Annotated in this window: 52 protein-coding genes, 1 tRNA gene and 3 pseudogenes; 20 read left to right on the top strand and 36 right to left on the bottom strand. The window is 63.3% G+C overall.

The genetic code is table 11. The annotated features are described in order from the left end of the window. The 3 genes from CHB90_RS15575 to CHB90_RS15570 all read right to left on the bottom strand — a co-directional run. The coding region (locus CHB90_RS15575; RefSeq protein ID WP_170941083.1) for a transposase at positions 1 to 286 on the bottom strand (286 nt) is incomplete at its 3' end. Between the two features lie 23 nt (positions 287 to 309). Beyond that, complete coding sequence (locus CHB90_RS26590) at positions 310 to 453, bottom strand: hypothetical protein (protein WP_170941082.1); 144 nt, start codon at positions 451 to 453, stop codon at positions 310 to 312. A gap of 487 nt (positions 454 to 940) precedes the next feature. Next, positions 941 to 2065 carry a helix-turn-helix domain-containing protein gene (locus tag CHB90_RS15570; RefSeq protein WP_089278782.1) on the bottom strand — a complete coding sequence of 375 codons (1125 nt, stop codon included), beginning with the start codon at positions 2063 to 2065 and terminating at the stop codon, positions 941 to 943. Positions 2066 to 2230: 165 nt separating this feature from the next. On the opposite strand from CHB90_RS15570, the gene CHB90_RS15565 reads away from it, so the two are divergent. Together CHB90_RS15565 and CHB90_RS27025 are read left to right on the top strand one after the other, a co-directional pair. Then, complete coding sequence (locus CHB90_RS15565) at positions 2231 to 3337, top strand: alpha/beta hydrolase family protein (RefSeq protein ID WP_089278781.1); 1107 nt, start codon at positions 2231 to 2233, stop codon at positions 3335 to 3337. 115 nt (positions 3338 to 3452) lie between these two features. Continuing rightward, positions 3453 to 3684: pseudogene (locus CHB90_RS27025) on the top strand (IS3 family transposase); the annotation flags it as partial. Positions 3685 to 3729: 45 nt separating this feature from the next. Here the strand turns inward: CHB90_RS27025 and CHB90_RS15560 are convergent. Beyond that, positions 3730 to 3813, bottom strand: a tRNA-Leu gene (locus CHB90_RS15560). A gap of 146 nt (positions 3814 to 3959) precedes the next feature. Between CHB90_RS15560 and CHB90_RS15555 the strand changes: the two genes are divergently transcribed. After that, positions 3960 to 4457 carry a Hint domain-containing protein gene (locus tag CHB90_RS15555; protein WP_089278788.1) on the top strand — a complete coding sequence of 166 codons (498 nt, stop codon included), beginning with the start codon at positions 3960 to 3962 and terminating at the stop codon, positions 4455 to 4457. Between the two features lie 7 nt (positions 4458 to 4464). On the opposite strand, the gene CHB90_RS15550 is transcribed toward CHB90_RS15555, so the two are convergent. Further along, the gene (locus tag CHB90_RS15550) at positions 4465 to 6165 is read right to left on the bottom strand and encodes an NAD(P)H-hydrate dehydratase (protein ID WP_089278787.1); all 1701 of its coding nucleotides are present in this window, start codon (positions 6163 to 6165) and stop codon (positions 4465 to 4467) included. 167 nt (positions 6166 to 6332) lie between these two features. Here CHB90_RS15550 and CHB90_RS15545 point away from each other — a divergent pair, with 167 nt between their 5' ends. The 5 genes from CHB90_RS15545 to CHB90_RS15525 all read left to right on the top strand — a co-directional run bounded on the left by CHB90_RS15545 (position 6333) and on the right by CHB90_RS15525 (position 10315). Then, positions 6333 to 6671 carry a P-II family nitrogen regulator gene (locus CHB90_RS15545; RefSeq protein ID WP_089278780.1) on the top strand — a complete coding sequence of 113 codons (339 nt, stop codon included), beginning with the start codon at positions 6333 to 6335 and terminating at the stop codon, positions 6669 to 6671. An 84-nt stretch (positions 6672 to 6755) separates the two neighbouring features. Beyond that, a complete protein-coding gene (gene glnA / locus CHB90_RS15540) occupies positions 6756 to 8159 on the top strand; it encodes a type I glutamate--ammonia ligase (RefSeq protein WP_089278779.1) in 1404 nt (467 codons plus the stop codon). Positions 8160 to 8387: 228 nt separating this feature from the next. Next, the gene (locus CHB90_RS15535) at positions 8388 to 8636 is read left to right on the top strand and encodes a hypothetical protein (protein ID WP_089278778.1); all 249 of its coding nucleotides are present in this window, start codon (positions 8388 to 8390) and stop codon (positions 8634 to 8636) included. 94 nt (positions 8637 to 8730) lie between these two features. Continuing rightward, a complete protein-coding gene (locus CHB90_RS15530) occupies positions 8731 to 9531 on the top strand; it encodes a lytic murein transglycosylase (RefSeq protein ID WP_089278777.1) in 801 nt (266 codons plus the stop codon). 118 nt (positions 9532 to 9649) lie between these two features. Continuing rightward, the gene (locus tag CHB90_RS15525; protein ID WP_089278776.1) at positions 9650 to 10315 is read left to right on the top strand and encodes a hypothetical protein; all 666 of its coding nucleotides are present in this window, start codon (positions 9650 to 9652) and stop codon (positions 10313 to 10315) included. Here CHB90_RS15525 and CHB90_RS15520 read toward each other — a convergent pair. Beyond that, on the bottom strand, positions 10296 to 11036 hold the full coding sequence (locus CHB90_RS15520; protein ID WP_089278775.1) for a heme-dependent oxidative N-demethylase family protein: 741 nt from the start codon (positions 11034 to 11036) through the stop codon (positions 10296 to 10298). The genes CHB90_RS15525 and CHB90_RS15520 overlap by 20 nt on opposite strands. Before the next feature lie 165 nt (positions 11037 to 11201). Here CHB90_RS15520 and dddP point away from each other — a divergent pair, with 165 nt between their 5' ends. Further along, positions 11202 to 12542 carry a dimethylsulfonioproprionate lyase DddP gene (dddP, locus tag CHB90_RS15515; RefSeq protein WP_089278774.1) on the top strand — a complete coding sequence of 447 codons (1341 nt, stop codon included), beginning with the start codon at positions 11202 to 11204 and terminating at the stop codon, positions 12540 to 12542. 40 nt (positions 12543 to 12582) lie between these two features. On the opposite strand, the gene CHB90_RS15510 is transcribed toward dddP, so the two are convergent. Both CHB90_RS15510 and CHB90_RS15505 read right to left on the bottom strand, forming a co-directional pair. After that, positions 12583 to 13149: an NUDIX hydrolase gene (locus CHB90_RS15510; protein ID WP_089278773.1), complete on the bottom strand. Its 567-nt coding sequence runs from the start codon at positions 13147 to 13149 to the stop codon at positions 12583 to 12585. After that, a complete protein-coding gene (locus tag CHB90_RS15505; protein WP_141135897.1) occupies positions 13139 to 14023 on the bottom strand; it encodes an endonuclease/exonuclease/phosphatase family protein in 885 nt (294 codons plus the stop codon). Before CHB90_RS15505 ends, CHB90_RS15510 begins: the two co-directional genes overlap by 11 nt. A 106-nt stretch (positions 14024 to 14129) precedes the next feature. Here CHB90_RS15505 and CHB90_RS15500 point away from each other — a divergent pair, with 106 nt between their 5' ends. Continuing rightward, positions 14130 to 15341, top strand: a complete 1212-nt coding sequence (locus CHB90_RS15500) for a bifunctional alpha/beta hydrolase/OsmC family protein (RefSeq protein ID WP_089278771.1) — start codon at positions 14130 to 14132, stop codon at positions 15339 to 15341. Positions 15342 to 15419: 78 nt separating this feature from the next. Here CHB90_RS15500 and CHB90_RS15495 read toward each other — a convergent pair whose 3' ends face one another. From CHB90_RS15495 to CHB90_RS15480, 4 genes are all read right to left on the bottom strand, one after another. After that, entirely contained in the window at positions 15420 to 16025 is a 606-nt protein-coding gene (locus CHB90_RS15495; protein WP_089278770.1) for a biotin transporter BioY, read from the bottom strand. Positions 16026 to 16273: 248 nt separating this feature from the next. Beyond that, complete coding sequence (locus tag CHB90_RS15490) at positions 16274 to 16573, bottom strand: hypothetical protein (protein WP_089278769.1); 300 nt, start codon at positions 16571 to 16573, stop codon at positions 16274 to 16276. Between the two features lie 261 nt (positions 16574 to 16834). Continuing rightward, positions 16835 to 17635: a glutathione S-transferase family protein gene (locus CHB90_RS15485; RefSeq protein WP_089278768.1), complete on the bottom strand. Its 801-nt coding sequence runs from the start codon at positions 17633 to 17635 to the stop codon at positions 16835 to 16837. Positions 17636 to 17639: 4 nt separating this feature from the next. Further along, the gene (locus tag CHB90_RS15480) at positions 17640 to 18083 is read right to left on the bottom strand and encodes a cupin domain-containing protein (RefSeq protein WP_089278767.1); all 444 of its coding nucleotides are present in this window, start codon (positions 18081 to 18083) and stop codon (positions 17640 to 17642) included. 112 nt (positions 18084 to 18195) lie between these two features. Between CHB90_RS15480 and CHB90_RS15475 the strand changes: the two genes are divergently transcribed. Further along, the gene (locus CHB90_RS15475; RefSeq protein WP_089278766.1) at positions 18196 to 19137 is read left to right on the top strand and encodes a LysR family transcriptional regulator; all 942 of its coding nucleotides are present in this window, start codon (positions 18196 to 18198) and stop codon (positions 19135 to 19137) included. Between the two features lie 434 nt (positions 19138 to 19571). Here CHB90_RS15475 and CHB90_RS15470 read toward each other — a convergent pair whose 3' ends face one another. The 4 genes from CHB90_RS15470 to CHB90_RS15455 form a co-directional block, all read right to left on the bottom strand. After that, complete coding sequence (locus CHB90_RS15470) at positions 19572 to 21005, bottom strand: NAD(P)(+) transhydrogenase (Re/Si-specific) subunit beta (RefSeq protein WP_089278765.1); 1434 nt, start codon at positions 21003 to 21005, stop codon at positions 19572 to 19574. A gap of 14 nt (positions 21006 to 21019) precedes the next feature. Continuing rightward, positions 21020 to 22591 (bottom strand): Re/Si-specific NAD(P)(+) transhydrogenase subunit alpha, encoded by a 1572-nt coding sequence (locus CHB90_RS15465; protein WP_089278786.1) that lies wholly within the window; start codon positions 22589 to 22591, stop codon positions 21020 to 21022. Positions 22592 to 22723: 132 nt separating this feature from the next. Next, positions 22724 to 23158 (bottom strand): methyltransferase family protein, encoded by a 435-nt coding sequence (locus CHB90_RS15460; protein ID WP_089278764.1) that lies wholly within the window; start codon positions 23156 to 23158, stop codon positions 22724 to 22726. 111 nt (positions 23159 to 23269) lie between these two features. Next, complete coding sequence (locus CHB90_RS15455; RefSeq protein ID WP_089278763.1) at positions 23270 to 24232, bottom strand: MBL fold metallo-hydrolase; 963 nt, start codon at positions 24230 to 24232, stop codon at positions 23270 to 23272. Positions 24233 to 24354: 122 nt separating this feature from the next. Here CHB90_RS15455 and CHB90_RS15450 point away from each other — a divergent pair, with 122 nt between their 5' ends. Continuing rightward, positions 24355 to 25104 carry an SDR family NAD(P)-dependent oxidoreductase gene (locus tag CHB90_RS15450; RefSeq protein WP_089278762.1) on the top strand — a complete coding sequence of 250 codons (750 nt, stop codon included), beginning with the start codon at positions 24355 to 24357 and terminating at the stop codon, positions 25102 to 25104. A 46-nt stretch (positions 25105 to 25150) separates the two neighbouring features. On the opposite strand, the gene CHB90_RS15445 is transcribed toward CHB90_RS15450, so the two are convergent. Beyond that, positions 25151 to 25477: a hypothetical protein gene (locus CHB90_RS15445; RefSeq protein WP_089278761.1), complete on the bottom strand. Its 327-nt coding sequence runs from the start codon at positions 25475 to 25477 to the stop codon at positions 25151 to 25153. A gap of 369 nt (positions 25478 to 25846) precedes the next feature. On the opposite strand from CHB90_RS15445, the gene CHB90_RS15440 reads away from it, so the two are divergent. Together CHB90_RS15440 and CHB90_RS15435 are read left to right on the top strand one after the other, a co-directional pair. Then, positions 25847 to 26302, top strand: a complete 456-nt coding sequence (locus CHB90_RS15440) for a (2Fe-2S)-binding protein (RefSeq protein WP_089278760.1) — start codon at positions 25847 to 25849, stop codon at positions 26300 to 26302. Between the two features lie 3 nt (positions 26303 to 26305). Continuing rightward, a complete protein-coding gene (locus CHB90_RS15435) occupies positions 26306 to 28543 on the top strand; it encodes a xanthine dehydrogenase family protein molybdopterin-binding subunit (protein ID WP_089278759.1) in 2238 nt (745 codons plus the stop codon). Between the two features lie 247 nt (positions 28544 to 28790). On the opposite strand, the gene CHB90_RS15430 is transcribed toward CHB90_RS15435, so the two are convergent. Continuing rightward, entirely contained in the window at positions 28791 to 29567 is a 777-nt protein-coding gene (locus CHB90_RS15430; RefSeq protein WP_089278758.1) for a gamma-glutamyl-gamma-aminobutyrate hydrolase family protein, read from the bottom strand. A 246-nt stretch (positions 29568 to 29813) separates the two neighbouring features. Further along, the gene (locus CHB90_RS15425) at positions 29814 to 31964 is read right to left on the bottom strand and encodes a malate synthase G (protein WP_089278757.1); all 2151 of its coding nucleotides are present in this window, start codon (positions 31962 to 31964) and stop codon (positions 29814 to 29816) included. 155 nt (positions 31965 to 32119) lie between these two features. Here CHB90_RS15425 and CHB90_RS15420 point away from each other — a divergent pair, with 155 nt between their 5' ends. Beyond that, positions 32120 to 32749: a chloramphenicol acetyltransferase gene (locus CHB90_RS15420; protein ID WP_089278756.1), complete on the top strand. Its 630-nt coding sequence runs from the start codon at positions 32120 to 32122 to the stop codon at positions 32747 to 32749. Positions 32750 to 32797: 48 nt separating this feature from the next. Here the strand turns inward: CHB90_RS15420 and CHB90_RS15415 are convergent, their stop codons facing one another. Then, the gene (locus tag CHB90_RS15415) at positions 32798 to 34618 is read right to left on the bottom strand and encodes an ABCB family ABC transporter ATP-binding protein/permease (protein ID WP_089278755.1); all 1821 of its coding nucleotides are present in this window, start codon (positions 34616 to 34618) and stop codon (positions 32798 to 32800) included. An 88-nt stretch (positions 34619 to 34706) separates the two neighbouring features. Then, positions 34707 to 37142, bottom strand: a complete 2436-nt coding sequence (locus tag CHB90_RS15410; RefSeq protein ID WP_141135896.1) for a LysM peptidoglycan-binding domain-containing protein — start codon at positions 37140 to 37142, stop codon at positions 34707 to 34709. A gap of 129 nt (positions 37143 to 37271) precedes the next feature. Between CHB90_RS15410 and CHB90_RS15405 the strand changes: the two genes are divergently transcribed. Beyond that, a complete protein-coding gene (locus tag CHB90_RS15405) occupies positions 37272 to 37823 on the top strand; it encodes an LOG family protein (RefSeq protein WP_089278753.1) in 552 nt (183 codons plus the stop codon). On the opposite strand, the gene rarD is transcribed toward CHB90_RS15405, so the two are convergent. From rarD to CHB90_RS15360, 9 genes are all read right to left on the bottom strand, one after another. After that, positions 37766 to 38680 carry an EamA family transporter RarD gene (gene rarD, locus CHB90_RS15400; protein WP_089278752.1) on the bottom strand — a complete coding sequence of 305 codons (915 nt, stop codon included), beginning with the start codon at positions 38678 to 38680 and terminating at the stop codon, positions 37766 to 37768. The genes CHB90_RS15405 and rarD overlap by 58 nt on opposite strands. A gap of 197 nt (positions 38681 to 38877) precedes the next feature. Continuing rightward, the gene (locus tag CHB90_RS15395; protein WP_089278751.1) at positions 38878 to 39402 is read right to left on the bottom strand and encodes a DUF3592 domain-containing protein; all 525 of its coding nucleotides are present in this window, start codon (positions 39400 to 39402) and stop codon (positions 38878 to 38880) included. A 313-nt stretch (positions 39403 to 39715) separates the two neighbouring features. Further along, on the bottom strand, positions 39716 to 40315 hold the full coding sequence (locus CHB90_RS15390) for a superoxide dismutase (protein ID WP_089278750.1): 600 nt from the start codon (positions 40313 to 40315) through the stop codon (positions 39716 to 39718). A 92-nt stretch (positions 40316 to 40407) separates the two neighbouring features. After that, a complete protein-coding gene (locus CHB90_RS15385) occupies positions 40408 to 40824 on the bottom strand; it encodes a hypothetical protein (RefSeq protein ID WP_089278749.1) in 417 nt (138 codons plus the stop codon). 71 nt (positions 40825 to 40895) lie between these two features. Then, a complete protein-coding gene (locus CHB90_RS15380) occupies positions 40896 to 41468 on the bottom strand; it encodes a sarcosine oxidase subunit gamma (protein WP_089278748.1) in 573 nt (190 codons plus the stop codon). Beyond that, positions 41461 to 44481, bottom strand: a complete 3021-nt coding sequence (locus CHB90_RS15375) for a sarcosine oxidase subunit alpha family protein (protein ID WP_089278747.1) — start codon at positions 44479 to 44481, stop codon at positions 41461 to 41463. Before CHB90_RS15375 ends, CHB90_RS15380 begins: the two co-directional genes overlap by 8 nt. A gap of 62 nt (positions 44482 to 44543) precedes the next feature. After that, positions 44544 to 44873: a sarcosine oxidase subunit delta gene (locus tag CHB90_RS15370; RefSeq protein ID WP_089278746.1), complete on the bottom strand. Its 330-nt coding sequence runs from the start codon at positions 44871 to 44873 to the stop codon at positions 44544 to 44546. A gap of 96 nt (positions 44874 to 44969) precedes the next feature. After that, entirely contained in the window at positions 44970 to 45224 is a 255-nt protein-coding gene (locus tag CHB90_RS15365; RefSeq protein WP_089278745.1) for a hypothetical protein, read from the bottom strand. 118 nt (positions 45225 to 45342) lie between these two features. Continuing rightward, positions 45343 to 46587, bottom strand: coding sequence for a sarcosine oxidase subunit beta family protein (locus tag CHB90_RS15360; protein ID WP_089278785.1), 1245 nt, complete (start codon positions 46585 to 46587; stop codon positions 45343 to 45345). A 172-nt stretch (positions 46588 to 46759) separates the two neighbouring features. On the opposite strand from CHB90_RS15360, the gene ccmI reads away from it, so the two are divergent. The 3 genes from ccmI (at position 46760) to CHB90_RS15345 (ending at position 48879) form a co-directional block, all read left to right on the top strand. Beyond that, positions 46760 to 47992, top strand: coding sequence for a c-type cytochrome biogenesis protein CcmI (ccmI, locus tag CHB90_RS15355; RefSeq protein WP_089278744.1), 1233 nt, complete (start codon positions 46760 to 46762; stop codon positions 47990 to 47992). A 156-nt stretch (positions 47993 to 48148) separates the two neighbouring features. Further along, positions 48149 to 48643 carry a Holliday junction resolvase RuvX gene (ruvX, locus tag CHB90_RS15350; protein WP_089278743.1) on the top strand — a complete coding sequence of 165 codons (495 nt, stop codon included), beginning with the start codon at positions 48149 to 48151 and terminating at the stop codon, positions 48641 to 48643. After that, complete coding sequence (locus tag CHB90_RS15345; protein ID WP_089278784.1) at positions 48643 to 48879, top strand: DUF1289 domain-containing protein; 237 nt, start codon at positions 48643 to 48645, stop codon at positions 48877 to 48879. Before ruvX ends, CHB90_RS15345 begins: the two co-directional genes overlap by 1 nt. Here CHB90_RS15345 and CHB90_RS15340 read toward each other — a convergent pair. From CHB90_RS15340 to CHB90_RS15315, 6 genes and pseudogenes are all read right to left on the bottom strand, one after another. Then, positions 48876 to 50330 carry a calcium-binding protein gene (locus tag CHB90_RS15340; protein WP_089278742.1) on the bottom strand — a complete coding sequence of 485 codons (1455 nt, stop codon included), beginning with the start codon at positions 50328 to 50330 and terminating at the stop codon, positions 48876 to 48878. The two genes, CHB90_RS15345 and CHB90_RS15340, sit on opposite strands and share 4 nt — an antisense overlap. 156 nt (positions 50331 to 50486) lie before the next feature. After that, positions 50487 to 51263, bottom strand: coding sequence for a phytanoyl-CoA dioxygenase family protein (locus tag CHB90_RS15335; RefSeq protein ID WP_425426633.1), 777 nt, complete (start codon positions 51261 to 51263; stop codon positions 50487 to 50489). Further along, positions 51254 to 52069 (bottom strand): sulfite exporter TauE/SafE family protein, encoded by an 816-nt coding sequence (locus CHB90_RS15330; RefSeq protein WP_089278741.1) that lies wholly within the window; start codon positions 52067 to 52069, stop codon positions 51254 to 51256. The genes CHB90_RS15335 and CHB90_RS15330 overlap by 10 nt, the downstream gene beginning before the upstream one ends. 3 nt (positions 52070 to 52072) lie before the next feature. Then, the gene (gene dusA / locus CHB90_RS15325; RefSeq protein ID WP_089278740.1) at positions 52073 to 53068 is read right to left on the bottom strand and encodes a tRNA dihydrouridine(20/20a) synthase DusA; all 996 of its coding nucleotides are present in this window, start codon (positions 53066 to 53068) and stop codon (positions 52073 to 52075) included. Positions 53069 to 53294: 226 nt separating this feature from the next. Then, positions 53295 to 54723 (bottom strand): annotated as a pseudogene (tnpC, locus tag CHB90_RS15320) (IS66 family transposase); the annotation flags it as partial. 40 nt (positions 54724 to 54763) lie between these two features. Further along, positions 54764 to 55485 (bottom strand): annotated as a pseudogene (locus tag CHB90_RS15315) (IS3 family transposase); the annotation flags it as partial. A gap of 100 nt (positions 55486 to 55585) precedes the next feature. Here CHB90_RS15315 and CHB90_RS15310 point away from each other — a divergent pair. After that, the coding region (locus CHB90_RS15310; RefSeq protein WP_141135898.1) for a transposase at positions 55586 to 55825 on the top strand (240 nt) is incomplete at its 3' end.

Below are 55825 nucleotides of genomic sequence, written 5' to 3'. Positions count from 1 at the left end.
GTGTGCTGAAGTCGGGCACCGCCCAGTCGAGGCCGACCAGGCTCAGTAGGCTTTCAACGAACCCGGTCGTCTGCCGGAGCGCCATGCCGAAAAGGACTTTCATCGTCAGGCATGCCTGGATCGCGGCGTCGCTATAGAGCGGCTGCCGGCCTCGCTTGCCGGTCGGCGGTGGCACCCAGACCATGTCCGGGTCGAACCAGATCGTCAGGGAGCCGCGCTGCTTCAGCGCTTCGTTGTAGGCCGGCCAGTTCTTGGTCTTGTAGCTCGGCGGGATCGGTCTGCTCATGCAGGACAGCTACCACGCTGGATTCACGAGATGAATCCCTCAACCAGCCTTTGCGCAACAAAGCCAGAGCCAGGTGTAAAGATGGTGTCGTAACCATCGTCAGACGGCCCTGTGTTCGAAATCGTATACGAAAACTCGACCAACTCGATCTTCTTGATTTCGATCATCGCATCTCACACCTGGTTTTTGATATTTGATATAATATCAAAAACGACCAACGATTCGTCAAACGGCAACCGAAAAACCGCTTTGTTCAAATGATCCCCCGGCTACGCTGGTAGGTTTGCACTCAGCCAAGATTGCACAGTTGGAATGGTGGCTTGGCTGAAATTCGCTGCGTTGCGGCGAAGACTTTATCGCGGTCGCGAAAAATTACTGCGTAGGCGAAATCGGCTTCATCAGAAGGCGGCTATTCCCCGCTGACCGACGATCAAGCCGTCAGAATGCAGCAAGTTAAGCGATTGACCCTATGTGAAAGCTGCAGCGCAGCGTACAGACCGTCGGTGGACGTCGGCTCAAGGCCAGTCACGTCGGCGGCAGCCTCCAGCCGTTCTGGGTCTCGGAGGTGCGGTGCACTGTCGTCGGCAACGCCGAGCCCCTATAGCATGTCCGGCTTGGCTCCTTCCGTCCGAGTATGGTGCGGCACCCGCCGGCCTAGTCGAAATCCTGGCGGGGCGTTCCTTTCTGTCCAAGGCAAGCCTCTTGCCGTCGCGTGCGACGACCTGCAACGCCTTGGGCCCGGAATGCGGCGGGCGTGATGCCCATGCGACGCTTGAATTGCTTGTAGAAGTTGGACTTCGCGCCGAAGCCTGCCGCGTACATGATATCCAGGAGCGGGCGCTTGTGGTCCTCGTCGATGAGACGGGCGGCCAGAGTTATTCTGCGGTCATTGAGCAGGTCGGAAAAGCTTTGCCCGGCAACACGGTTCACTGCGACGCTGACCGATCGCGCCGGAACGCTCAGGCGTCTGCTCACCCGGCTCAGGGTCAGGGAGTCGTCGGCAAGGATCTCCGGATCGTCCAGGAAGGCGTCAAGGCGCGCAAAGAGAGCATGATCGTCCGGCTCGGGTTGCGGTTTGTCGTCCGCTCCATCCCGAGGCGGCGCCCGTTCGGCGAGCATATTGTAGACATGCTCGAACAGCGACGGACGCCCCATGGCGCCGAGCAAGGCATATGAGACGAGACCAAAGAACAGCGCCGTGGACAGCAGCAGCGGCAGCGACGCTTCGAATGCGCCACCCCGGGCCAGGTCGGTGAAGATCTCCATCTCGAGAATCAGGCTGGCGCAGATAACCCCGATCACGATGCGCAACCAGATCAGTGTCGTCCCCAGGTGCGGGCCGAGATCACGGAAATGGCGCGCGCCCTTGCGAAGCAGGCCCGTCAGGGCCCACAGGTACACGCCATAGGTCACGAACAGGATCGGGTCGATTGCCCAGAATGCGCCAGTCAGGACGGACACCGCGACCGCCAGCATCGGCACCAGATGCCGCAATATCGCAGGGTCCGGGCGACGGTCCGGGTCCGACCCGAGCGCGAAATGCAGGTAGAGCGCGGGAAGTGATCCGGCCCCGATCACGGCGCGCCACGGCTGCAGCGCGGTGTCCGGCCATAGCAACGTCGCCAGCAGACAGCCTGCGGAGACAGTCGTCAAACCAAAGAAGAGGCCGAGCGCCGCTGAAGAGGCACCATAGCGCCCCACCATCGAGACGCGGGCCATGAACAGGGTCATGGCGGCGCCCAGCGACATCATGGCCGCGAGCAAGGAGACATGCAGCACTGGAGATCCCCCCTTTCGTCTTGGCCCCTTTCGTCTTGTCCCCTTGCGCCGCGTCCCGGATCGCGAAAGCGGACAGCGATTTGGCGTCCTCGATCGCGTATGAGGACGCCGGGTGAATGGCCTCCCTGATAGGCCCCGGGTCAGGCAAATGAAAGGAGCCCATTCATGAAACCCCTCTATTCGCTCGCCGTTCTGGCCCTCGGGCTGGCACCCGTAACCGCATTGGCACAAGCGTCCCGTCCGGTCGTGAACAAGGACGCCACCCCAATCTCTGTCGGTATCGCGCCAAGGCAAACCGGCAGTTACGCAGCCGGGTTGCGCGCCCTCTCGGTCCTCGACGGCCGCAGAGACCGTGCCCTCGAAGGGTTGATCTGGTATCCGGCCGAAGCCACCGAACTCACGAGTCTGGATTTCGGGAGCAAGGTCTGGGTCGGCTCGCAGGTCATCCGGGGGGCTCCCGCAGCCGAGGGGCCCTTTCCCATCATCGTTGTGTCTCACGGTATGTTCGGCAACGCACGCAACCAGGCATGGTTTGCGGCATCCATGGCACGGCGGGGCTATGTGGTGGCCGCGGTCGATCACCCGGGAACATCCACCTGGTCGCGTGACCCGGACCAGCGCCGCGCGCTCTGGGAGCGGTCGCGCGACATCACCCGACTGATCGATTTCGCGCTCTCACCGGGTGCAATTCCGGCACAGGTCGATCCCGATCGGGTCTTCATGGCGGGGCATTCACTGGGCGGGTTCACCGCGCTGACGCTGGCCGGCGCACGGTTTGACGCGACAGGTCTCGAACGGTTTTGCAAGGCAAATGTTGGGGAGATGGTGTGCGGGATCTTCGACGACTGGGACATCGCGGAAAGGCCTGAGGACCGCGACCAGATGGGGGCCGATCTGTCGGACAGCAGGATCCGTGCATTCGCAGTCTTCGATCTTGGCGGAACCCAGAGCTTCTCGGAGGAGAGCCTTGGCCGTCTCCATCGGCCGCTGCTCGTATTTGGGGCCCCGATCATGAATTCCGGTCTGACGCTCGACATCGAGTCCCGCGCGCTTGTCAAGGCGCTGCCGTCCGGGCGTTTCCGCTATGTGGAGCCGGCCACGCTGACCCATTTCGATTTCTTCAACCTGTGCAAGCCGGGCGGCTACGACATTCTGGCCAGGGAAGAACCGGGCGACGAGATCATTTGCGAAGACGGCGGCGCTCACAGGGCGGCCATGCACGACAAGATCCTCGACGAGGTGACAGCATTCTTCGCTAAGAGTGTTCAATAACGCAGTCGGTCGCACGGATCATCCATGCGGCCGCACTCCGTGCATTCCCGGGGTTGGCCGAAGAGATCCGGCGCTCAAAACGCATGTTGCGGACGTCAGCATGCAAAACGACCTGCTGAAGGACGAGAACGAGCACATCGCTGATCCGCTCCTCGGTTTGACAGCGGCCAGAAAGAGCTGGGCTTCGGCCTGTATTTTCCAACGTCTAGGCGTATCGCTGGAACCACCTACGCGTCTACAGGATCTACCTCAAGCTGGCGCTGAACCTCCGGTTCAAACCGCGCAAGCGTTTGGACCGCGAAAAGCCTGAGGAGTTGACCGTTCCAGAAGCGCCAAACGAAGTCTGGCCGGTCACTGTTCGGCATACTTCACTGGTCACAAGACAATCGAAATGGTGCGGGTGAAGGGACTCGAACCCCCACGCCATAGGCGCCAGAACCTAAATCTGGTGCGTCTACCAATTCCGCCACACCCGCATCGCCGCGCTCATACCAAAGCGGCTCAGCCGAGGCGAGCAGAATTTTACCTGAGTCTTCAGAAGAAAATCATGGGACATAAACCAATTCTTGCCGTATCCTGTGAAAAAAAGAACGGCAAGGCAGCAGATACAGGACAGGAAACGATGGCCCGGAACAAGGTCCAGCGTGTCAGCGGGATTCCCGCAGCCCGACACATCGCCCAAGAAACCCCATTCAACGCGCTTGCCGTTGGTACGCTTGTATTGACCCTGGATGGCGCATTGCCAGTAGAATATCTGGCGCCTGGCGACCGCGTGATCACCCGCGACAGTGGCACCGCGCGGTTGCGCGCGCTACACGCGCATCGGCGGCGGCTGGCCGCCGTCACCATCACCCCGGGCACGCTGGGACATATGCGCCCCGACCATGAGGTCACTCTGCCCGCCATGCAGGAAATCCTGCTGCGGGATTGGCGCGCCAGTGCGCTGTTCGGGGCGGACCAGGCGCTTGTGCCGTTGGCGAGGCTGGTGGATGGCACCTTTATTCGCGAGGTGGGCAAACTGGACCTGCATTTGTGCGAACTGGTCTTCGACACGCCGCACATCCTGTACGCCGACGGGCTTGAACTGGCCTCGGCCGGAGCACAACAAGCTCTGGCCTGAACCGGCGCTACAGGCCCAGCTCCCGAAACACCCGTGGCAGCGTCTCTGGCAGGTCCTCGGCGATCAGACCGGGACCAAAGACGCGCGCCGTCTCAACGTGCAGCCAGGCACCGGCCTCGGCGGCGCGCATCGGCGCGTGGCCCCGCGCCAGCAAACCCGTGATCATCCCGGCCAGAACGTCCCCTGCCCCTGCGGTGGCCAGCCAGGGTGTGGCACGCTCATAGACTGCGGCATTGAGACTGCACTGGCCGTCCGGCGCAGCAATCACCGTCACCGGTCCCTTGAACAAGACGACGCAGCCGGCCCGCGCAGCGGCGGCGCGCGTGGCGTCGACCTTGGAATACTGCGGGCCTGTCGTGGCCGACGCCTGTAGCCTGTCGGCCAGATCCGGGAACAACCGTGAAAATTCGCCCGCATGGGGTGTCAGAACACAACTGTCGTGCAGCATGTCAAACAGCCCTTCGGGTGTGCGCTGAAACCGCGAAAGCGCATCGGCATCCAACACGGTGCCGCGCCGCGCCAAGAGTGCTGCCTTGACCAGTTCCCCGGTGGATGGACCCAATCCCAGCCCCGGTCCCAGACACACCGCCGAATAGCGCGGATCCTCCAGCAGTTCGGCCAGCCCATGCGTGCCATCCAGTCCCCGCACCATGATGGCGTTCAGGTGGGACGCGTGTTCCGGCACGCCGCGCCGTGGGCAGCCCACGGTCACCAGTCCGGCACCAATCCGCAACGCCGCCCGCGCCGCCATCCGCGCGGCCCCTCCCTGCCCCGGAGGCCCTGACAGGATCAGTGCATGACCGTGGTCGAATTTATGACCTGACGCCTTTTGCAACGCCCTGAAATGCAGAACGGGCGCGACGGGACGACCAAATACAACCGGCTCAACCAGACGGACATGTCCTTCGACCGATACGGGACGATCCGCAGGACTGTCACAATCCTGCACCTTTGGCAGCGGCACCCGAACCAGCCGACCCGAAAGGGAGGGTCCGCTTTCCAGGTAATGCCCAAGTTTGGCGGTGTGAAAACTGACGGTCAGATCCGCCTGAAAGGCCCAGTCCATGATCCCCGGCTGATCCTCGGGCAGGGTCAGGTGCGGGTCTTGTGAGGGGCGCAGGATGTCGCCGGTATCAGAGGACACACCCGACGGCATGTCGACCGCCACCCGGCGCAGGCGGCGATTGTCGCGCAGCGCCGCAGTGCCCCACACGTCGCGCAGGTGGCGGAACACATCGGCCACAACAGTCGGCACCGGGCGCGTCAATCCCGTTCCGAACAAGGCATCCACAACCAGATCCGGCGCAGCCTGATCCTGGATTTGCGCCCAGTCCTGCTGAACGCCCCCCGATGCCACCCAAGCACTATAGGCCGTCAAAGCATCCGGCGACGCCTTTGTCGGTACGGCCAGCGTCCAGACAGCGACGTCCCACCTGCGCTCCATCAGCAACCGCGCCACGACAAACCCGTCTCCGCCGTTGTTTCCCGGCCCACACAGGATCAAGGCTTTGGGCGTCGATTGGCCCAGACCGTCGTGCGGATCCGGGTCAGAATCGCCGCGACACGCCAGTTCGGGCCATTTGAGCAGGATGGCATCAACCACACCGCGGCCCGCGCATTCCATCAGTTCAAGCCCGGTGATCCGGCCGCTATTGATCGCGGACTGTTCGACCGCGCGCATCTGTTCAGAGGTCAGAAGTTCCGTCATTTTCCCGCGATTCATTTCCGAACGTTTTTTGTGCGTTTTGCTCAAAAGATAGGCGGTCACCAACTATCACAACGCGCAACCCGCTGCGGGACAGCCTATCGGATTGTGACCGCCAAAGAGAAGTGATCTGCCAAGGCCACAAGGAGCGCAAGGGAGAGGCGGGGTCTATGAAAAAGATCGAAGCAATCATCAAGCCATTCAAGCTGGATGAAGTTAAGGAAGCCCTGCAAGAAGCAGGCATTCAGGGCCTTTCGGTTGTCGAGGTAAAAGGTTTTGGCCGTCAGAAAGGCCACACCGAACTTTACCGCGGCGCGGAATACGTCGTCGACTTTCTGCCCAAGGTAAAGATCGAGATCGTTCTGGACGACGATCAGGTCGATGGCGCGATCGAAGCCATTGTCGAGGCCGCCAAGACCGACAAGATCGGCGACGGCAAGATCTTTGTCAGCAATGTCGAACAGGCCATCCGCATTCGCACCGGGGAAACCGGCTCGGACGCTCTGTAAACCGCATTTTGCGTACGACACATCCGTGTCGTGCGAACTTTATCAACGACATCCCAACAATATGACAGAAAGGGACTCACTGGTATGAGCAACGCTGTTCTCACCATGATCAAGGAAGAAGACGTCGCCTACGTCGACATCCGTTTTACCGACCCGCGCGGCCGTCTTCAGCACGTGACCGTCGTGGCCGACCTGGTCGACGAGGATTTCCTCGAAGAAGGCTTTATGTTCGACGGCTCGTCCATCGCGGGCTGGAAATCGATCGAAGCATCGGACATGAAACTGATGCCCGATGAGAGTAGCGCCTATATCGACCCGTTCTATGCGGAAAAAACGCTTTGCATCCATTGTTCGGTTGTCGAGCCCGACACCGGCGAACCCTATGAGCGCGACCCGCGCGGCACCGCCGAAAAGGCCGAGGCCTATCTCAAGGCATCCGGCATCGGTGACGTGTCCTACTGGGGCCCCGAAGCCGAATTCTTCCTGTTCGACGACGTGCGCTTTTCGAACACCATGAACAAGGTGTCCTATGAGGTCGATGCGCTTGACGCGTCGTGGAACTCTGACACCGAATACGAGATGGGCAACACCGGCCACCGTCCGGGCATCAAGGGCGGCTATTTCCCGGTCAACCCGACCGATGACGGTCAGGACATCCGTTCGGAAATGCTGTCGACGATGAAGCGCATCGGCATGAAGGTCGACAAGCACCACCATGAGGTCGCGTCGTGCCAGCATGAGCTGGGTCTGATCTTTGGCACGCTGACCAAGCAGGCCGATGAACTGCAAAAGTACAAGTACATCATCCACAACGTGGCGCAGGCCTATGGCAAGTCGGCGACGTTCATGCCCAAGCCGATCTACGGCGACAACGGCACCGGCATGCACTGCAACATGTCGATCTGGAAAGACGGCAAGCCGCTGTTTGCTGGCGACAAGTATGCTGACCTGTCGGATGAGGCGCTGTATTTCATTGGCGGTATCCTCAAGCACGCCAAGACGCTGAACGCCTTCACCAACCCGTCAACCAACAGCTACAAGCGTCTGATCCCGGGCTTTGAGGCCCCGGTTCTGCGCGCCTATTCGGCCAGCAACCGGTCGGGCTGTGTGCGTATTCCGTGGACGGAAAGCCCCAAGGCCAAGCGCGTTGAGGCCCGTTTCCCCGACCCGTCGGCGAACCCCTACCTGTGCTTTGCCGCCCTGCTGATGGCTGGTCTGGACGGCATCCAGAACAAGATCCATCCGGGTGAGGCGATGGACAAGAACCTGTACGATCTGCCGCCCGAAGAGCTGGAAGGTATCCCGACCGTCTGTGGTTCGCTGCGCGAAGCCATCGACTGCCTCAAGGCCGATCACGACTTCCTGCTCAAGGGCGACGTGTTCACCAAGGATCAGATCCAGGGGTTCATCGACCTCAAGATGGAAGAGATCGAACTGTACGAGCACACACCGCACCCGGTTGAGTTCGGCATGTACTATAGCTGCTGATCGCGCCTGCGATCACCGGCAGAACGGGCGCCCTCGGGCGCCCGTTTTTTTGTCTCCACCACGTCCCGAAGTTCACTGGTTTGCCGCGATCCTGCCCAGAAAATGTCCCAACCCACCCAGAAGCTGACCCCAACCGGCAACACAGGACACTGGCAACACAGGCCGCCAAGGGATCTACCCAGCATCCAGGCCGGCATTTTCCCGGCCAGCATTTGAGGGACGCAATTCATGACGACCAGCTTTGAAGAACGCCTTGCACGACTCAACGAAAGATCAGGCAGCAGTGCCGCCCTTTCTGACCAACCGACCTGCGCGCCGACGCCACAGCCGCACCACCGCAAGACCGTTGGCAGCCCTTTGAAACTGTTGCTGGTGTCCTTTGTCGGCGGCCTTGTGGTGATTGGCGGTCTGAGTATTGCCTTGCCACGCGTCCTAGCCGACGATCCGGTTCAGGTCATTGCCACAGCGCGGGAATAGGCCACCCTGAGCGGTCGTGCTCAGGCTTCCCCCTTTCGCAGTCCTGCCTGCAGCGTTAGACTTTTGGTCAAGCAATCCTGACCGGAGATCCCCGATGCGCCGTCTTGTACCCGCCCTTGCCTTTGCTCTGTTGACCGCCGCTCCCGTGTTCGCCGCCGGATGCGGCAATACCGCCTCGGGCTTTGACGCCTGGAAAGGCGAGTTCGCCAAGGAGGCGCGCGCCGCCGGTGTCGGTGATCGCGGCGTGAATGCGCTGATGAGCGCGCGTTATTCGACCAAGACCATCAATGCCGACCGCAACCAGAAAGGCGTGAAATACAGCTTTGACCGGTTTGTGAAGATCCGGCTTGGCTCGCTCGACAGTTTCGCCAATGGCGCGCGCAAGCGGATCAACCAGAACAAGGCCTTTTACGACTCGCTGGAAAAGCGGTTCGGCGTGCCTGCAGGGATCATCGTGTCCATTCACGGCATGGAAACCGGCTATGGCCGCAGCATGGGGACAGAGCCGGTGATCAATTCGATCCTCACGGTCGCCTATGACTGCCGCCGCCCGCAACTGTTCCGCCCGCACGCGATTGCCGCGCTCAAGATGGTGGATCGGGGCATGTTGTCACCGACCCAAAAGGGCGCATTCCACGGAGAGTTGGGCCATACCCAGTTCCTGCCCGGCAACGCCATGCGTTATGGCGTCGATGCCAACGGCGATGGGCGGGTAGATTTCTACAACCAGTCCGATGCGCTGGCCTCGACCGCCAATTTCCTGCGCCAGAAAGGCTGGAAAAAGGGCCAGCCCTACGGCCCCGGCACACATAATTTCCGCGTGCTGAACGAATGGAACGCGGCGACCGTCTATCAACAGGCTATCGCGGCGGCGGCCGAACGCATCCACCGCTGACCCGTTTTGGAAACAAAGTTGGAAATACCGCGCAATTTTCTCCAAATTGCCCGATTGCGACCAGATTTGACACTCACCTTCTTCTTGAGCGGATCCAACTCCGCACAAGGAGAGAACCATGAGTTTCGACTATCCCTATGCAGGTCTGATCTTGCCGGATGCGCAGGATCTGTCGCCCGCTCCCTACCTTGACAGCGCGGCGCGGGTCTTGGCCCGGCTGTTTCCCCAGGACGACCGCAACGTGCCGACACACTGTGACGGAGCCCGCGTTTTTGGCGATCATATCGGGATTTCCGTAATCCCCGAGGAACAAAGCGACTATGGCCCCCGCGTGCGGCTGGAGGTGGTGACAGCGGACGGCAGACCACCCGACGAAACCGATGCCGCGCGGCTGTTGTCCGACACGGTGTACGATGCGCTGGATCATTCCTCGGCCGATATTCTGGAATGGTATTCGCCCGAAGTCCTGATCGATCGAGAGGATTTCATCCGGCTGCGCAAGCTCGTCTCACCACGCCGTATCGGACAGATCGATTCGACCGTCGAAGATGCGCTGTTCGAAAGCGCCAATGCCGCCCAAGGCATCTGTGGCGCGCTCTATCCCGATGCCAGCGACGCCGCCCCGCAGGAAACTCCCGCCGCCTTGCCGGCAGAGACCCCGCCAGCGCGCAGCGGCTTTTTCGGCCTGCGTCGCGTCGGGCAGATGGCCGCTGTGACATCCCTGTTGGCTGTGCTCACCTCAACCGGGCAAGTGCAGCTCTTGTTCAACCAGTTCCTGCCATAACGCCCATGCCCCGCACCACATAGGTGTGGATTGAGAACACCACCGCCTGCGTCTCTGGCAGGCGGATCAGGCATTGCCGTTCAGACCGCCAGAACGGTGCGCTGCCAGGGTCGACCCCGGCCCGTGGTGCGGTGACAGACCGCGGCTGGTGCAGATCGGCCTCAGCATAGGGAAAGGCGTTGAAGCGCCACAGCGGATGCCCCTCCCGCACCCCATCGAACAGACGCTGGACCCGGCGCGCCAGAGCGTCGTCATAGATGTCCACCGGATCATGGATCGCCGTCATCGGGCGCATGAACTTTTCGTCCAGCCGCCAGCTTGCCGGGAAACACAGCACGGCGCCGGTCAGGACGTGTTCTGGCCCGCGCTTTTCCATCAGGCACAGATCTTCCTGCACGATGCGCCCCAACGTGCCCATCGGGTCCGTGACATCGCGCGCGATCACAGCACCGTCCGGACAGCGGACCGACGTTTTGGTGACCGTGAACCCCTCCGGCAAGGCCGCCAGTACCACCTCTGACAATTCCCGTGCGGCGGGCACGGCCTGCGGGTCCAGCGCCAAAACCGCTGCGCGCTGCGCGTCCAGCCGCTGGCGTCGTTCAGCCATTTGCGCGGCATATGCCTCATCCACTTGCAGCCAGTCCGCCGGGTTCAACGGTTTGATTCCCGGCAGTTTCGGGACCTCGTGAATGTCGTAGGGGATACGGTCTTGCAGGATCATGCGTCCACGATACCCCGGCGCCACCGCAGCGGGAATCCCCTTTTCGGTGAAAGTCCGACGTCTCCCGACGCCAGAAAACGACGTCACAAGCGGTCGCAAACCTGCGCGCCGGGCGCGATCAGCCCCGGCAGGCTGGACGGCAAGGCACCGAAGGAGCGTCAGGCCATGAACACCCACTTCCGCGACACTCGTAAAATCGACCCGACGCGCGGCGCACTGACCGGCGACAACACCCCCAACGACATGGACCGGATCGAAATTGGCCCCACCCGGCTTGCGCTGAATGAATGGGCGGCGGCGGGACTGGAACAACCGGATCTGCAAGCCATGCGCCACTATCGCTGGCAACGCCTGACGGATCACATCGTCGCCCGCGATCTGGCCGGGCTGCTAGTCTTTGACCCGCTCAACATCCGCTACGCCACCGACTCGACCAATATGCAGCTGTGGAACACCCACAATCCGTTCCGCGCCGTGCTGATCTGCGCGGATGGCTACATGGTGATCTGGGACTACAAGAACGCGCCATTCCTGTCCTCGTTCAATCCGCTGGTGCGTGAGGCGCGGTCCGGCGCGGACCTGTTCTATTTCGACCGGGGCGACAAGATGGATGTGGCCGCCGATGTCTTTGCCAACGAGGTGCGCATCCTGCTGGCGGACCACAGCCCCGGCAACAGCCGCCTTGCGGTCGACAAGCCCATGCTGCACGGGCTGCGCGCGCTGGAGGCGCAGGGGCTGACGGTCCTGCCCGGTGAGGAAGTCACCGAAAAGGCGCGGTCCGTCAAAGGTCCGGATGAGATCAAGGCCATGCGCTGCGCCGTCAACGCCTGCGAGGCGGCGATGTATGAGATGGAGCGGTTCACGCGAACAAATGTGCCGCTGGGTGAGGTGTCAGAGAATGACATCTGGGCGGTGCTGCACGCCGAGAACATCCGCCGGGGTGGCGAGTGGATCGAGACGCGACTGCTGACCTCGGGGCCGCGCACGAACCCGTGGTTTCAGGAATGTGGGCCGCGCATCGTTCAGAACAATGAGATCGTCGCCTTTGATACCGATCTGGTCGGCAGCTATGGCATCTGCGTCGACATCTCGCGCACCTGGTGGGTGGGCGACCGGGCGCCGCGTCCTGACATGATCGACGCGATGCGGCACGGGGTTGATCATATCAGGACCAATATGGAGATGCTGCGGCCGGGCGTTTCGATCCCCGAGTTGTCCCGCAACACCCACGTCTTGCGGCCCGAGTTTCAAAAGCTGAAATATGGCTGCCTCATGCATGGCGTGGGGCTGTGTGATGAGTGGCCGCTGGTGGCCTATCCGGACCAGATGGTCGAGGGGGCATTTGACTATGAACTGGAGCCGGGCATGACCCTGTGTGTCGAGGTTCTGGTGTCGCCCGAGGGGGGAGATTTTTCGATCAAGCTGGAGGATCAGGTGGTGATCACCGAGGATGGGTATGAGAACCTGATCAGCTATCCGTTTGATCCGGCCTTGATGGGCGACTGAGGGGATGTCCACGCGTGGCGCGATTGACGCCCTAGCATTATCAAGGGGTTACAGAGGCGTTTTTACCTTCGCTTAACCCTTGCCCCGCCAGCCTGCGCGCCATGCGCAGAACGGACTCTGCCTGTGTGTAGCGGCTGAGATCGGACAAAGGCACCCATGCCAGCACATGAGACTCCGCTGAAGCGGCGATCTCTCCGGCCTCGGCCTGCATCAGGTAGCGCAGGTCGTAGTGCAGATGCGCGGGCTCAACCCCGCGGGCCGGGATCTCATGAATGTCCACGTCGAACACCGCGTCGGACAGCAGGCGGATGCGGGACAGGCCGCTTTCCTCATAGGCTTCCTTGAGCGCGACAAAGGCCACGTCGGCAATGCCGTCGCAATGCCCGCCCAGTTGCAGCCAGCGGTCCAGCTTGGCGTGATGGGTCAGCAGAACCGACGCCCCGTCCGGCGACAGCACAAAGGCAGAGCCGGTCACATGGCCGCCAAAATGCGGATCGCGGGAAAAGGCCGCCTGCCCGTGGCGCGCACAAAAGGCTGCCACCCGCGCCCATTCCGCCGCGTCCCGCGCGTCGCGCGCCGCAAACTCACCAATGCCGTCAATCCGCATCCAGACGTACCCGTGCCAAAACGCCCGCATGGTCCGATCCAAAGAGCGGCCGGTTTTCGGCCAGCCCGCCGCCCGGCGACCAGACCTGATCCAGCGGCAGCGGAATCGGCAGAACCTGACCGGCGGGCCAACCATGCGGGGCCAGCCAGTAGGTCGGGTGCAACGGCCCCGCACGCCGCAGCCCCGCCGCCTGCGTCAGCCGACCCACCGAATGCCCCCAAGGCACCATGTTGAAATCCCCGGACAAGACCACCGGCCCCTCCAACCCGGCAATGACCTCTTCCACCGCTTCGGCCTGCGCGCCTTGCGGATGTGGAAAAGGCCAGCGCAGGTGCAGCGACAGCACCCAGACCGGCCCCTGCGGCGTGTCCAGATGCAGCCCGGCTATCCCCTGCCCCGGAAGGCACAGCGTCCCGCCCGGCAGAACCGGATGGCGGGACAGGACGGCGTTCCGGCTCCAACTATAAAAAGGACAGGTGGTGTGATGCGGATAATCGGGTGCCAGTCGGTCGAGGATCTCTCCGTTCCGCCCGGTGAGTTCCTGCAAGGTGATGACATCGGGGGCCGCCGCCAGAATGTCCTGTGCAAGCTGCGGAATTTGCGCGTTCCGGTACAATAGGTTCTTTTGGTAGACCGAAAACCCGCCGGGCGCAGGGGCCGCCAGTTTCATCGCCACCACCTGACCCAGCGCCAGCAGCGCCAGAGCCGCCAGCGGCCAACGCACCGCGCGTGGCCAGCTGGTCCAGATCACCGCCAGCGCTGCCAGCGCCACCAGCGGCAGCCGCAACACCGCCAGTGTGTCAGCAGCAGGATGCAGCGGACCGGCCCATGAGGCCAGCGCCAGCACCAGAAGAACCGCTGCAACAGTCTTCAACAGTGGGTCCAGTATCCTCACCATGGCGTGACGCGCCTGACACGTTGCTTGTCGCAACGCGCTGCGCGGCCCATTGTTGGTATCCATCGCATCATCAGGACGCCCCATGCCCACTGAACGCATTTCATTTCCCGGCCATGCCGGTGACAAGCTGGCCGCGCGGCTGGATCTGCCGGACGGCGCGCCGCTTGCCACCGCCCTCTTTGCCCATTGTTTCACCTGCGGCAAGGATATAGCCGCCGCGCGGCGCATCGCTCAGCGGCTTTGTGCCATGGGGATTGCCGTGTTGCGGTTCGATTTCACCGGGCTGGGGCATTCTTGTGGCGAGTTCGCCAACACAACCTTTGGCTCCAACGTCGGGGATCTGGAGGCGGCGGCGGATTACCTTGAGGGTCGTGGATTGGCCCCCGACCTGTTGATCGGCCATTCGCTGGGCGGGGCGGCGGTGCTGCGCGCCGCGCCGCGCATTGCCTCTGCCAAGGCGGTTGTCACCATCGCCGCGCCGTTTGACCCCGGCCATGTCACCCACAACTTTGCCGACGCGCTGGACACCATCCGGGACGAGGGTCAGGCGCAGGTCGATCTGGGCGGGCGTCCCTTTGTCATCGGGCGCGATTTTGTCGAGGATGTGCAGGCGCAAGAGCTGGAGCCGATCATCGGGTCGATGAAAAAGGCCCTGCTGGTGCTGCATGCGCCGCGCGACGCGGTGGTGGACATCTCGAACGCGACGCGGATCTTTACCGCCGCGAAACACCCCAAAAGCTTTGTCACGCTGGGGGATGCCGATCATCTGGTGAGTGCGCCCGATGACGCGGAATATGTGGCCGAAGTGATTGCCGCCTGGGTTGATCGCTATCTGGACCTGCCCGCCCCGGCGCCGCCCATTGGCGCGCCCGAGGGGGTTGTGCGGGTGACAGAGGCCGCGCCGGACGGTTTTTTGCAGGACATCCAGAACGGGCCGCATCATCATGCCGTGGCGGATGAGCCAGAGGCCTATGGCGGCAGCAACAAGGGCATGTCGCCGTATGGATTCCTGGCGGCGGGGCTGGGGGCCTGCACCTCGATGACGATCCGCATGTACGCGCGGCGCAAGGGCTGGCCGCTGACCGGGATCAGCGTGGACGTCACCCATGACAAGGTCCACGCGCAGGACGCGGGCACCTCTGCCACGACGCGGATCGACAGGTTCTTGCGGCGGATCACGCTGGAGGGGGATCTGGACGGTGACCAGCGGGCGCGGCTGCTGGAGATTGCCGACAAGTGCCCGGTGCACAAGACGCTGGAACAGGGTGCGGAGATCGAGACCGAACTGGCGTGAGCGCAATGGAAAAGGGCCGGGCATATGCGCCCGGCCCTGTCGATGTCCGTAGGCCGGGCTTCAGCCCGGAATCCCAGGTCAGCCGCGAGCGCGACCGACCAGTTTCCACGCCAGCGGCAGGAGCACGGCGGCCAGCGCCAGCTTGATCCCGTCGCCCAGCAGGAACGGCGTCAGGCCCCACTGCAGGATCGGCTTGTCCCAGCCGTACAGCGTGCCCAGCCAGATCAGGCCCGGAACGTAGATCAGCGCGTTGCCCAGCAGCATGGCGCCGGCCATCTTGGGGGCAGAGCGGTCCCATCCGGCGCGCGCCAGAACACCCAGCGCCAGCACCGCCAGAACGTAGCCGACAAGGTAGCCGCCGGTGCTGCCCATCATGTAGGAGATGCCGTTGAGGTCTGCGGTCGAGCTTTGGAAGATGTCAAAGCCCAGCATGCCGACGATCATGTAGCCCAGGATTGTCGTCAGGCCCAGCTTGGGGCCGTAGGCGGCGCCGATTGTCAGCACGGCAAAGGTGCCCATGCTGACCATCACCGGCGTTCCGGGCACCGGCGCCTTAATCTTGGCGGCCACGGCCAGCGCCAGGATGCCCAGCACAACCAGCGCCACTTGCTTTGCGCGCAGGGCGGCACCCTCATTGGCGCCAAACGTCTCGACCAGCACATTGCGGTTCAAAGTGAGGTTCATATGGTCCCCCTTTCTCTATTCTTGCGTCCCGTTGGTTTTGCCCCAAGGTCAGATACACTGCAAGCGCGCAAGCGGATCGGGCCGCATCAAATTTGCAAAGTGAGGGTTTGCACCTGAAAAATTGCACTCACTGCGGCCGGTGGGCGGTGTTTCATCGCCGCGCCGGGCTTTGCGGCGGACCGATGGCATGTGGCTGGCCGGTCTGGCCCGCACCACTGACACGTCCCCCCCCTGCCCGCCCGGTGACGCTACAGCGGGCCCATGCGCCCAAGCAGCCCCGGCATCTGGCGCAGCACGTCCAGCGCCATGTCGGCGCTGCGCAGGGTGATCGCCGCCAGGGGATGCTCCCAATCCTGATCGTGCACGGCGTAGATGCGATAGTCGCCCGTCGCGTCATCGGCGTGATAGCCAAACTCGACCACCACATCGCGCTTGACGTATTGGGCCAGATCCTTGGCCTGCCCAAAGCTCTCCAGAGGTTCCAACGGTTTGACGACCTGCCAGCCGGCCCCGCGAAACACCGAATTGATCTGTAACGCCAGTTGCATGGTCTCTCCCTTTTGCGAACCCAACCTAGAAAGAGCGCGACCAATGGGCGAGACCCTGATTTCTTTGGCAGGAGGCATCAGGCGAAAAACCGCCGCAGACGGGTCAACACAACGGCACCAAAGGGCCAGGTTCTTGCCGGATGTGGTGCTGGCTGCGTGTGACCGCCCGCGCGGTCAAGCCTTGGGCAAGGGCTGCTGTGAGCCCATCTTACCGAATGCTGCAAAACGCATGAGTGTCTGGTTCTGATTTCGAAGCTCAGGTCAGGCGACGAGGCCGAGCTCTTTGTCGGTGGCTGATGCCGCATATTTTTCCTTGGGTGGCATCGGTCTTGATTGCCATGGCGGCTCGAAGGCGAAACTTGAAACGCTGCGTCCTTCTGGCAAAGCACCGTTTCCTGCCCCAAGCGCGTAGTCGTAGTAGAGTTTGACGATCTCTTCTTCGGTCACCTGCTTTGTTGCCGTATGCGCCATGCATGCGTCACGCCAGGCACGCACACGGTCATAGTCATTGCCCTCGGGAAGCGTGAAGCCTTCGTAGTAGTCTAGGAACCAAAACCGCTTGAACATTGGTGTGAAGACGGCCTCAGCCAGACCGAAATCCTCGAACAGGAAGGGCCCCGTCGGGCTATGATGACCAAGGAAGTCGTCGATGTCACGATAGATTGAAAGTAGTTTGTCCAGATGCGCGTCCCGCTGCGCCGGGTCCTGGTTCATGACAAACAGATAACCTGCCATCGTGAAGGGTCCCTCACGGGCAATGAGCATCGACTCGATTGCGTGCTCGGCGGGATCGCTGCGGCGCAACGGTGCCCCCGGCAGCGCCTCGTCAAGAAAGCGTAGGATCACGAGGCTTTCCTTCAAAATTCGCCCGTCGCTGGTTTCCAACATCGGCAGGGCGGTTGTGCCACGGGTCTTGGCCAGCAAGTCAGGATCGCGCGGCTTGGTGATGTCCACGACCCTGAATTCGACGGCCTCCGTCAACCCACGCAGAGCCAGCAGAATTTCCAGCCGCTGTGAAAAGGGGCAGACGGGGATGTGGTAGACGATGTGTTTCTCTGTCATGGGATCAATCCAAAGGGGGACCGGTAAAGGTCATGTTGTGGCGCTTGGCGCTCTCTTCGATAGCGGGCATATCTTCGGGGATGCGGCACTGGCCCGCAGCCATATCGGCAAAGAAGCCTTCGAAACCGCCGGGGGTCAGGATCACGAGATGGCGGCACGGGCCGTCATCGGTCACTTTGAATGTATGTTCCTTGCCGCGCGGGATGAACACGCTTTCGCCTGCGCTTGCGGTGAACTCCTGACCCTCCAGCCAGAACTTGCATGCCCCCGTGAGGATCACGAATGTCTCGTCTTCGTTTTGATGCACATGGCGCGGGGGGCCGCTGCTTGCGGGGGACCAACTGTCCACAATGGACATCGCGCCGCCCGTCTGTTCCGGGCCGAGAATGGTCTTGTACTGGACACCGAGCCATTTGATGGCTCCGTCGATTTCGGCTAGGTCTTTCATCGCTTCTCTCCCTTGGAATTGGGTTGAAACGAAAGCGCTTTCGTTGACAGCAAGCTACAATACGGCCAACCTATCAGGCAAACCGCATTATCTGATATAGGGTATCGGCCAAGTGAATTTCGCGACACTCGACCTCAATCTTTTGCGCTTGTTGGACGCTCTTTTTCGCGAAGGCTCAACCGTAAAGGCGGCTGACCGGCTGGCCATGTCCCAATCCGCTGTCTCTGGGGCGTTGTCGCGTCTGCGCCATGCCTTGAACGACCCCCTCTTTGTCCGGCAAGGGAACCGATTGGTCGCAACGGAGTACGCAGCCGGGATCGAAACCGGTTTGCGCGAGGAGCTCGAGCGTCTGGAGGCCTTGCTCGCCCCACCGGCTACCTTTGATCCGCGAACTGCCGAAGGGACTTTCCGGATTGCCGCCAGCGATTTTTTCGCGGAACTCCTGATGCCGCCCTTGGGTGATCTCCTGCAAAAGTCCGCGCCCAATCTGCGGGCACAGCTCGTTGATCTGGTTCCGAACGATTACGTGGCCAGCCTTGAACGACGCAACGCCGACATTGCGCTGATCCCTGACTCGACGTTGCCGGAATGGGTCAATCGAGAGCCGCTCTTCCATTCACCTTTCCACGTCATCGCTCGCAAAGGCAATCCGGGCACCCGGGGGCTTGAGGATGGCACGCAGATGCCGATGGAAACCTTCTGCGCGCTTCACCACGTCTTGTTCTCTCCAGAAGGCAATCTCGCTGCGATGGGTGATGCTGCCCTGGCACGTGTGGGCAAACGCCGACAGGTTGCCATGACTGTTCCTGTCTTCAGCGGCGTTTGCCGTGCAGTGAGTGAAAGCGACCTCATTGCGCTTGTGCCCGCGCAACTGGCGTCCAAAGTGGCCGAAGCATTCGAGCTGAACGTGTTCGAACCACCGATGGAGATTGAACCGGCATTGATCATTGGTATCTGGCACAAGCGCTTCGACAACGCCTCGATGGCGGCTTGGGTGCGACACCAGGTCTTTGGTCTTATGAAAGGACTGGATGCCGACGCATTGCGCAACTGACTTAAGGACATCCTGTCGGTAAAAATAAAGACGGCGTCGCAGCGTATCCGGACATTGGGGCAACTGCAGCGAAATGGTGCTCTGTCCTACACTGCCGTCATTCGAGGTGACATGGCGCTTGCAGAGACTAGCGACGTCGTCAGTGTTCGCAGAGGATGCCAATGGGCTGGATGGTTCGCAGAGAACCTCTGCCACCCGACCCGACCCATCCCATCAGGAACGTGAAGGATGATCGGGACGCTGTGCCATTTGCAGCGCTTCGGGCGGCACACAAGCGTGACAGGTTCAGGACAGATTTGGCGGCCATCCGTCACATGAACTGGCGGAGGGGCCTGCCCCGCTGCGTGATGCCCGGACCACGACAGGTGGCCCGCAAAATAAAGGGCCCCGCGAAAACGCGGAGCCCCGTTTGAGCGGGCAATGCCCGGACCCGTTTACGAGATGCGGTTGAGCAGCTCGCCCAGCGAGGCCTTGGCGTCGCCGTAGAACATCCGCGTGTTGTCCTTGTAGAACAGCGGGTTTTCGATGCCGGAGTAACCGGTGCCCTGCCCGCGCTTGGACACGAAGACCTGCTTGGCCTTCCAGCATTCCAGAACCGGCATCCCGGCGATGGGGCTGTTGGGGTCTTCCTGTGCCGCCGGGTTCACGATGTCGTTGGAGCCGATGACGATGGCCACATCCGTATCCGGGAAGTCCTCGTTGATCTCGTCCATTTCCAGAACGATGTCATACGGCACCTTTGCCTCTGCCAGGAGCACGTTCATGTGCCCCGGCAGACGGCCCGCGACGGGGTGAATGGCGAAACGCACCTCTTTGCCCTGCGCCCGCAGGCGGCGGGTCAGTTCGGCGACGTTCTGCTGCGCCTGCGCCACGGCCATGCCGTAGCCCGGGATGATGATGACGCTGTCCGCCTCTTCCAGCGCCTGTGCCACGCCGTCGGCGTCGATGGCGATCTGTTCGCCCTCGACCTCCATCGCGGGACCGGAGGTGCCGCCAAAGCCGCCCAGGATCACGCTGACAAACGACCGGTTCATCGCCTTGCACATGATGTAGGACAGGATGGCACCGGAGGAGCCGACCAGCGCGCCGACCACGATCAGCAGATCGTTGCCGAGGCTGAAGCCAATCGCCGCCGCCGCCCAGCCCGAGTAGCTGTTGAGCATCGAGACAACCACCGGCATGTCGGCGCCGCCGATGCCCATGATCAGGTGATAGCCGATGAACAGCGCCGCCAGTGTCATCAGGAACAGCGGGAAAAAGCCGCCGGTGCCCATGTACCAGAACAGGCACAGCACGGAGATCGCCGCCGCAGCCGCGTTCAGCATGTGACCGCCGGGCAGCTTTTCCGCCTTGGAGGTCAGTTTGCCCGCCAGTTTGCCAAAGGCCACAACCGACCCGGTAAAGGTCACCGCACCGATGAAGATGCCAAGGAACAGTTCAACCCGCAGGATGCTCTGCTCGACGCCGTCTTTCTTGGCGATCAGGGCGGCGAACCCCTCAAGCGATTTGCGCGCGGTTTCGTCCATGGCCAGAACACGGCCCAGTTCGATATGCGCGTTCAGGCCGACAAAGACCGCTGCGAGGCCGACAAGGCTGTGCATCGCCGCCACAAGCTGCGGCATCTCTGTCATCTCGACCTTCTTGGCGACGTACCAGCCGATACCGCCGCCCGCCGCGATCAGGATGATCGACAGCAGCCAGAGGCCAGAGCCCGGCCCGATCAGCGTGGCAAAGACCGCAAGGCCCATGCCGACAATGCCGTACCAGACCGCGCGCTTTGCGCTTTCCTGGCCCGAAAGTCCCCCCAGCGACAGGATGAAGAGGACAGCTGCGACCACATAGGCCGCGGTGGTGAATCCGAAATCCATGATCCCCTACCCCTTTACGATTTCTGGAACATGGCAAGCATGCGCCGCGTGACGAGGAACCCGCCAAAGATGTTGATGCCCGCCATGAAGACCGACACGGCCGCCAGCAGGATCACAAGGAACGACCCCGATCCGATCTGCATGAGCGCGCCCAGAATGATGATCGACGAGATGGCGTTGGTGATCGCCATCAGCGGTGTGTGCAGCGAATGCGACACGTTCCAGATGACCTGGAAACCGATGAAGACCGACAGCACAAACACGATGAAGTGCTGCATAAAGCTGGCCGGGGCCACCAGACCCACCGCCAGCAACAGACCGCCGCCAACAGCCAGCAGGGTGACCTGCTGTTTGGTCTGCGCCTTGAAGGCGGCGACCTCATTGGCGCGCTTTTCCGCAGGCGTCAGTTCCTTGACCTTTTCCTTTGGCTTGGCCGCGATGGCTGCAACCTTGGGCGGAGGCGGCGGGAAGGTGATTTCCCCCTTGTAGGCCACTGTTGCGCCGCGGATCACATCGTCTTCCATGTTGTGATTGACCTTGCCGTCCTTGTCGGGCGTCAGGTCGGTCATCATGTGACGGATGTTGGTGGCGTAGAGCGTCGAGGATTGCGTCGCCATGCGGCTGGGGAAGTCGGTGTAACCGATGATCGTGACACCGTTTTCGGTGACGACCTTTTCATCCATCACGGTGCCTTCGGCGTTGCCGCCCTTTTCGGCGGCAAGGTCGACAATCACCGAACCCGGTTTCATCGACGCGATCATGTCCTCAAGCCACAGCTTGGGGGCCGGGCGGTTGGGGATCAGCGCCGTGGTGATGACGATGTCGATGTCGGGCGCCAGTTCGCGGAATTTCTTCAGCTGCGCTTCGCGGAACTCGGGGCTGGAGACGGCGGCATAGCCGCCGGTTGCCGCGCCGTCCTGCTGGGCCTCTTCGAAGTCCAGATAGACAAATTCCGCGCCCATCGACTCGACCTGTTCGGCCACTTCGGGGCGCACGTCAAAGGCGTAGGTGATCGCGCCAAGGCTGGTCGAGGTGCCGATGGCGGCAAGACCGGCCACACCGGCACCGACCACCAGAACCTTTGCCGGGGGCACCTTGCCCGCCGCCGTGATCTGGCCGGTAAAGAAGCGGCCAAAGTTGTTGCCCGCCTCGATCACCGCGCGGTAGCCCGCGATATTGGCCATCGACGACAGCGCGTCCATCTTTTGCGCGCGGCTGATGCGCGGCACCATTTCCATGGCGATGACGTTGCCGCCCTTCTCCTTGGCCAGTTCCAGCCCCTCGGCGTTGCCGCCAGGGTTGAAGAAGGTGATCAGCGTCTTGTCCGGCGTCATGTGATCCAGTTCGCCGGCGGTGGGAATACGCACCTTGGCGATGATGTCCGCCTGCGCCCAGAGCGCCAGTGCATCCTCCACAACCGTCACGTCGGCGGCGGCATAATCCGCGTCGGCGAAGCCCGCCAAACGGCCTGCGCCCGCCTCGATGAGGCAGTCATACCCCAGTTTCTGCAACTGGCGCGCCGAGTCCGGCGTCATCGCCACTCGGGCTTCGCCTGCCTCGACTTCCTTAGGTGTCCCGATTTTCACGTCTCTCATCCCCCTCGTTCAGGAATTCCGTGCCCGACGCCTGAACGACGCCGGATTTGGCAATGGGTCTACAGGGCTGACCCATCCGCCACAACCAAACCAAGAGGCCGTATTTCACAGCTTTCCCGGGAATCAAACCCATCTTCGCGTTTGTTGCGCGTATCGCGCGAAGTCAGCAACAAACTTGCGGCGCAAACGGGCTTCTTCGGGCACGATAAAGCGCTTTTCAATCACCCAGACAAAGATCGGCAGCAATGGCAGCGCCAGCACCGCGTCCCAATACAGGATCATCCCGGCAAGGATCATCGAATCGCCCAGATAGATCGGGTTGCGGGAGCGTTTGAAGATGCCGCTGGTCACCAGCCGGTCCGCGTCCCGGTGCGGGATCAGCGTGGTGCGGTGGCGTCGCATCTCAGACGCGGCAAGACCCATCAGGATCAGCCCGCCGCCCACCAGCAGCCCGCCCAGCAGATCAGCCCAAGCCGGGCCAAAGCTGAGGCCCAGCCCGTAGTATGTGGTTTGCAGCCACGCCAGCACAAGCGCGCCGGTCAGCCAGACCGGCGGCATATCAATCCATTTCAACACGGCAGTCCCCTTGGTTTCCGTCGCGTGATATCTATGGCGCGCCGCGTCCCGTTCTGAGCCGACGAAAGGCCGCAGCGCGCCAGTCAGCGGGTTTTATTCCCACTCCATCTCTTCGAACACACGGCCTGCGTTCTTGGTGGCCAGTTCCTCAAACGTGTCCAGATGCGCCCATGCGCTCTGGTCCACATAGTAGGCGTCGGTCAGGTCGCCGCCGTCGTCGATGTGCTGGCCGATCTTGGCGCGCAGATCCTTGAGATAGTCCGAGGTATAGCGCGTCACCTGCGCCATGTTGGTCGGGTGGCCGTGCCCCGGGATCACATAGGTTGCGCCCAGCGCGGTGAACGGGCCGTCAAACGTCTCGATCCAGCAACTGGTGCAGGTGTCGGCAAAGATCGGCGGCATGCGTTCGTGAAAGGCGATGTCACCGGCGATCACGATGCCCCACTGGGGAATCCAGACCTGTGTGTCGCCCGGCCCATGCGCGGACCCAAGGTGCAGCACATTTAGCGTCACATCGCCCATTTCGACGGTATAGGCATCCGAGAACGACAGGTTCGGCACCGCAATGCGCGTGCCCTCCCCCTTGTCCTGATTGTAGCGCATCATCCCCTGCAGGATGAAATCGCCGTTTTCCTCAACCTCGTGGATGGCGTCGTCATGGGCGAGGATATCGACCCCCAGATCGGCCCAGTACGAGTTGCCAAGGATGGCATGGCCCTGCCCGTTCTCGTTGATCACCAGTTTCACCGGTTGGTCGGTGATGGACTTGATCTCATCGTGCAGGGCGGCCGCCAGCCGGGCCGAGGCTCCGCCGTTGATCACCACCACGCCGTCGCCGGTGATGACAAAGGACAGGTTGTTGTTGTGGCCCGAATTTTCATAGGTCGGCGGCGCGGTGGCGCCGATGGCGGAAAACACATGCGGAATAACCTCGACAGGTTTGTCGTAGAGTTCCGATTGCGGGTATTTGTCGGCGATATCCTCGCTGGCCAGCGCGGCGGTGGCGCAGAGGGCCAGAACAGAGGTCAGTCCAGAGATCTGGGCAATACGTTTCATGAGATCCTCCCGATAATCACAATCATATTCACATGCGTGAATAGCATTGCCAAGCGATCCGTCGCGGACCTCTTGTCACAGGGTTTTGCCGCTGTAGGCTGCGGACAATACGGGAGGATTACATGCTGAACGGAAAACACGCACTGGTCACCGGCGGCGGCAGCGGCATCGGGCTGGCCATCGCGCGGGCGCTGGCCGCCGAGGGCGCGCAGGTGACGATCACCGGTCGTCGGATCGACCGGCTGGAGGCGGCGCGCGGCGACCACATCTTTCCGCTGGCGATGGATGTGATGGACGAATTTTCGGTTGTCCAAGGCGTGGCTGAGGCCGTGGCGGCGCGGGGTCCGATCCAGATCTGCGTGCCAAACGCCGGGATTGCCGAGGGGCGGTCGATCCTCAAGACCGATATGGAGTTCTGGCGCACGATGATGGCGACCAATGTGGACGGCGCGTTCCTGACCATCCGCGAGTCGTTGAAAACCATGGTAAACACCGATTGGGGCCGGGTGATTGCGGTGTCGTCGATTGCCGGGATACGGGGGCTGAAAGGCGCACCGACCTACACCGCGTCCAAGCACGCGTTGCTGGGCCTGATCCGCGCGTTGGCGGCGGACTATGCCAAGAAACCCTTTACCTTCAATGCGCTGTGCCCCGCCTATGTAGACACCGATATCGTTGACATGAACGTCACCTCGATCATGCAGCGCACCGGCTGGTCCGAGGCCGAGGCCCGCGCCACCATGGTCAACGTCAACCCCCACGGGCGGCTGATCGCCCCCGAAGAGGTCGCGCAGGCGGCGGTCTGGCTGTGTCACGACGCATCGGGCAGCGTGAACGGTCAGGCGATCCAGATCGCGGGCGGAGAGGTGTAACCCGCCCGGAGGTCCGGGTGCATTGCCGCCCTTTGAGGCCAGCCCGTCAGGGGCAGAACACAAAGCCGGAGTTGTCGGTGATGCAGGCACCCTGATTGATGCAGACGTCCCGACACCCTTCCAGTTTGGCGCTGCACTCTTCGTAGACCACCTCATCGTCGGCCACCGCCTGCGCCGCCAGCCCGGTGGACACGCAACTGTCGTAGGAGGTCATGCAAGAGGTGTCACACTGCGAGGCGCCGGCGGCCAGAATGACGGTCAGTCCGCTGACCGACAAGGCCGACGGACCACAAAGAGTCCCGGCCTGAACGGCCCCCATCGGCATGATGGCCAAAGCCACCACTACAAAACGTCTGAAAACTCCTGAGGTCATATCGAATTCCTTGCAAATCTGGGCGCGCTGGTCTGGCACCCACCCCCGAAGTGCCCAGCCTGCGCCGGAAAGGTCCGAATTGCCAAGAAGTTTCCGCAGCGTAAGTCTAGTCGGGGATGGGTGCCGGGGCAGATGACCGGGCCAATGCCGGGGCGCATTGGTCTGTCAAAAGGCTGTCAAACAGGGCATTCCCCTCTTTGCCGCGCCGCAGACCGCGCAGGGATCCGGGCAATCAGCGGCTTTGCGGATCGTCCCGGGCGGGCACGCTTGACGCGCCGCCCCGTCGATGCAACTTGACGTTAAACCCCTCTCGCAGGCTGGGTTCCCCGACGCGGGCCCCTACATTCAGGACGTCATCAGGAGGACGACATGGCCACCACGCTCACCGTCAACGGCACCGCCCAGGAGGTGGATCTGCCCGAAAACGTGCCGCTGCTCTGGGCGTTGCGCGACGCGCTCAACCTGACCGGGACCAAGTTCGGTTGCGGTGTCTCTGCCTGCGGCGCCTGCACGGTGCATATCGATGGCGAGGCGGTGCGCTCCTGCCAGATCCCGATTGGCGATGTCTGGGGTGAGGTGACCACGATCGAGGGGCTGGGCACGCCTGATGCGCTGCACTCGCTACAACAGGCCTGGATCGACCACCAGGTCGCGCAATGCGGCTACTGCCAGTCCGGCCAGATCATGCAGGCCGCCGCGCTGTTGGCGGAAACCCCCAACCCCAACGATGACGACATCGACGCCGCAATGCAGGGCAACCTGTGCCGCTGCGGCACCTACCCGCGCATCCGCGCCGCCATCAAATCCGCCGCTGAAGGAGCCTGAGCCATGGCAAGCATCGGCAAGATCGCCCGCCGCACCTTTTTGTTCGGGGCCGTGGCCGTCGCGGGCGGCGCCGCCTTTGGCGCGTGGTACGTCACCCGCCCCGCTCCCAACCCGCTGAAGCCCGCCGAGGGCGAGGCATCGCTGAACGCTTTTGTGCTGATCGACGCCGAGGGTGTGACACTGGTCGCGCCGCGCGCCGAGATGGGTCAGGGCACCATGACCACATGGGCCGCGCTGATCGCCGAGGAAATGGACCTGGCCTGGGAGGACGTGCGCGTCATCCACGGCCCGCCCGCGCAGGCCTATTACAACAGCGCCCTGATGGGCGAAGGCCAGACCCACAAGGGCTATGACGCCTCATCGTTCCAGCATTCGCTGGGTGAGGTCATGGGCCTCATGGGCAAGGTGTTTTCCATGCAGGTCACTGGCGGGTCCACCGCCATGAAGGACGGCTATGAGCGGATGCGCGTCACCGGCGCGGCCACGCGGGAGATGCTCAAGACCGCCGCCGCACAAAGGCTGGGCGTCGGGCTGGACGAGTTGCGCACCGAAAACGGCGCGGTGATTGCACCCGACGGCACCGCGATCCCCTATAGCGATCTGGCCGCCGAGGCCGCAGAGGTCGAACCGCCCAAGGTCGAGCTGCGCGAGCGGTCGGATTGGAAGCTGCTGGGCACCTCATTGCCGCGCAAGGACGTCCCCGGCAAATCCACCGGCACCGCACAGTTCGGCATCGACACCCGTCTGCCCGGAATGCGCTATGCCGCCGTGCGCATGGCCCCCACGCGGGGCGGCATGACATCCTTTGACGCGTTTGAGGCCAGCCGCATGCCGGGCGTCGAAAAGGTGGTCGATCTGGGCGACGGGCTGGCGGTCATTGCCACCAACACATGGCTGGCGCAGCAGGCTGTCGATGCCATCCCGGTGGAATGGGGCCCCTCACCCTACCCCGAAACCACCGAGGACATGACCCGCGCTATCGACGCGGCATTTGACGCAGAGCCGAATTCGACCCTGCGCGACGACGGCGATGTTGACAAACTGCCCTCTGGCGCGCAGCGCATCAAGGCCGAGTACCGCGTGCCGTTCCTGGCCCACGCCACGATGGAGCCGATGAACGCCACCGCCTGGTTTGATGGCACGCACCTGCGGATCTGGTGCGGCAACCAGGGGCCGACCTTTCTGCGCGACGCCTGCGCCGCCGAGGCCGGGATCGCCCCCGAAGAGGTCGAGGTCAATGTCACGCTGATGGGCGGCGGTTTTGGCCGGCGCGGTGAGTTCGACTATGCGGTGATCGCCACCCGCGTGGCGAAGGCCATGCCCGGCACGCCGGTCAACGTCACCTGGTCGCGCGAAGAGGACATGACGCATGACTTCTACCGCCCTGCCGCTGCCGCACGCATCACCGGCGCGGTGGCGGATGGCAAGGCGCTGACCTTTGATGCGCGGGTGTCATCACCGTCGATTGCCGAACAGGCGTTGGACCGCTGGGTCGGCTTTGCCCCCGGTGGCCCCGACAAGGGCATTGTCGACGGGATCTACAACCAGCCCTACGGCATTCCCAACTACCGGGTGACCGGCCACAAGGCCGAGATCACCCCGCCGCTGGGGTTCTGGCGCTCTGTCGGGGCCAGCTTTAACGGGTTTTTCCACGAAAGTTTCATGGACGAACTGGCCCATGCGGCAGAGGCCGATCCGCTGCAATTCCGTCTGGACCTGACGCGCGACGAATGGCTGCCCGCCTACTATGTGCTGGAGGCGGTGCGCGACATGAGCGGCTGGACCGGCCAGACAGAGAATGGCGTCGGGCGCGGCATCGCCATGGTCTACAGCTTTGGCACGCCCTGCGCGATGGTGATCGAGGTGCGCGACGTGGACGGCATGATCCGGCTGACCAACGCATGGATCGCCGCCGATCCGGGCGTGGCGCTGGACCCGTCGATCATCGAGGCACAGCTGACCGGGGCCATGGTCTACGGGCTGTCGGCAGCGATGGGCGAAGAGATCACCTTTGCCGGTGGCGTGGCGGAACAGAAGAACTTTCCCGACTACGATCCGCTGCGGATGCCGCAGATGCCTGCGGTCGAGGTCAGGATTCTGGAAAATCAGGACCGCCTGAACGGGGTCGGCGAGGTTGGCACCCCGCCCGCCGCCCCGGCGCTGGCCAACGCACTGTTTGACCTGACCGGCAAACGGGTGCGCGAGCTGCCGCTGAACAAGGCGTTCGAGTTCTACGTCTGACACCGGCGCGCCCGGTTTGACCGGGCGTCATCCCCGGGGGCCGCGCGTTTGAAACGCAGGACCGTTTGAAAATCGTGAACGCGCCGGGAAAAGCGTCTTTGTCCTTGCGCGGATAACGGCCTTGGCCGACCATCAGGCCATCCCTCCCGGGGATGTTCCCGGGCACGTTCTACACCGTCAACGATTTTGGCCCTCGCCTTTGCAGCGGGGGCCTTTTTTCTGCCCGGAGATTTACGGGACCAAAGGCTCAGCTGGCGGCGCGCAGATCCTTGGGGCCGTTTTCGGCCCATGCGTGGACAGCCCGCCCAAAGGCGGCGAACAGGGGGCGCGACACAGGATCGTTGGCGGCGTTCCACTCCGGGTGCCACTGGACGGACAGGGTAAACCCCGGCGCATCGCGGACATGGATCGCCTCTGGAGTGCCGTCAGGCGCATGTCCTTCGACCACGATGCGCGCGCCGGGGGTCTTGATCCCCTGCCCGTGCAGCGTGTTGGTCAGCACCTCGGTCGCGCCGAACAGCCGGTGAAAGACGCCGCCCTCTGTCAGGGACACCTTGTGGCGCAGGGCGAATTTCTCTTCCAGCGTGCCGTCGGGGGGCATGCGGTGGTTCATCCGGCCCGGCAGATCGCGGATTTCCGGGTAAAGCGTGCCGCCCATGGCGACATTGACCTCCTGGAAACCGCGACAGATGCCCAGAAACGGTTGGCCGCGCTGGACGCAGGCCCGCACCAGCGGCAGGGTGATGGCATCGCGGTTGCGGTCAGGCTGGCCATGGGCCTCTGTCCATTCCTCGCCGTATTCCTCGGGGTGGACGTTGGGACGGCCGCCTGTCAGCACAAAACCGTCGCAGGCCTCCAGCAATTCCTCGACCGTGACCAGACGCGGATCGGAGGGGATCACCATGGGCAGACAGCCCGCCACCTCTGACACCGCCTGGGAATTCATCGTGCCGCCTGCGTGGGTCGGGTACTGATCGTTGATCATGTACTGGTTGCCGATGATGCCGACGATGGGGCGCGCCATGAATCCTGCTCCTTGTGAACAGCCGATGTTTAGACCACATCGTCCGCCACGAAAAGTGTTGGCCCGCACAGAGCGCCCTGCACCCGCACACAAGGCGCGTGCGCTGCCCGTTGTAGAGGCATTCGCCAAAAACAGGCACCGCGGCTTCTTCTGTCCAAAAATATCCCGGGGGAGTCGACCAAAGGGAGACGGGGGCAGCGCCCCCGTCCGCCCTCGCCCCCCCACGGTGGCCCGGAGGCGGCGCGCTCAGCCCGCCGCCTTTAGCTCCAACCGGCGACGGTGCAGCACAGGTTCGGTATAGCCAGAGGGTTGCACCCGGCCCTCCAGCACCAGTTCGCAGGCCGCCTGAAAGGCCACCCCGTCAAAGCCCGGCGCCATGGGCCGGTAGGTTGGATCACCCGCATTCTGGCGGTCGACCACCTCTGCCATGCGCTTCATGATCTCCATGACCTCATCGCGGGTGACAACCCCGTGGTGCAGCCAGTTGGCGATATGCTGGCTGGAGATCCGGCAGGTGGCGCGGTCCTCCATCAGGCCCACATCGTTGATGTCCGGCACCTTGGAACAGCCCACGCCCGCATCGATCCAGCGGACAACGTAGCCAAGGATGCCCTGGGCGTTGTTTTCGACCTCACGAGTGACCTGTTCGGGCCGCCATTTGCGGAAGGTGGCCAGCGGGATTTCCAGCACTGCGTCCACATGGGCGCGGCGGCCCCCGGCGCGCAGCGCCTTTTGCACCGCAAACACATCGACCTTGTGATAGTGCAGCGCGTGCAGCGTGGCGGCGGTGGGCGACGGCACCCAGGCGCAGTTGGCCCCCGCCTTGGGGTGTTCGATCTTGGCCTCCAGCATGGCGGCCATCTTGTCGGGCATGGCCCACATGCCCTTGCCGATCTGCGCGCGCCCCGACAGGCCGCATTCCAGACCGATATCCACATTGCGCGCCTCATAGGCCCCGATCCAGCCTTTGCGCTTGATGAAATCCTTGCGGGAAAACGGCCCCGCCTCCATCGAGGTGTGGATCTCATCGCCGGTGCGATCCAGAAAGCCGGTGTTGATAAAGGCGACCCGGTGCTTTGCCGCGCGGATACATTCCTTGAGGTTGACGCTGGTGCGGCGTTCCTCGTCCATGATGCCCAGTTTCACGGTGTAGCGCGGCAGGTTCAGCGCCTGCTCGACAAAGGTGAACACCTCATCGGCAAAGACGACCTCATCGGGGCCGTGCATCTTGGGTTTGACGACGTAGACAGAGCCATGGTGGCTGTTGCGCAGGCCGCCTTCGGTGCGGCCCAGGTCATGTTTGGCGATCAGCACGGTGATCATCGCGTCCATCAGACCCTCAAAGATCTCCGAGCCATCGCGCAGCAGGATCGCCGGGTTGGTCATCAGGTGGCCGACATTGCGCACCAGCATCAGGGCGCGGCCCTTGATCGTGAACGGTGCGCCATCAGAGCCGAGGAATTCGTGGTCCGGGGTCAGACGCCGGGTCAGGGTTTCGCCACCCTTCTCGAAACTCTCGGTCAAGTCGCCCTTCATCAGGCCCAGCCAGTTGGCATAGGCCAGCGTCTTGTCCTCACCATCGACGCAGGCGACCGAATCCTCACAGTCCATGATGGCTGAGACGGCTGATTCCAGCCGCACATCTGCCAGCCCCGCCTGATCGCGCGCGCCAATCTGATGAGTCCGGTCAAAGACCAGCTCTACATGCAACCCGTTGTTGCACAGCAACACCGCCTCGGGTGCCTTGGGGTGACCGCGATAGCCGCGAAACTTGGACGGATCGGCCAGCGGAGAATCGTCCACCAGCAGCGCCCCGCCTTTGACGTGATAGCGCCGGGCATCCGCATGGCTGACACCCTCGACCGGAAACGCCTCATCCAGAAACACCCGCGCGCGGGCGATGACACGCGCCCCGCGCCCCTTGTCATAGCCGCCTTTGGGCGGGTTTGAGCCGATGGCATCGGTGCCGTACAGCCCGTCATACAGGCTGCCCCAGCGGGCATTTGCGGCGTTCAGCGCGTAGCGGGCATTGGTGATCGGCACCACCAGTTGCGGGCCGGGAACAGTGGCAATCTCGGGGTCGGTGCTTGCCGTCTCGATCTCGAAATCCCCGCCTTCGGGGCGCAGGTAGCCGATTTCCGACAGGAATGCCTTGTAGGCCTCATGGTCGTGCGGCTGGTTGGCGCGGGCCTTGTGCCAGTCGTCGATCTGGCCCTGCATTGTCTCGCGGGTGTCCAGCAGCGCGCGGTTGCGGGGGCCAAAGTCATGCGCCAGTGCCGACAGCCTGTCCCAGAAGGCATCCGCCGCAATGCCCGTCCCCGGCAAGGCCTGCTCTTCGATGAACGCAGCCAGACGTGTGTCAACGTCCAGACCTGCGCGCGCTACACGGTCGACCATGGTATACCTCTTCTGATGTCTTGACGCGGACCGTAGCATTCTGTTTCCGATAGGCAACAAGTGGCATCGCATTTATTGCCGTCCCGAAGGAGAAGCTGTTTCAGGCTAAGTTTGAAACACCACTTTCTCGGGCAAAGCGCAAAAGGGGGGCACGCATGGCAGAACATGAGGTCGATCTGGACAGCTGGCCCCGGACCGAACAGTTCCGATGGTTCAAGGGATTCGCCCGGCCGCACTACGCGGTGACCGTCCGGCTGGACGCCACCCGGCTGATGACGGAGCGCAAGCCAAAGGGCACCTCGGTCTTTCGCGCCTGTCTGCATGCCATCGGGCACGGGCTGCACGCGGTGCCGGAACTGAACATGCGGTTTCGCGGTGACGTGGTCGTGCGCCATGACAGGGTGCTGCTGTCATCGCCGGTGCCACGCCCCGAGGGCGGGTTCAACTTCTCCTATGTGCCGTTCCACGAGAATTTCGCACAGTTCGACACAGGCGCCGTCGCGGCCATTGCAGAAGCGCGGCAGCGAACAACGCTGGAGGCGAACACCGGGCGCGGCGACGCGGTGGCCTATATGTCCTGCCTGCCGTGGATGGATTTCACATCGCTGGACAACGCCATGCCCCATGCCGATGACTGCATCCCGCGCGTGGCCTGGGGCAAGATCGTCCCCGAGGGCGCGTGCTGGCGCATGGCGATGAGCCTGCAGGTGCATCACGCGCTGGTGGACGGCGAGCATCTGGGCGCGTATTTCGCCGCTGCACAAGAGGCGCTGGATGGGGACTGAGGCAATGGGGCGATCCCGCCCCATGCCAGTCCATCTGTGGCGTCCACCTCAGGCGGCCGCCTCATCCTCACCGGCCTGCTGGCGGGCCCAAAGCGCCGAATAACGCCCCTGACGGGCCAACAGATCGTCATGGGTGCCCTGTTCGACCACCTGCCCGTCCTGCAACACCACGATCCGGTCGGCGTCGGCGATGGTGGACAGGCGGTGCGCGATGGTGATCACGGTCCGCCCCTCGCCCGCGCGGCGCAGCGCCTCCTGGATCGAGGCCTCTGTTTCGGTGTCCAGCGCGCTGGTCGCCTCATCCAGCAGCAGGATCGGCGGATCTTTCAGCAAGGTACGCGCAATGCCGACGCGTTGCTTTTCGCCGCCCGACAGTTTCAGGCCGCGTTCGCCCACCTGTGTGTCATAGCCCTCTGGCAGGCTGGCGATAAACTCATGGATCTGGGCGGCCCGTGCGGCGGCAATGATGTCGTCCTCGGACGCGCCGTCACGGCCATAGGCGATGTTATAGCGGATCGTGTCGTTGAACAGCACCGTGTCCTGCGGCACCACACCGATGGCGGCATGCAGGCTGTCCTGTGTCACGTCGCGCAAGTCCTGTCCGTCGATCTGCACGCTACCGCCGTCCACGTCGTAGAACCGGAACAACAGACGCCCGATGGTGGATTTGCCCGACCCCGAGGGGCCTACAAGCGCGACGTTCTCACCCGCGCCCACGGTTACATCGATGCCCTTGAGGATCGGGCGGGTCGGCTCATAGCCGAATTTCACATCCGTGAACGTCACGACGCCGCCCGACACCGCCAGATCCGGCGCTCCGGGTTTGTCCGACACCTCGCGCGGCTGTTCCAGCAGTTCGAACATCTCGCCCATGTCGACCAGCGCCTGCCGGATTTCACGGTAGACAGTGCCGAGAAAGTTCAGCGGCATGGTGATCTGGATCATGTAGGCGTTGACCATGACGAAATCGCCCACCGTCAGCGCGCCGTTCTGCACCCCCACTGCCGCCATGGCCATCACCGCCACCAATCCGGAGGTGATGATCAGCGACTGGCCGGTGTTCAGCGCCGCCAGTGAGGTCGCCGTCTTGATCGCCGCCGCCTCGTAGCCCTGCATGGCGACGTCATAGCGCGCCGCCTCGCGCCCCTCGGCACCGAAATACTTGACCGTCTCAAAGTTCAGCAGGCTGTCGATCGCCTTTTGGTTGGCGTCGGTGTCCTGCTTGTTCATCTCACGGCGCAGCTTGACCCGCCATTCCGTCACCTTGAAGGTAAAGATGATATAGAGGCTGATCACACCAACGACGACAGCCAGATACCAGACATCGAACAGGAAAAAGAGCACCGCCGCGACCAGCAGCAGTTCCAGCATCAACGGCCCGATGCTGAACAGCAGGAAACGCAGCAGGAATTCAACGCCCTTGACGCCGCGTTCGATGATGCGGCTCAGCCCGCCGGTCTTGCGGGTGATGTGATAACGCATGGACAGGCGGTGGATATGGGTAAAGGTCTCCAGCGCCAGACGGCGCAGAGCGCGCTGTCCGACCTTGGCAAAGACCGCATCGCGGAGTTGCTGGAACCCCACGGTCATCAACCGCGCCACGCCGTAGGCCACTGTCAGGCCCACTGCGCCCAGCATCAGGTCGGACACATCGCCCGACAGCGTGTCGACCGCTGCCTTGTACAAGATGGGGGTGAACACGGCGATCAGCTTGGCCAGCACCAACAAGGCCAGCGCGATGACCACGCGGCGCTTGGCCCATGTTTGCCCCTCTGGCCAGAGATAGGGGCCGACACGGCGGATGGTGCGCCAGCCAGAGCGGCGCTCTTCGCGGGCAATGTCACTGGCGGAGGTCAAGTCTGGGGGCATGGGGGACCTTTGGCTGATCCCCCTCACCTAGCCCTTTGATTGCCGGGTTTCCAGAGCCGCCCCGAGATTGGCGCAGCCAGCGTGCAGATCAGTTCCCCGCGCCGTCCGGCAGATTGAAGATCTGGCCGGGGTAGATCAGGTCGGGGTTGCGGATCCGTTCGCGGTTGGCCTCGAAGATGCGGACATATTGCATTCCGTCGCCGTAGCGATTGCTTGAAATCCCCCACAGCGTATTGCCCGGCTGGATTGTCACGGTGCGCACAAGACCGGTTCCCCCGGCAAGGGCGCGTTCAAGAACGGCGGCGCTTTCGCGCAGGAACGGGCTTTCGACGCGCGCGGTGACCTGACCGCGCTCATTGATCTGGTCGATGCGCAGCACATAGGTGCCCTGATCGACCTCGGGCAGCTCCACCCGCCAGCCGCCGTCTTCGCGGATCCGCGAGGTCGTGACAGGCGTGTTGTCCAGGTAGATGCGCACAAAGGCCGCTGTCTTGCCACGTCCCGACAGCAGCACATCACCCTGATCGTCGTAACTGATCGAATCCAGCGCCACATCCCCCGGCGCGATCGGCGCGGTCGACAGCGCCTCTACCCCGCGCGGCGTGGACAGCAGCACCGCAGGCCCTCGCGGCGACGCCGGCGGGTCGGTTGCATCCGGCAAGGCGCGGGCGGTGATGACCGGGTCCGCGGCGGGCATCGCCGGATCGGCCCCGGCCAGAGGGCCGACAGGCTCGGGGATAGCAGTGGTGACAGTCCCGACCTGCGGCGCATTGGGATCCTTGTCATCGACAGGAACAGGCGTTCCCGGCGCGGCCCCCGGACGCAAAGGCGCAACCCCCGCCTGTGGCGCGGGCTGCACGCCGGGAACAGGGCCGCGCGCCGGTGCGCCGTTCCATTTTGGCGCGCCAAGCGGATCGGGTCCGACCCCGACCTCGGGTTGCGGGAACACGCCGGCGATCTGGTCGGCGTCCGTTGCGGGCTGGCCTTTGGCCGCCTCCGGATCAACTACGGGAGCCGAGGCAACCACCGCGCCATCGTCACCGACAGGTGGCGTGCTGGGGGGGGGCGCTGCGGGCGACGTGGCGACAGGGGGAGTGATGGCAGGAGGTGTAGTGGCAGGAGGTATGGTTGCACGGGCCGGGTCGGCATCGGACGCGTCCGGGTCAGCTCGGGTTTCCAGAATCGGGCCGGTGTCCACAGCGGCCTTGGGCTGGCGTTCGGGGAGGATGTCAGCGGCGGCGACCTGTTGCGGCGCGACGATCACCTCTCCCTCGGACAGGACCGTCTTTTCGTCGGCGGTCTGGCGCAGGCTGATGACGGCGGCCCGGTCCGGCGGCAGGTTGAGGAAGGTGGTGAACTTGCCGTCGCGCCCGATCTCCAGCGTTTCGACCGGCTCGCCGTCGACAATCACTTCCAGCTTGGCCCCCGGCTCTCCTCCGCCCGCGATCAGCGAAAAGCCATCGGTTTCGGCACGCACAACGTCAAAGCTGGGGCGTTTGATCGCCACATCCCCGTCCAGCAGCAGTTCGGGGACAACGGCGGTTGCGCCCGGGTCAAAAAGCGGCAGCAAGGCACCGGCGGCCGGGTCCGGGTCCGTCGCATCGGGTGCGGCCCCGGCGTCACGGGGCGCGGGCGCGGCGGCGGTCTCGACCGGGGCGGGCGCTGCGGTTGTCGCATCCGGGGCCGTTGCGGTAAGTGTCTCGTCGGGCAGCGGCACCGCGACAGGCCCTGTGGGCGTCGGCGCTGCGGATTCAATCGGGGCGGGCGCGGCCCCCGTCTCATCCGGGGCCGGGGCGACAGTGGTGTCAGTGGGCGCAGATGGACGCGGAGGTTGCGCCGGATCGGACGACACCGGGTCAGCGACCGCAGCAGTTTCCAGCGGCGGCGTTGCCGGGTCGGGCGTTTCCGCCGTGGCGACCGGCGGCGTGGCCGGATCGGGTGCATCTGCCGTCGCAACCGGCGGGCTGGTTGGATCGGGCGCATCCGTCGTCGCAACCGGCGGCGTGGCCGGGTCGGGCTTATCCGCCGTCACAACCGGCGGGCTGGCTGGGTCGGGCGTATCCGCCGTCACAACCGGCGGGCTGGCTGGGTCGGGCGCATCCGCCGTCGCAACCGGCGGCGTTGCCGGGTCGGGCGTTTCCGCCGTGGCGACCTGCGGCGTGGCCGGATCGGGTGCATCTGCCGTTGCGACAGGCGGGCTGGCCGGGTCTGGTGCGTCTGCCGTCGCAACCGGCGGTGTGGCCGGGTCGGGCGCATCCGTCGTCGCAACCGGCGGGCTGGCTGGATCGGGCGCATCCGTCGTCACAACCGGCGGCGTGGCCGGGTCTGCCGTGGCCAGCGGTGCATCCGCATTTGGCGCAACTGGCGGCACCGGCGCCTCGGGTGCGGTGACAACCGCTGCGGGCGGCGGTGTGTCCACAGCCGGCGTCCCCGGCATCTGGATCATGCCGGTCATCACCATCACGGTCACGGTCCCGACGGTCCCGGCGCCAGCGATGGCCGAATAGAGTGCGATCTTGCTCATGGCAGCCTTCCGAACGTCTGTCCCCATGGCCGCAGCCCCCCGACGGGACCACAGGGTGGTTGAGCGTGTATATCCCACAGGCTACGAAGGGTCAAAAGTCGTTTTCTTTCGGCAACCTTGGGGTTTTGCATGTCTACATCTTCCATCTGTGTCTATTGCGGGTCGCGCAAGGGCGGAAATCCCCGCTTTACGACCGAGGCCGAGGCCCTTGGGCAGGCCCTGGCCGGAGAAGGCTGGCGGCTGGTCTATGGTGCCGGAGATGTCGGCCTGATGGGCACCGTCGCGCGGGCGGCTCAGGCGGCGGGTGGTGAGACCTTTGGCGTGATCCCGACCCACCTGTTGCAGTTGGAGGTCGGCAAGACCGATCTCACCCGGTTCGTGATCACCGAGACCATGCATGAGCGCAAGAAAGTCATGCTGATGAACGCCGACGCCGTGGTGGTCATGCCCGGCGGCGCCGGGTCGCTGGACGAGTTTTTCGAGGTGCTGACATGGCGACAGTTGGGCCTGCACAAGAAACCCATCGTGTTGCTGGACGTGGCCGGATACTGGGAACCGCTGAGGGCGCTGATGCGCCATGTGGTCGACAACGGCTTTGCCGATGGCTCACTGCTGGATTTTGTTCAGACCGGCGGTTCGGCGGATGAGGTCATGACGCTTTTGCGGCGTGCCCTGTCCTGAGCGAGACCGGCACCGGAGTATAGCGCCAGCGCGACCCAGATCAAACCGAAGGCCGCGATGTGAAACGGCGTCAACGGCTCTGAAAACAGCACCACGGCGCAGAAGAACTGCAAGGTCGGGTTGAGGTATTGCAGCAGACCCAAGGTCGCCATGTTCACCTTTTTGGCGGCGGCGGAAAACAGGATCAGCGGAAAGGCCGTCAGCAGGCCGGAAAACACCAGCAAACCGGATGTCCGGAGATCCGCGCCGAACACGCCGCTGCCCTGTCCCTGCAACCACAACAACCAGAGCAACGCCACCGGGCAGAGCAGCAACACCTCTGCGGTGACAGAGACCACCGCGCCCACCGCCATACGCTTTTTCACCAGCCCGTAGGCCCCAAAGGTCACCGCCAGCGTCAGCGCGATCCACGGCGCGCTGCCCAGCCCGACGGTCAGCGTCGTCACCGCCAGCGCGGCCAGACCGACCGCCACCCATTGCAGCGTGGCCAGCCGTTCACGCAGCACGACAACCCCCAGCAGGACTGCCACCAACGGAAAGATGTAGTAGCCCAAAGAGGTTTCGCGCACCTGGCCGATCTGCACCGAATAGATGAACAGAAACCAGTTGGTCGTGATCATCAGCGCGGCAAAGCCGGTGATCAGCACCGCCCTGCCCGTCCCCAGCGCCTCGCGCAACTTGCCCAATCGCCCCTGCACTGCCAGCAACCCGGCAAAGACCACCAGCGACCAGAAGGTGCGATGCGCCAGCAATTCCAGCGGCGGCACGTTGACCAGAAGTTTGTAGTAGATCGGCGAGAGCCCCCAGATCGTGCAGGCGCCGATCATGAGGAGAATGCCTTGGGTCTGGGGGCGCATGAGGGTCTCCGGTCACTGCCCCTGCCCTACAAAGCGGCGCGCCCGGCTGCAAGCGGGTTGGGCGGACGGCAAGCAGGGGACCCTGTCGCCGCCCGACCTCATACCACCGGCCAATCAGAATTAGTCCGCTGGCAGGGCACGGCCTGCACAGAGTTATCGGGACACGAGGGAAACCCGGTATCGCGGCCAGTCGTTCCTTAGCCGCCTGCCCCGCCACGCAGCCATCGGCGCACCCGCCAGGCCGCGAACAGCGCCGGGATCAGGGTGATCAGCCCCAGCCCGAAAATCGTCAGCGGCAGCGCCCAGAGATGCTCGAAAACGGGCAGTTTCACATTGCCCTTGGCATCGGGGCGGAACAGGATCTGGTGGCGCGATCCGATCTCGAAGCCCCAGTTGGACGAGGACTGGCCCAGGCTGGCCTCGGTCATGTCCCCGCCGCCAAAGTCATAGCGAAAGACCGGACCGTAGGCGGTATGGCTGCCTTCCCAGGGGTTCCAGTTTTCCCATTCGTAGACGCGGACCACCTCGCCGGTCGTGGTTTCGGCGCGAGAGACGAAGTTGAGGCTATCGTAGGCCAGCAATGCCGCTGCCGCCCCAAACAGCCCCGGCGTAACGAAGATGAGAAGCCAGACACGCCAGGATACCTGACGCCGTCCATCCGGCCCGGTGCGCCACAGGAAAGCCTGCCTCTGGTTCATTTGACCGATCAGGTTGCGCAGCATTGCGCGCCCCTCGCCTGACCGAATGCCGAAAGGACCGGATCGCCACGCAGGCGATCCCCGAAAGGCCTGATTGTATTCATGTTTTGAAAAACCTTCCCGAAATGCTGTCGATGGTCCGGATGGACCCGGGGGCCCATGACAGCACCACCATAAGGTTTTTGTTCGTTTTTGTGAAACGCCGCAATCGGGGCTTGCTTTGCAGCGAGAGGGGCATTGTGGCGTGGGCCGTCGCCGGAACGACAACGCCCCCGCAGCATTCTGCGGGGGCGTTCTTTGTCTTCTGGTCCGGAGTCCCGGCCCCTCAATGCCGGAATTACAGGCGCGAGGCGACGTTGTCCCAGTTCACCAGATTGTCGAGGAAGTTGGCCAGATAGGCCGGACGCTTGTTGCGGAAGTCGATGTAGTAGGAATGCTCCCACACGTCGCAGCCCAGCAGCGCCGTCTGACCAAAGCACAGCGGGTTCACACCGTTTTCGGTCTTGGTCACTTTCAGGCCGCCGTCGGCGTCCTTGACCAGCCAGGCCCAACCGGACCCGAACTGGCCCGCGCCTGCGGCAGAGAACTGCGACTTGAACTCATCAACGGTGCCAAAGCTCTCCTTGATGGCCGCTTCCAGTTCGCTGGGCATGGCATTCGGGCCGGGGCCCATCATTTCCCAGAACTGCGTGTGGTTCCAGTGCTGCGAGGCGTTGTTGAACACGCCAGACTGCGCCACTGCGCCCGCCTGATATGTGCCCTTGACGATCTCCTCGACAGATTTGCCCTCCCACTCGGTCCCGGCAATCAGCTTGTTGCCGTTGTCGACATAGGCCTTGTGGTGGATGTCGTGGTGATATTCCATCGTTTCCTGGCTCATGCCCTGGCTGGCCAGAGCGTCATGTGCGTACGGAAGATCGGGAAGTTCAAAAGCCATGGTTCACCCCTTCGTGATGTAGCAGAATACTGCTCAATAGGTGTCCCTCCAACAGCGGAACGTCAACCCTGCCACGCCATGGAAAGATGAGTTCAGCCGGAAAGTTTTGTCACCGTACAGGTCCCGGCGCGATTGAACAGGTCTTCATAGCCTTGCGGACGCGCGGAAACATTCACCTTGCCGGTGGCCTTGAGATAGGTGGCGCGGTAATCCATCCGCACGGTCTGGTTCGACGCAGAGCGCAGTTCAAGCTCCCAGGCCACGGTGACGCGGGCGGCATTGTCACGCACCAGCGTGCCTTCGACCGGGACGCCGTTGTTGAATCCAAGGATCGATGCGTCAGACACAACCACGCGGTCGGTGGCCCGATCCAGCGCAATAAAAATCAGCGGCTGAATCCACTGCCGCCCGGAGGTTCCCCTGATCGCACATTGATAAGCCGTCATTTCAGCTGACGCCGCCCCGCAAAGCGCAGTCCACAGCAGGCCTGAAAGGATGGTTCGGCGCATCGCGGGCCCCTTGTTCCGGTGTCCGCACCCACCATCCGCAGCCGCGCGGCGCAACGCAACCTCGCTCGCCTCTATTTGACGTGAAAGCCCACCTGACTGTCAGGGTCCGCAACCGTCGAAAGCAGGGAAAACATGTAGCCCGCCACCGACCGGAAACAGAAGACCCGCGCTGTGGTGTCATCCAGCAGCCAGACCCCGGCGGCGACCTGTGCAAATCGCGTGCGGCGCAATTCCCCCGCTGGCAGCGCCTCGGGGGCGAAATCCACCGGCGCCAGCTTGGCCAGCACATCGCGGAGCTGCGTGCCGCGCAGCTGGAACAGTGCGCGCATGTCAGAGACGTTCACGATCAGCACATGCTGCCCGTCCAGCGCCGCGGTCAGACGATCCACCGCCGCAGGTGCCTGCCGGTATGGCACCAGCAGCAGCAGTTCATCCGGCGACATCCACAGCAGGCCAGTGTCCCCGGCGGTGTTGGCACCGCGAAGGCCGGGCATCTCCAGCCCGGCCAGGTCTGTCACGGCGGCGATCACCTCGGGCGCGGACAGATCCCCGCGCAGTGTGATCATCCCTTGCGGTCCGATTTCGCGCACCTCGACCAGACCGTCAAAGCTGGCACTACCCAGCGGCAGGACAGGATCAGACATTCTGTTTCTCCCCTTCGGGATCAAAGAAGACGGGATTGACGATGCGGGCCTTGTGTTCCGTCTCGCCATCGTCGCCGATAAAGGTGATGACCTCGTCCATGCGGTCCGGTCCATGGCGGACCAGACCCATGGCGATCCCCTTGCCCAGCGTCGGCGAATGATAGGTCGAGGTCACGCGCCCCTGCGTGTTGCGCTGGCCGTTGGCGTTGTTGCCCGGCGCCACGGCATAGGCACCGTCCGGCAAGACAGACCCGTCCAGCGTTTCCAACCCCACAAGCTGCCAGCGCTCGGGGTCAGTCATATGACTGCGGGCCTGCGCGCGTTTGCCCAGATAGTCGTCTTTCTTCTTCGATATCGCCCAGTGCAGGCCCAGATCCTGCGGGATGATGGTGCCGTCGGTTTCATCGCCGATCATGATGAACCCTTTTTCGGCCCGCATGATGTGCAGCGCCTCGGTGCCGTAGGGCGTGGCGTCCCACTCGGCCCCAGCCTCCAGCACCTTGTCCCAGAACGCCCGCCCCAGATGGGCGGGTACGGCGATCTCATAGCTCAACTCACCGGAGAAGGAGATGCGGTAGACCCGGACAGGGAACCCGGCAAGCGTGCCATCGACCCAGCCCATGAAGGGCAGCGTTTCTTTGCCCACATCCATGCCGCCCAACTTTTCCAACAGCTTGCGGGCGTTGGGGCCGACCACGGCGACCTGCGCGTATTGTTCGGTGACGTTGGCGGTATAGACCTGCCAGTCCCACCATTCGGTTTGCAGCCATTCCTCCATATGGGCGTGGATTCGATCCGCGCCGCCCGTGGTGGTGTGGCACAGGAACGTGTCCTCATCGATCCGCGCCACCACGCCGTCGTCGCTGAGAAAACCGTTCTCCGAACACATCAGCCCATAGCGGCATTTGCCCGGTTTCAGCGTGCTCATCATGTTGGTGTACAGCATGTCGAGGAAACGGCCCGCGTCCGGTCCCTTTACGATGATCTTGCCCAGAGTCGAGGCATCCAGCAGCCCTAGGCTGTTGCGGGTGGCCAGCACCTCGCGGTGGACCGCCTGTTCCACGTCTTCACCGTCGCGGAGAAAGCAATAGGGCCGACGCCAATGGCCGACCGGCTCCCAATGGGCGCCGTTGGCCTCGTGCCAATCGTGTAGCGGTGTCTTGCGCAGCGGCTGAAAGATCTCACCCCGCGCCTCACCGGCAATCGCGCCCATGCTGATGGGGGTATAGGGCGGGCGAAAGGTGGTGGTGCCGACATTCGGGATGTCCTCACCCAATGAGGCAGCAAGCGTCGCCAGCCCGTTGATGTTGCTCAGTTTCCCCTGATCCGTCGCCATGCCAAGCGTGGTATAACGCTTGGTGTGTTCGACGCTCTCATAGCCTTCGCGGGCGGCCAGCTGCACGTCCGACACCTTGACGTCGTTCTGAAAGTCCAGCCAAGCCTTCATGCGCAGGTCATCCCAGGCATTGGCAGGCATTAGCCAAACCGGCATCAGCGGCGTTTCAACGCTGTCTGGAGCGGTCGGGAGTGTGGTTTGCGGGCGGTCGCAGCCAAGGGAGACAGCCACGCCTTTACCTTTAAGATCAGCATCTTGCAGCACATATCTCAAGTGCATATGCCCATCCGCCGCGCCGGCACAGACCACAAAGGCCTGCCCGTCCGCGCCGGTGGGTGCCTTGCTAGAGTCGGGACGGAAAAACGACTGTTCGTCGTCCCAGGTCAGCTTGCCGCCGCAATGCGACCACAGGTGGACCACCGGCGACCATCCCCCTGACATCGCGACTGCGTCGCATGCGATCTCTTCCACCATCGCGCCGCCGCCCGCCATCGCGCACAGCGCCACGCCGGTGACCCGCTTGCCGCCCTTGACCTTGGCAATTGCGCGCCCGGTCTCAACCCGGATTCCCAGCGCCTTGGCCTCTTGCATCAGCGCGCCGCCACCAAATTCCCGTGCGTCGATCACCACAGGGACGTCCTGACCGGCCTTTTTCAAGGCAATGGCCGTGCGATAGGCGTCGTCGTTGTTGGTGACGACAACCGTCTTGCGACCCACCGCAATGCCGAAATTGATCAGATAGTCCCGCGCTGCCGAGGCCAGCATCACACCCGGCACATCATTCCCGGCAAAGCTGATCGGGCGTTCAATCGCCCCTGTGGCGGCGATCACCTGACGGGCGCGAATACGCCACAGCCGATGGCGCGGACCGCGCGTATTGGCCAGATGGTCGGTCAGCCGCTCATAGCCCAGCACATAGCCGTGATCATAGACGCCTGCCCCCATGTTGCGGGTGCGCAGCGTGACATTTGGCATAGCTTCAAGGGCTTGCACAGTTTTCTTGATCCAGTCGTCAGGTGACAGGCCATCAATCTCGCCGCCATCTACCGGGGCGCGCCCCCCCCAGAAAGCGGTCTGTTCCAGCACCAGAACCTTGGCCCCGGACTCGCCCGCCGCCCTGGCCGCCTGAAGCCCGGCAACGCCGCCGCCCACCACCAGCACATCGACAAATGCGTAGAAATGCTCATAGATGTCGGGATCGCGCGTTTCGGGGTCCGGTGCCTTGCCCAGACCCGCCGACTGCCGGATGAACGGCTCATAAACGTGCTTCCAGAAGGCGCGCGGCTGCATGAAGGTCTTGTAGTAGAAGCCCGCCGTCAGATAGCGCGCAAAAAATCCGTTCAGCGCGCCGATGTCATACTCCAGCGACGGCCAGTGGTTTTGCGAAGTGGCTATGAGGTTCGGGAACAGTTCCGTCGTGGTTGCCCGCTGGTTCGGCTCATGGTGTGCGCCCTGCCCGAGGTTCACCAGCGCGTTGGGCTCCTCTGCCCCGCTGGCGACGATGCCGCGCGGGCGATGGTATTTGAAGCTGCGGCCAACAAGCATCTGATCATTCGCCAGCAGCGCCGAGGCCAGCGTATCGCCATCTGCCCCGGTCATGGATTTGCCGTTGAAGGTGAACTTGACGGTTGAATTGCGGTCGATCAGACGGCCGCCGGTGGCGAGACGGATGCTCATGGCTCAGGCCCTTACGTTTGTCTGACGGTCGGAAAGAGGGGTATTTGTACAGAGAAGAAACATCAGGACAGATCCCTCCATGACCAGCCGGGACGTTTTTCAGTGATCTTGTCCAGCAGGTCTTTGGGCGGTTGAAAGGTCTGTGCGGGATAGGTGCCGAAGACCTCCATCGTCATGGTGCAACGCGCCGCGTGGAACCATTTTCCGCAGCCGTTCACATGCCGCCAGCGTTCGAAATGCACACCTTTGGGGTTTTCGCGGGTAAAGAGGTAGCCCTCGAAATCGTCGTCCGACGCACCAGGACCGAACCGCTTGATATGCGCCTCGCCACCGGCGTGCAGTTCGGTTTCGTCGGCATGGGCGCCGCAGCAGGGGCATTCAAAGGTCAGCATCGGAATACCTCCTTGGATGGCATGGGGCGGGACGTGCAAAGGCCGGGGCGCGCATGCACCCCGGCCAAACTGGCAGTCCGAAAAGGACCAATGAAGTCAGTCGCCGCCAGCGCTTTTTGCGTCAGGCGCGGCGTCAGCGGCAGGTGCGGCGTCTCCGTCGCTTTGCACGGTGATGTTGAGGTCAGCGCCGCCACCGTCTGCGGCGGGCGACCCGATGTCTCCGGCGAAGACGACATAGGCCAGAACTGCGACGACAACGACAAGAATACCGACAATGAACGCGAGGCCGGAATTTCCGCCATTGTCGCGGGTTGTCGTTGTGGTCGTATTGTTGTGTGTAGCGTCCGACATGGGGCGTCCTCCTGTGCTGTCATCTCGACTATGCGATCTGACATAGGAACGCGCTTGCACCCGTCAGGGTTCCAATCCGCGACAGTGTCGGCGGCGACAACTCGCGCAAGACAGCCCATCAATGTGCCACCCCTGCGGCCACGCTTTCGTCAATAAACTTGCCTTCGCGGAAGCGCGACATGCTGAATTCTTCGGTCAGCGGCGAATGCCCCTTGGCCATCAGCTCGGCAAAGCCCCAACCGGAGCCAGGGATCGCCTTGAACCCGCCGGTGCCCCAGCCGGAGTTGATGAAACAGCCCTCCAGCGGCGTCTTGGACAGGATCGGAGAGCGGTCGCCGGTCACATCCACGATCCCGCCCCACTGGCGCAGCATCTTGAGGCGTGACAGCATCGGGAACGTCTCGATCAGGGCGCGCACGGTTTCCTCGACGTGGTGGAACGATCCGCGCTGGGTAAAGCCGTTATAGCCGTCGGTGCCGCCGCCGATGACCATCTCGCCCTTGTCGGACTGACTCATGTAGCCGTGCACGGTGTTGGCCATCACGACGCAATTCATGATCGGCTTGATTGGCTCTGACACCAACGCCTGCAGCGGCACCGATTCAAGCGGCAGCCGGAACCCGGCCATATTGGCCAGATCACCGGAGTGTCCAGCCACCACGATCCCCAGCTTTTCACAGGAGATATCGCCCTTGGTGGTCTGTACGCCGGTGACGCGACCGGCCTCTTGCAGAACACCAGTGACGGCGCATTGCTGGATGATGTCGATGCCCATGGCCGAGCACGCCCGCGCATAACCCCAGGCCACCGCATCGTGACGGGCAGAGCCTGCCCGTTCCTGCCAGAGCGCGCCCAGCACCGGGTAGCGCGGCCCGGCGAGGTTGATGATCGGCACGATCTCCTTGACCTCACGCGGGGTGATGAACCGCGTCTCCACCCCCTGCAGGGCGTTGGCGTGCGCGGTGCGCAGGTAGCCGCGCACCTCATGTTCAGTCTGGGCCAGCATCATGACGCCGCGCGGGCTGAACATGACGTTGTAGTTCAGGTCCTGCGACATCGTCTCATACAGGCTGCGCGCCTTTTCGTAGATCGCCGCCGACGGGTCCTGCAGATAGTTTGACCGGATGATGGTGGTATTGCGGCCAGTGTTGCCGCCGCCCAGCCAGCCCTTTTCGATTACCGCGACATTGGTGATGCCAAAGTTCTTGCCAAGGTAGTAGGCGGTGGCAAGGCCATGCCCACCCGCCCCCACGATCACGACATCATAGCGCTTCTTTGGCTGCGCTTTGCGCCAGGCGCGGTCCCAGTTCTTGTGACCTGAGAATGCTTCGCGGGCGATGGCAAAGGCGGAATAACGTTTCATAGGGCTCGAATCCGGTTCGTCCGTTTCGGGTGTGATGCACTCAAACGCATATGTGGAGGTGTGTGCAACCGTCACAATACCGTGCAGTTGCGACATGGCGCGTCATGCCGGGATTTTGCCCTTTTTTCCAGATCGCCAGCACCTTAAGTCAGGGCAAGGGAAAGGGAGGCCGATGACGCTATTCTGGATCGTGACAGGAGCAGCCGCAGTGCTGGCAGCCGCAGCGCTTGTTCTGGCGCTTTTGCGCGGACGGCGGGCCACCGGCCCGTCAGAGGCCTATGACCTTGACGTGTACCGTGACCAACTCAAGGAAGTGGACGCCGACGCCGCGCGCGGCAAGATCTCACCCGAAGAGGCAGAGCGCCTGAGGGTCGAAATCTCACGCCGCCTGCTGGGGGCGGACGCCAAGATGCAGACCGTCGGCACCAAGGCCGACCAGCCGCGTGCCTTGGGGTATGTTCTGGCGGCGGCGATCACCGTACTGGTCGTTGGCGGCGGCTTTGGCCTCTATACATGGATCGGCGCGCCCGGCTATGGCGACGCCCCTCTGAAAACCCGCCTGGCTCGTGCCGAAGAGGCGCTCAAGAGCCGCACCTCACAAGAGGCGATGGAAGCGCGCATGCCACCCGGCGCGGCGCCCGACGCCTCGGCGGAATACATGCAGCTGGTCGAACGTCTGCGGAGCGCCGTCGCACAGCGTCCCGAAGAAATGCAAGGCCATGTCCTGCTGGCCCGGTCCGAGGCCGCGCTGGGCAATTTTGTCGCCGCCTACACGGCGCAAGCGCAGATTATCAAGCTCAAGGGCGATGCCGCCACTGCGCAGGATTATACAAACCTCGCCGACATGATGATCCTCGCGGCGGGTGGGTATGTCTCGCCACAGGCGCAGATGGTGCTGGAACAGGCGCTGTCACGTGACCCGGACAATGGCGTCGCGCGCTATTACGGCGGGCTGATGATGGCGCAGGTCGGACGGCCGGACGTGGGCTATCGGATGTGGAACAAACTCCTGGGCGAAAGCAGCGTCGGCGATCCATGGGTCGAACCGATCACCAACCAGATTCAGGATCTTGCCTTTCTGGCGGGCGAACAGAACTTCCAGATGCCCGAATTGAAAGGCGCCGCCCCCGGTCCCAGTCAAGCCGATGTCGCCGCCGCCGCTGACATGACCCCCGAAGAACGCCAGGAAATGATCCGCGGCATGGTTGGCCAGTTGTCGGACCGGCTCGCCGAACAGGGTGGCCCGGTCGAGGACTGGGCGCGGCTGATCTCTTCGCTGGGTATCTTGGGCGACACCGAAAAGGCCGGTGCCATCTACGCAGAGGCGCAGACCGTATTTGGCGATAGCCCCAAGGCGCTTGCCTTGCTGCAAGGCGCGGCGCAGCGGGCCGGGATTGCGGATTGACCCCTTTGACCCGAGCGCCCCGCGCCCCCTTTGCACCGTCTTTGCTGTCAGGCTGCGCCCCCTGCCCCGAGGCACCGGCCAACGGCCGGCGCCGAGACATCCAGCGCGCCGAAAGGCGCCCTTCTGGATTGCGCCCGCTTAACAGGAAATCTGTCCATGATTCATGACAGCATCGAAGATTTCGCCGCCGCTCTTGCGCCGATGTCGGCCCTTGCCGGGCTGGATCTGGGCACCCGCACCATCGGCGTTGCGGTCTCTGACAGGTTCCGGTCGGTGGCCACACCGCTAGAAACCGTCAAGCGCAAGAAATTCGGGCTCGACGCCGCGCTACTGGTGAAAATCCTCGACGCGCGCGAAATTGGCGGCGTCATCCTCGGCCTGCCCCGCAACATGGACGGCAGCGAAGGCCCGCGCTGTCAGTCGACCCGCGCCTTTGCCCGCAACTTTGCCGCGCTCTGGCCCGGGCTTATCGGCTTCTGGGACGAACGCTTGTCCACCGTGGCCGCCGAAAAAGCCCTGTTGGAGGCGGATACGACACGAAAACGTCGCTCCGAGGTCATAGATCACGTCGCCGCCGCCTATATCCTGCAAGGAGCACTGGACCGGATGCGCCATCTTGGCAAACTCGACCAGGACCGAAACGGGGAATGATGAAAGACGATATCTGGCACCGCAACGAGATCGAAAGCCCCTGCGTGAAGGTCTGCGTGATCCATCCGCAAGAGCGTCTGTGCACCGGCTGTCTGCGGACCGCGCGGGAGATTACCCTGTGGTCCAACATGTCGCATGACGAACGGCGCGAGGTCATGGACGATCTTGCAAACCGCTCGGGCCGTCTGCACAAGCGTCGAGGCGGGCGCGCGGCCCGCCTCAAGCGTCAGGACTAGGCAATACCGCCGGTCTGGACCACCACATCGCTCAGCTCCACCGGTCCGCCAACCCGGACTTCTTCGTACACGAAACCGTCGATCCGCAGTTGCACATCATACGGATAGGCGGCTCCGGGCGCGTTTTCCACGATTGTGACCTCTGCCAGGGCAAGATCCGCTTCGGACACGTCGAAGACGATCACATCCTCTCCGGACACGAAATCCACAAAGATCGGGCTGTACTCCGAGGCCAGCGCGTCCAGCGTATCCTCGCCCTCGCCGCCATAGACCACCGTGCCCGCCAAGAGGTCGTCACCGGCATCGCCGTGGACCTCGACATCGCCCACGGCATAAATCTCGTCGTTGCCGTCGCCGCCATGCAGGACACCGGAAAAGCCGGAAACGATCGCGTTGACCCCCGGCGCGCCGATGCTGTCATCGCCCGCGCCGCCGTCGACGTCGACCGTATAGTTGCCGGTCGAGAACAGTTCGAACACGTCGTTTCCTGCCCCGCCGTCTACCGTCACATTGGCGGAATCGACGTTGATCAGGTCGTTTCCGTCGCCCAGATCGACCACGTTCTGATCGGTCTCCGGCGACGAGAAGAACGGCCTGTCGATAAAGACCTGGTCGTTGCCCGCCCCCGCGTCGATGCTGTCAGAGCCAAAGCCCGATGTGATCACGTCGTTTCCAAGGCCGCCGGTCAGGGTGTCGTCGCCTTCGTCACCGTCGATTGTGTCGTTGCCGTCGCCGCCGTCGATGTTGTCATTGCCCTCGCCGCCTCTGGCGACGTCATTGCCCGCGCCGCCTGTCATGACGTCGTTGCCAAGCCCGCCGACCAGAGAATCGTCGTTGCTGCCGCCGCTGACCGTATCGTCCCCGGCCCCGCCGTCCAGATCGTCCTCGCCGGTGCTGCCGGACAGGATATCCTGCCCATCGTCGCCCAGCAGCGTGTCGTTGCCGCCGTTGCCGTTGAGGGTGTCATCCCCGGCCCCGCCAGACGCGGAATCGTCGTCGTCCCCGCCAGAAACGACATCGCTTCCGTCTCCTGCCAGGATCGTGTCATTACCCGCGCCTCCGGACAGGTCGTCGTCCCCGGTGCCGCCCACTAGGACATCGTCGTTGCTGCCGCCGCCCAGGGCATCGTCCCCGGGACCGCCGTCCAGACTGTCTTCGCCGGTGCTGCCGGCCAGGCTGTCGTCGCCCTCTTCGCCAAACAGCGTGTCATTGCCAGCGTTGCCGCGCAGGTCGTCGTCGCCCGCGCCGCCAAAGACCAGATCATTGCCGGCAAAGGTCGCGATGAAATCGTCGTCCCCGCCCAGCGTGATTTCGTCGTCACCTGCGGTGGGCGCGTTGGGGTCAGTGCCGCCGCCGGACCCTCCGTCATCGGAGTCGGAACCGCCTCCGCCGGAGTCTCCCAGCACTAGGCCAAGTAACAAGAGCGGCAGAATTGACATCAGAATGAGCATGGCAGTTGTCCCCCCACAGGATTGCAGGGGGCAAGTGGACACTTAAATGCTTCATACTGAAACAAAATCTTTCGACTGTTCCTTGGCAGGCTACAATCACACCCGCACTGGCCACTTTGACCACAAAAACGCGGAAGTAGCGGGTATCGCCGCAACTCAGGGCTGTATCCAGCCGAAAACGCCACTGTCGATAAGTGGGCGAAAATAGGCGATCATCCGGCCTTCGGGAGCGGCCTCGGCCCTCACCTGCCACGGCGCGATTCCATGCAGGGTCAATCGATGAAGCGCAATCGCCTCACCCGGCGCGGCGGGCAGCGTGACGCGGCGGCAGGTTTCGAAACAGGTCCGGCGCGCGGCGGCGTAGGCCTCGGTCACATCGACACCGCCCCAGTCCTCGGGTGGATAGCCGTCCAGCGCCTCGCGCAGCGCGGCGCGCATCACCGCGTGGCTGCCCTCCCAGACCACCAGAGGGCTGGCCGCCGGGTCGGCCTCGGTCAGCGGCAGACCCAGGATCCACGCGTGCGGCTCCAGAATGCGGCGGCGGCGGTTTGGTCCTTCGGCGATGATCCCGTCGACATGGGCCGCGTCGCGTCGCAACCGATACCGAAAACCTGCGTCGCTTTCACCGTCGCGCGGACGTGGATAGCCCGGAAAGGTCACCGAAAGTTGGGCCGGGTGTAGGTCTGGAAAAGGCCCCAGGGCGTCGATGGCCGAACCGGCCAACGGCACACCGGCGATGCTGCCATCGGGTGCGGTGGGCAGTGCATCGACGCCAACAAACCATGTGCCCTGACATTGCAGCCACTTGGCGCGCATCGCCGGATCGGCCAGCACCTCGCGCCCGGCACGCAGCGCCTCCCGCGCCCAAGCCAGCGTCTGCGGATTGGTCGCAAAACGTGTCCAACCAAGGATTTCAAGGGCGCTTATCCCCACAGCGCCTCGCGCATCATGTTCACCGCCACCAGCAGGATGAACCCGGCAAAGACCCGGCGCAGGACCAGCGCTGGCAGTGCATGGGCCAGACGCGCGCCCAGCGGAGCGGTCAGAAACGTCATGCAGACCGTGATCAGAAACGCCGGCCCGTTGACCGCACCCAGAGTCCAGGGTGGCGCGCCGTCGACAGAGACAAGGACAAAGCCAATCACCGACGGCACGGCAATCAGCAGGCCAAAGCCCGCCGCCGTCGCCACTGCCCGATGCATCGGAACGCTGTAGAGCGTCATCAGCGGCACACCAAAGCTGCCGCCGCCAATGCCCATCAGGACCGACAGGAACCCGACTGTCGGCGACAGCACGCCGCGTGTCACGCCGCCCGGCATTTGCGGACCGACCCGCCAGTCCTTGCGCCCAAAGGCAAGGTAGAGCCCGACGCTCATCGCCAGAACGGCAAAGATCAGCGCCAGTGCGTCTGATCGCAACCGCGCCGCCACCAGCACCCCCAGCACCGCGCCTAGCGCAATCCCCGGTGCCCAGCAGCGCAACAATTCCCAATCGACCGCGCCGCGCTTGTTGTGGGCCATGACCGACCGCGTCGATGTGACAATGATCGAGGCAAGCGAGGTGGCAAGACAGACCTGCATCAACTGCGGCCCGTCAAAGTCGAGCGCCGTGAAGACATAATAATAGGCGGGCACAAGGATGATTCCCCCCCCGACGCCAAACAAGCCGGCAAGGATGCCGGCAAACCCGGCCGCCACGACGAGGATGCCCACGAGGGGCAGAAGTACCGAAAAATCCATAAGTCAGGCTGCCTTTGCCCATCCGATGTGTGAAAGCGCGCGTTCGACAAGTTCTGGCCCCGCGCCATCGCGGGTCGCCCCCTCGGACAGGATCTGCCGCCAGCGCCGCGCGCCGGGACGCCCTGCAAAAAGCCCCATCATGTGGCGCGTGACCTGGTGCAGTCTGCCGCCCGTACTCAGGTGCGCCTCGATGTAGGGCAGCATGGCGCGGGCCACATCCTCGGGCGTTTTGCTGTCGCCCTGCCCCCAGATCCGCACATCCGCCTCTCCCAGAATGTCCCAGGGTTGGTGGTAGGCCGCGCGGCCCACCATCACGCCGTCCAGCCCGTTGTCGAGGAACCCCAACGCCTGATCCAGATCTGTGATGCCGCCGTTGATTGACAGATGCAGATGCGGAAACAGTCCCCGCATCCGCTGAACCAGGTCGTAGTCCAGCGGCGGTATATCGCGGTTTTCCTTGGGACTGAGCCCTTTCAACCACGCCTTGCGCGCGTGGATGATGATACGCGAACAGCCCACCGCACCAAGACGTGCCAGAAACTCGGGCAACACGTCTTCGGCGTCCTGATCATCGACGCCGATGCGGCATTTCACCGTCACCTCCACATCCACAGCGTCCTGCATGGCGGTCACGCAATCGACCACGGTTTGCGGGTGCTTCATCAGCACCGCACCAAAGGTGCCTGACTGCACCCGGTCCGAGGGACAACCGCAATTGAGGTTGATCTCATCATAGCCCGCCGCCTGCCCCATCCGCGCCGCTTGCGCCAGTTCATGAGGGTCCGAACCGCCGAGTTGCAGCGCAACGGGATGTTCCTCGACGTTGTGGTCCAACAAATGCAGCGCCCCCCCGCGCACCAGCGCAGGCGCGGTCACCATCTCAGTGTAGAGCAACGCCCGCGATGAGATCAGGCGGTGAAAATACCGGCAATGCCGGTCCGACCAATCCATCATCGGGGCAACGCTTAGCCGAGAAGAAGATTTAGCATTTGAATTCATAGGCATAACAGAAGTTCCGAGGTTTCGTCATTTTTCCGCAGGTCCTGTGTGTCACCCCGACTTTCACTGATTTTCGCGGGATTTCAGAGAACGCTTGCCACCGATTAACAGCTTTTTATGCGACCCGCATCCCCAAGTGAGCGGCCCCGGAAACGTGCCCTCCGCCCAATTCTGATCCTGCCTCGACCAATATCAATGTAAGCGGCGTCTGCGCGGCACGAGGCTTTCATCTTGACGGTTTGAAGTTCCAGGGCATCAGGTCGTCGATGGCGGACTGGGGATGGTCGTTGGCGATCGCCTTGAGGGTCGCCTTGAGATAGGCGAACGGCTCGACACCGTTGATCTTCGCAGTCTCTATCAGGGAGGCGATGCGTCCCCACGCCCTGCCGCCCTCATCATGGTCTGCGAACAACGCGTTTTTGCGGTTCAGAGCGATCGGGCGGATCAGGTTCTCGACGCTGTTGGAGTCAATCTCGACGCGACCATCGTGGAGGAAGGTCTGGAGCCCGTCCCAGTGACGGTGGATGTAAGCCAGCTTCTCCCCGAGGCGGGACTTGGCCGAGACGCGCAGTCGCTGTTCCTGGAGCCATTCGCCGAAGGCGGCGACCAAGGGAGCCGTCCTCGCCTGACGTGCCGACAGCCGCTGGCCCGGGGCTATGCCTCGGATGTCGGCCTCGACCTTGTAGAACTCGGCGATGCGCCGCAGGCCCTCGGCGGCGATCGTCACGCCGCAGGCGTGCCTCTGGCACGACCCCGTCGCGGTCGAAGACCTCCTTCAGCTTGCGCCGTGCGTGGGCCCGGCAATGCGCTACACAGATCGGATCACCGCCCTTCCGGGAGGCGCGTGTCAGCCGGTTGTAACCGGTATAGCCGTCGAGTTGCAGCGTGCCGTCGAAGCCGCGCAGGACCTTCTCTGCATTCTGTCCGCTGCGATCCGGGGCATAGAAGAAGACCACGCCCGGCGGGTCGTCACCGCCCCACCCACGATCGTCGCGCGCGAGGGCCCAGAGGTAGCCCGTTTTCGTTCTTCCCCGCCCTGGGTCCAGCACAGGTGCTGTGGTCTCGTCCATGAACAGCTTGCCGGAGGACTTCAGGTGCTCGGCCAGCCGGTCAACGACGGGCCGGAGGTGGAAGCCTGCGACACCGACCCAGTCCGCCAGCGTGCTGCGATGGATGTTGACGCCCGACCGGGCAAGGATCTGGCTCTGGCGATACAATGGAAGATGGTCTGCGTATTTGCTGATCAGCACATGGGCGATGGCACCCTCAGTGGGCAGGCCGCCTTGGATGAGAGCCGCAGGCGCGGGCGCCTGTGTGACGCCGTCGGTGCAGATGCGACAAGCGTATTTCGGGCGGATGGTGGCGATCACCCGCAGTTGCGCGGGTACGATGTCGAGACGCTCCGTCCGGTCCTCGCCGATCCTGTGCATCCGCCCGCAGCCACACGGGCATTCGAGGCTGTCCGGTTCGACGATCTGCTCAATGCGCGGCAGGTCTGCGGGCAGGTTTCCACGGTTGCGCTGCGCGGGCGTGACCTTGCGGCGCGGGGCCTCATCCGAGGACGCGCGCTCGTCGTGCTGCTTCTCGACCTCGGCCACAGCGGTCTCGAGGTCCTCGAAGGCAAGCTGCCGGTCATCCTCGCTGAGCTTCTCGGAATGAACCGCCCCGGGTGTTTCGGAGACCTGTAGCTTCATTTCACGCAACCATATCGAGCACGCCGCGCTGTGCATAGAAGTTCTCTTCGGCCTCGTCTGGCGGGATATTTCCGATGGGTCCAAGCAAACGTCTGTAGTTGAACCAATCGACCCATCCGAGGGTGCCATTTCCAGATCCTGCATGTTACGCCATGGGCCCTGCCGATGGACCAGTTCGGTTTTGTAGAGGCCATTGATCGTCTCGGCGAGGGCGTTGTCATACGTGTCACCGACACTGCCGACCGACGGTTCGATGCCAGACTCAGCCAATCGCTCGGTATAGCGAATGGATAAATATTGCCCGCCGCGGTCCGAGTGATGAACCAATCCGCTCTTCTGGACGGGCCGTCGATCATGCAGGGCTTGTTCCAGAGCATCGAGGACAAAGTCAGTTTTGGCAGACTGCGAGACCCGCCATCCAACGATGCGGTCAGCGAAAGTGTCGATGACAAAAGCCACATACACAAAGCCCTGCCATGTCGATACGTAGGTAAAGTCGCTGACCCAGAGCAGGTTCGGTGCAGGTGCGCGGAAAACGCGGTTCACCTTGTCACGCGGACAGGGCGCCGAAGTGTCGGGGATCGTTGTTTTGACCACTTTTCCGCGCACAGCGCCACGGATGCCGATCTGTTTCATAAGGCGCCCCACCGTGCATCGCGCCAGTGTAAAGCCCTCGCGCTTCAGCTGGTGCCACGCTTTTCGAACACCGTAGACCTGATAGTTTGTAACCGCGCCATTGGCACCGCCTGCCTGACGCTGGTGCGATCATCTAGGACACGTGTTTAACGACGTCGTTAACGACGTGTCTTATGCGGGGTCATCGATGCGTGGTGAAATTCTTGGGGTGGAGCGGCGGCGTTTCTGGCGCGATGAGGACAAGCTCGAAATTGTCATGTCGGCTGGTGTTGGTGGGGAAACGGTGACGCAAGTGGCGCAGCGCCACGAGATTACGCGGCAACAGATTTACGCCTGGCGGCATGAGTTGAAGAAGAAAGGTTTGTGGTCGCCCGATGCCGGGGCACTTTTCTACCCGTTGGATATTCCGGTCGCGTCCGGAGTGCCG

The sequence above is a fragment of the Antarctobacter heliothermus genome (assembly GCF_900188425.1).
Classification (GTDB): Bacteria; Pseudomonadota; Alphaproteobacteria; order Rhodobacterales; family Rhodobacteraceae; genus Antarctobacter; species Antarctobacter heliothermus.
This window is presented reverse-complemented; position numbering and strand designations above follow the sequence as displayed.

Excerpts from the sequence above, each read along its gene's own strand:
- CHB90_RS26590 (WP_170941082.1), bottom strand. The coding sequence starts at position 453 with ATGATCGAAATCAAGAAGATCGAGTTGGTCGAGTTTTCGTATACGATT.
- CHB90_RS15565 (WP_089278781.1), top strand. The coding sequence starts at position 2,231 with ATGAAACCCCTCTATTCGCTCGCCGTTCTGGCCCTCGGGCTGGCACCC.
- CHB90_RS15555 (WP_089278788.1), top strand. The coding sequence starts at position 3,960 with ATGGCCCGGAACAAGGTCCAGCGTGTCAGCGGGATTCCCGCAGCCCGA.
- CHB90_RS15550 (WP_089278787.1), bottom strand. The coding sequence starts at position 6,165 with ATGACGGAACTTCTGACCTCTGAACAGATGCGCGCGGTCGAACAGTCC.
- CHB90_RS15545 (WP_089278780.1), top strand. The coding sequence starts at position 6,333 with ATGAAAAAGATCGAAGCAATCATCAAGCCATTCAAGCTGGATGAAGTT.
- glnA (WP_089278779.1), top strand. The coding sequence starts at position 6,756 with ATGAGCAACGCTGTTCTCACCATGATCAAGGAAGAAGACGTCGCCTAC.
- CHB90_RS15535 (WP_089278778.1), top strand. The coding sequence starts at position 8,388 with ATGACGACCAGCTTTGAAGAACGCCTTGCACGACTCAACGAAAGATCA.
- CHB90_RS15530 (WP_089278777.1), top strand. The coding sequence starts at position 8,731 with ATGCGCCGTCTTGTACCCGCCCTTGCCTTTGCTCTGTTGACCGCCGCT.
- CHB90_RS15525 (WP_089278776.1), top strand. The coding sequence starts at position 9,650 with ATGAGTTTCGACTATCCCTATGCAGGTCTGATCTTGCCGGATGCGCAG.
- CHB90_RS15520 (WP_089278775.1), bottom strand. The coding sequence starts at position 11,036 with ATGATCCTGCAAGACCGTATCCCCTACGACATTCACGAGGTCCCGAAA.
- dddP (WP_089278774.1), top strand. The coding sequence starts at position 11,202 with ATGAACACCCACTTCCGCGACACTCGTAAAATCGACCCGACGCGCGGC.
- CHB90_RS15510 (WP_089278773.1), bottom strand. The coding sequence starts at position 13,149 with ATGCGGATTGACGGCATTGGTGAGTTTGCGGCGCGCGACGCGCGGGAC.
- CHB90_RS15500 (WP_089278771.1), top strand. The coding sequence starts at position 14,130 with ATGCCCACTGAACGCATTTCATTTCCCGGCCATGCCGGTGACAAGCTG.
- CHB90_RS15495 (WP_089278770.1), bottom strand. The coding sequence starts at position 16,025 with ATGAACCTCACTTTGAACCGCAATGTGCTGGTCGAGACGTTTGGCGCC.
- CHB90_RS15490 (WP_089278769.1), bottom strand. The coding sequence starts at position 16,573 with ATGCAACTGGCGTTACAGATCAATTCGGTGTTTCGCGGGGCCGGCTGG.
- CHB90_RS15485 (WP_089278768.1), bottom strand. The coding sequence starts at position 17,635 with ATGACAGAGAAACACATCGTCTACCACATCCCCGTCTGCCCCTTTTCA.
- CHB90_RS15480 (WP_089278767.1), bottom strand. The coding sequence starts at position 18,083 with ATGAAAGACCTAGCCGAAATCGACGGAGCCATCAAATGGCTCGGTGTC.
- CHB90_RS15470 (WP_089278765.1), bottom strand. The coding sequence starts at position 21,005 with ATGGATTTCGGATTCACCACCGCGGCCTATGTGGTCGCAGCTGTCCTC.
- CHB90_RS15460 (WP_089278764.1), bottom strand. The coding sequence starts at position 23,158 with ATGCCGCCGGTCTGGCTGACCGGCGCGCTTGTGCTGGCGTGGCTGCAA.
- CHB90_RS15455 (WP_089278763.1), bottom strand. The coding sequence starts at position 24,232 with ATGAAACGTATTGCCCAGATCTCTGGACTGACCTCTGTTCTGGCCCTC.
- CHB90_RS15450 (WP_089278762.1), top strand. The coding sequence starts at position 24,355 with ATGCTGAACGGAAAACACGCACTGGTCACCGGCGGCGGCAGCGGCATC.
- CHB90_RS15445 (WP_089278761.1), bottom strand. The coding sequence starts at position 25,477 with ATGACCTCAGGAGTTTTCAGACGTTTTGTAGTGGTGGCTTTGGCCATC.
- CHB90_RS15440 (WP_089278760.1), top strand. The coding sequence starts at position 25,847 with ATGGCCACCACGCTCACCGTCAACGGCACCGCCCAGGAGGTGGATCTG.
- CHB90_RS15435 (WP_089278759.1), top strand. The coding sequence starts at position 26,306 with ATGGCAAGCATCGGCAAGATCGCCCGCCGCACCTTTTTGTTCGGGGCC.
- CHB90_RS15430 (WP_089278758.1), bottom strand. The coding sequence starts at position 29,567 with ATGGCGCGCCCCATCGTCGGCATCATCGGCAACCAGTACATGATCAAC.
- CHB90_RS15425 (WP_089278757.1), bottom strand. The coding sequence starts at position 31,964 with ATGGTCGACCGTGTAGCGCGCGCAGGTCTGGACGTTGACACACGTCTG.
- CHB90_RS15420 (WP_089278756.1), top strand. The coding sequence starts at position 32,120 with ATGGCAGAACATGAGGTCGATCTGGACAGCTGGCCCCGGACCGAACAG.
- CHB90_RS15415 (WP_089278755.1), bottom strand. The coding sequence starts at position 34,618 with ATGCCCCCAGACTTGACCTCCGCCAGTGACATTGCCCGCGAAGAGCGC.
- CHB90_RS15410 (WP_141135896.1), bottom strand. The coding sequence starts at position 37,142 with ATGAGCAAGATCGCACTCTATTCGGCCATCGCTGGCGCCGGGACCGTC.
- CHB90_RS15405 (WP_089278753.1), top strand. The coding sequence starts at position 37,272 with ATGTCTACATCTTCCATCTGTGTCTATTGCGGGTCGCGCAAGGGCGGA.
- rarD (WP_089278752.1), bottom strand. The coding sequence starts at position 38,680 with ATGCGCCCCCAGACCCAAGGCATTCTCCTCATGATCGGCGCCTGCACG.
- CHB90_RS15395 (WP_089278751.1), bottom strand. The coding sequence starts at position 39,402 with ATGCTGCGCAACCTGATCGGTCAAATGAACCAGAGGCAGGCTTTCCTG.
- CHB90_RS15390 (WP_089278750.1), bottom strand. The coding sequence starts at position 40,315 with ATGGCTTTTGAACTTCCCGATCTTCCGTACGCACATGACGCTCTGGCC.
- CHB90_RS15385 (WP_089278749.1), bottom strand. The coding sequence starts at position 40,824 with ATGCGCCGAACCATCCTTTCAGGCCTGCTGTGGACTGCGCTTTGCGGG.
- CHB90_RS15380 (WP_089278748.1), bottom strand. The coding sequence starts at position 41,468 with ATGTCTGATCCTGTCCTGCCGCTGGGTAGTGCCAGCTTTGACGGTCTG.
- CHB90_RS15375 (WP_089278747.1), bottom strand. The coding sequence starts at position 44,481 with ATGAGCATCCGTCTCGCCACCGGCGGCCGTCTGATCGACCGCAATTCA.
- CHB90_RS15370 (WP_089278746.1), bottom strand. The coding sequence starts at position 44,873 with ATGCTGACCTTTGAATGCCCCTGCTGCGGCGCCCATGCCGACGAAACC.
- CHB90_RS15365 (WP_089278745.1), bottom strand. The coding sequence starts at position 45,224 with ATGTCGGACGCTACACACAACAATACGACCACAACGACAACCCGCGAC.
- CHB90_RS15360 (WP_089278785.1), bottom strand. The coding sequence starts at position 46,587 with ATGAAACGTTATTCCGCCTTTGCCATCGCCCGCGAAGCATTCTCAGGT.
- ccmI (WP_089278744.1), top strand. The coding sequence starts at position 46,760 with ATGACGCTATTCTGGATCGTGACAGGAGCAGCCGCAGTGCTGGCAGCC.
- ruvX (WP_089278743.1), top strand. The coding sequence starts at position 48,149 with ATGATTCATGACAGCATCGAAGATTTCGCCGCCGCTCTTGCGCCGATG.
- CHB90_RS15345 (WP_089278784.1), top strand. The coding sequence starts at position 48,643 with ATGAAAGACGATATCTGGCACCGCAACGAGATCGAAAGCCCCTGCGTG.
- CHB90_RS15340 (WP_089278742.1), bottom strand. The coding sequence starts at position 50,330 with ATGCTCATTCTGATGTCAATTCTGCCGCTCTTGTTACTTGGCCTAGTG.
- CHB90_RS15330 (WP_089278741.1), bottom strand. The coding sequence starts at position 52,069 with ATGGATTTTTCGGTACTTCTGCCCCTCGTGGGCATCCTCGTCGTGGCG.
- dusA (WP_089278740.1), bottom strand. The coding sequence starts at position 53,068 with ATGAATTCAAATGCTAAATCTTCTTCTCGGCTAAGCGTTGCCCCGATG.